This window comes from Streptomyces cyaneofuscatus (assembly GCF_033109485.1).
GTDB lineage: Bacteria > Actinomycetota > Actinomycetes > Streptomycetales > Streptomycetaceae > Streptomyces > Streptomyces cyaneofuscatus.
Map to the genome: position 1 here is coordinate 6,170,352 of NZ_CP137002.1, position 57,104 is coordinate 6,227,455.

46 protein-coding genes and 3 pseudogenes (2 of these 49 cut by a window edge) are annotated in these 57,104 nt (G+C 69.9%); 23 read left to right on the forward strand and 26 right to left on the reverse strand.

Translation table 11 applies throughout. From position 1 onward, the window contains the following. Positions 1 to 5, reverse strand: partial view of an MFS transporter gene (locus R2B67_RS27175; protein ID WP_317821724.1) — the start only. The gene continues 1,303 nt to the left of window position 1, outside the view; only the first 5 of its 1,308 coding nucleotides appear in the window; the start codon lies at positions 3 to 5; its stop codon lies beyond the left edge, outside the window. Between the two features lie 215 nt (positions 6 to 220). Between R2B67_RS27175 and npdG the strand changes: the two genes are divergently transcribed. The 3 genes from npdG to R2B67_RS27190 all read left to right on the forward strand — a co-directional run bounded on the left by npdG (position 221) and on the right by R2B67_RS27190 (position 2,493). Next, a complete protein-coding gene (gene npdG / locus R2B67_RS27180) occupies positions 221 to 931 on the forward strand; it encodes an NADPH-dependent F420 reductase (protein ID WP_317821726.1) in 711 nt (236 codons plus the stop codon). A gap of 120 nt (positions 932 to 1,051) precedes the next feature. Next, the gene (locus R2B67_RS27185) at positions 1,052 to 1,234 is read left to right on the forward strand and encodes a hypothetical protein (RefSeq protein ID WP_018511811.1); all 183 of its coding nucleotides are present in this window, start codon (positions 1,052 to 1,054) and stop codon (positions 1,232 to 1,234) included. A 155-nt stretch (positions 1,235 to 1,389) separates the two neighbouring features. Further along, positions 1,390 to 2,493 (forward strand): DUF3533 domain-containing protein, encoded by a 1,104-nt coding sequence (locus R2B67_RS27190; protein ID WP_317821727.1) that lies wholly within the window; start codon positions 1,390 to 1,392, stop codon positions 2,491 to 2,493. Positions 2,494 to 2,509: 16 nt separating this feature from the next. Here R2B67_RS27190 and R2B67_RS27195 read toward each other — a convergent pair whose 3' ends face one another. Continuing rightward, complete coding sequence (locus R2B67_RS27195) at positions 2,510 to 3,316, reverse strand: site-2 protease family protein (RefSeq protein WP_317821728.1); 807 nt, start codon at positions 3,314 to 3,316, stop codon at positions 2,510 to 2,512. 188 nt (positions 3,317 to 3,504) lie between these two features. On the opposite strand from R2B67_RS27195, the gene R2B67_RS27200 reads away from it, so the two are divergent. Next, positions 3,505 to 6,879, forward strand: coding sequence for an ATP-binding protein (locus R2B67_RS27200; RefSeq protein ID WP_317821729.1), 3,375 nt, complete (start codon positions 3,505 to 3,507; stop codon positions 6,877 to 6,879). Positions 6,880 to 6,890: 11 nt separating this feature from the next. Here the strand turns inward: R2B67_RS27200 and R2B67_RS27205 are convergent, their stop codons facing one another. The 3 genes from R2B67_RS27205 to panB all read right to left on the reverse strand — a co-directional run bounded on the left by R2B67_RS27205 (position 6,891) and on the right by panB (position 9,841). After that, positions 6,891 to 7,751, reverse strand: a complete 861-nt coding sequence (locus R2B67_RS27205; RefSeq protein WP_317821730.1) for an ABC transporter permease — start codon at positions 7,749 to 7,751, stop codon at positions 6,891 to 6,893. Continuing rightward, on the reverse strand, positions 7,748 to 8,770 hold the full coding sequence (locus tag R2B67_RS27210) for an efflux ABC transporter ATPase subunit, DrrA-related (RefSeq protein WP_317821732.1): 1,023 nt from the start codon (positions 8,768 to 8,770) through the stop codon (positions 7,748 to 7,750). Before R2B67_RS27210 ends, R2B67_RS27205 begins: the two co-directional genes overlap by 4 nt. Positions 8,771 to 8,950: 180 nt before the next feature. After that, positions 8,951 to 9,841, reverse strand: a complete 891-nt coding sequence (gene panB, locus R2B67_RS27215) for a 3-methyl-2-oxobutanoate hydroxymethyltransferase (RefSeq protein ID WP_317821733.1) — start codon at positions 9,839 to 9,841, stop codon at positions 8,951 to 8,953. 183 nt (positions 9,842 to 10,024) lie between these two features. On the opposite strand from panB, the gene R2B67_RS27220 reads away from it, so the two are divergent. The 4 genes from R2B67_RS27220 to R2B67_RS27235 all read left to right on the forward strand — a co-directional run bounded on the left by R2B67_RS27220 (position 10,025) and on the right by R2B67_RS27235 (position 15,092). After that, positions 10,025 to 11,653, forward strand: coding sequence for an MFS transporter (locus R2B67_RS27220; protein ID WP_018511818.1), 1,629 nt, complete (start codon positions 10,025 to 10,027; stop codon positions 11,651 to 11,653). Between the two features lie 150 nt (positions 11,654 to 11,803). Then, entirely contained in the window at positions 11,804 to 12,466 is a 663-nt protein-coding gene (locus R2B67_RS27225) for a TetR/AcrR family transcriptional regulator (protein ID WP_381073907.1), read from the forward strand. Positions 12,467 to 12,671: 205 nt separating this feature from the next. After that, the gene (locus R2B67_RS27230) at positions 12,672 to 13,697 is read left to right on the forward strand and encodes an endonuclease/exonuclease/phosphatase family protein (RefSeq protein ID WP_317821736.1); all 1,026 of its coding nucleotides are present in this window, start codon (positions 12,672 to 12,674) and stop codon (positions 13,695 to 13,697) included. Between the two features lie 162 nt (positions 13,698 to 13,859). Next, on the forward strand, positions 13,860 to 15,092 hold the full coding sequence (locus R2B67_RS27235; protein WP_018511821.1) for an MFS transporter: 1,233 nt from the start codon (positions 13,860 to 13,862) through the stop codon (positions 15,090 to 15,092). Positions 15,093 to 15,219: 127 nt separating this feature from the next. Here R2B67_RS27235 and R2B67_RS27240 read toward each other — a convergent pair whose 3' ends face one another. The 6 genes from R2B67_RS27240 to R2B67_RS27265 form a co-directional block, all read right to left on the reverse strand. After that, entirely contained in the window at positions 15,220 to 16,974 is a 1,755-nt protein-coding gene (locus R2B67_RS27240) for an NAD+ synthase (RefSeq protein WP_317821738.1), read from the reverse strand. Positions 16,975 to 17,054: 80 nt separating this feature from the next. Further along, on the reverse strand, positions 17,055 to 18,638 hold the full coding sequence (locus tag R2B67_RS27245; protein WP_317821739.1) for a multicopper oxidase family protein: 1,584 nt from the start codon (positions 18,636 to 18,638) through the stop codon (positions 17,055 to 17,057). 73 nt (positions 18,639 to 18,711) lie between these two features. Next, on the reverse strand, positions 18,712 to 19,176 hold the full coding sequence (locus R2B67_RS27250; protein ID WP_317821740.1) for a hypothetical protein: 465 nt from the start codon (positions 19,174 to 19,176) through the stop codon (positions 18,712 to 18,714). 87 nt (positions 19,177 to 19,263) lie between these two features. Then, complete coding sequence (locus tag R2B67_RS27255; protein WP_018511825.1) at positions 19,264 to 19,689, reverse strand: CBS domain-containing protein; 426 nt, start codon at positions 19,687 to 19,689, stop codon at positions 19,264 to 19,266. Positions 19,690 to 19,841: 152 nt separating this feature from the next. Beyond that, positions 19,842 to 20,540 (reverse strand): DUF305 domain-containing protein, encoded by a 699-nt coding sequence (locus R2B67_RS27260; RefSeq protein ID WP_317821742.1) that lies wholly within the window; start codon positions 20,538 to 20,540, stop codon positions 19,842 to 19,844. Then, positions 20,537 to 21,229 carry a thioredoxin-like domain-containing protein gene (locus R2B67_RS27265; protein ID WP_317821744.1) on the reverse strand — a complete coding sequence of 231 codons (693 nt, stop codon included), beginning with the start codon at positions 21,227 to 21,229 and terminating at the stop codon, positions 20,537 to 20,539. Before R2B67_RS27265 ends, R2B67_RS27260 begins: the two co-directional genes overlap by 4 nt. Positions 21,230 to 21,471: 242 nt before the next feature. On the opposite strand from R2B67_RS27265, the gene glnA reads away from it, so the two are divergent. Beyond that, on the forward strand, positions 21,472 to 22,833 hold the full coding sequence (gene glnA / locus R2B67_RS27270; RefSeq protein WP_003969536.1) for a gamma-glutamylpolyamine synthetase GlnA2: 1,362 nt from the start codon (positions 21,472 to 21,474) through the stop codon (positions 22,831 to 22,833). 94 nt (positions 22,834 to 22,927) lie between these two features. Here the strand turns inward: glnA and R2B67_RS27275 are convergent. From R2B67_RS27275 to R2B67_RS27290, 4 genes and pseudogenes are all read right to left on the reverse strand, one after another. After that, positions 22,928 to 23,527, reverse strand: a pseudogene (locus R2B67_RS27275) (tyrosine-type recombinase/integrase); the annotation flags it as partial. Positions 23,528 to 23,541: 14 nt separating this feature from the next. Beyond that, positions 23,542 to 24,363, reverse strand: a pseudogene (locus R2B67_RS27280) (IS5 family transposase). A 67-nt stretch (positions 24,364 to 24,430) separates the two neighbouring features. Beyond that, positions 24,431 to 25,795, reverse strand: a complete 1,365-nt coding sequence (locus R2B67_RS27285) for a DUF6414 family protein (protein ID WP_317821755.1) — start codon at positions 25,793 to 25,795, stop codon at positions 24,431 to 24,433. Beyond that, positions 25,792 to 27,024 carry an ATP-binding protein gene (locus R2B67_RS27290; protein ID WP_317821757.1) on the reverse strand — a complete coding sequence of 411 codons (1,233 nt, stop codon included), beginning with the start codon at positions 27,022 to 27,024 and terminating at the stop codon, positions 25,792 to 25,794. Before R2B67_RS27290 ends, R2B67_RS27285 begins: the two co-directional genes overlap by 4 nt. A gap of 261 nt (positions 27,025 to 27,285) precedes the next feature. Between R2B67_RS27290 and R2B67_RS27295 the strand changes: the two are divergent. Then, a pseudogene (locus R2B67_RS27295) lies at positions 27,286 to 27,369 on the forward strand (glutamine synthetase); the annotation flags it as partial. Between the two features lie 726 nt (positions 27,370 to 28,095). Here R2B67_RS27295 and R2B67_RS27300 read toward each other — a convergent pair. Both R2B67_RS27300 and R2B67_RS27305 read right to left on the reverse strand, forming a co-directional pair. Then, positions 28,096 to 28,392 carry a hypothetical protein gene (locus R2B67_RS27300; protein WP_317821759.1) on the reverse strand — a complete coding sequence of 99 codons (297 nt, stop codon included), beginning with the start codon at positions 28,390 to 28,392 and terminating at the stop codon, positions 28,096 to 28,098. 110 nt (positions 28,393 to 28,502) lie between these two features. Then, the gene (locus R2B67_RS27305) at positions 28,503 to 28,841 is read right to left on the reverse strand and encodes a hypothetical protein (RefSeq protein WP_018511846.1); all 339 of its coding nucleotides are present in this window, start codon (positions 28,839 to 28,841) and stop codon (positions 28,503 to 28,505) included. Positions 28,842 to 28,998: 157 nt separating this feature from the next. Here R2B67_RS27305 and R2B67_RS27310 point away from each other — a divergent pair, with 157 nt between their 5' ends. Further along, complete coding sequence (locus R2B67_RS27310; protein WP_018511847.1) at positions 28,999 to 29,763, forward strand: GntR family transcriptional regulator; 765 nt, start codon at positions 28,999 to 29,001, stop codon at positions 29,761 to 29,763. A 59-nt stretch (positions 29,764 to 29,822) separates the two neighbouring features. On the opposite strand, the gene R2B67_RS27315 is transcribed toward R2B67_RS27310, so the two are convergent. From R2B67_RS27315 to R2B67_RS27330, 5 genes are all read right to left on the reverse strand, one after another. Continuing rightward, entirely contained in the window at positions 29,823 to 30,368 is a 546-nt protein-coding gene (locus R2B67_RS27315) for a GNAT family N-acetyltransferase (protein WP_317824966.1), read from the reverse strand. 4 nt (positions 30,369 to 30,372) lie between these two features. Beyond that, positions 30,373 to 31,149 (reverse strand): lasso peptide biosynthesis B2 protein, encoded by a 777-nt coding sequence (locus tag R2B67_RS36075; RefSeq protein WP_381073873.1) that lies wholly within the window; start codon positions 31,147 to 31,149, stop codon positions 30,373 to 30,375. After that, entirely contained in the window at positions 31,091 to 32,911 is a 1,821-nt protein-coding gene (locus tag R2B67_RS27320) for an albusnodin/ikarugamycin family macrolactam cyclase (protein WP_317821761.1), read from the reverse strand. The genes R2B67_RS36075 and R2B67_RS27320 overlap by 59 nt, the downstream gene beginning before the upstream one ends. Before the next feature lie 70 nt (positions 32,912 to 32,981). Next, positions 32,982 to 33,116 (reverse strand): albusnodin family lasso peptide, encoded by a 135-nt coding sequence (locus tag R2B67_RS27325; RefSeq protein ID WP_161268162.1) that lies wholly within the window; start codon positions 33,114 to 33,116, stop codon positions 32,982 to 32,984. 76 nt (positions 33,117 to 33,192) lie between these two features. Further along, complete coding sequence (locus tag R2B67_RS27330; RefSeq protein ID WP_317821764.1) at positions 33,193 to 33,729, reverse strand: ATP-binding protein; 537 nt, start codon at positions 33,727 to 33,729, stop codon at positions 33,193 to 33,195. Positions 33,730 to 33,947: 218 nt separating this feature from the next. On the opposite strand from R2B67_RS27330, the gene R2B67_RS27335 reads away from it, so the two are divergent. Further along, positions 33,948 to 35,225 carry an NsdA family TPR-like regulatory protein gene (locus tag R2B67_RS27335; RefSeq protein ID WP_317821765.1) on the forward strand — a complete coding sequence of 426 codons (1,278 nt, stop codon included), beginning with the start codon at positions 33,948 to 33,950 and terminating at the stop codon, positions 35,223 to 35,225. Positions 35,226 to 35,258: 33 nt separating this feature from the next. On the opposite strand, the gene R2B67_RS27340 is transcribed toward R2B67_RS27335, so the two are convergent. Continuing rightward, on the reverse strand, positions 35,259 to 35,858 hold the full coding sequence (locus R2B67_RS27340) for an acyl-CoA-like ligand-binding transcription factor (RefSeq protein WP_317821766.1): 600 nt from the start codon (positions 35,856 to 35,858) through the stop codon (positions 35,259 to 35,261). Between the two features lie 162 nt (positions 35,859 to 36,020). Here R2B67_RS27340 and R2B67_RS27345 point away from each other — a divergent pair, with 162 nt between their 5' ends. Continuing rightward, positions 36,021 to 37,520 carry an MDR family MFS transporter gene (locus tag R2B67_RS27345; protein WP_317824967.1) on the forward strand — a complete coding sequence of 500 codons (1,500 nt, stop codon included), beginning with the start codon at positions 36,021 to 36,023 and terminating at the stop codon, positions 37,518 to 37,520. 240 nt (positions 37,521 to 37,760) lie between these two features. Continuing rightward, complete coding sequence (locus R2B67_RS27350) at positions 37,761 to 38,561, forward strand: putative protein N(5)-glutamine methyltransferase (RefSeq protein ID WP_317821767.1); 801 nt, start codon at positions 37,761 to 37,763, stop codon at positions 38,559 to 38,561. On the opposite strand, the gene R2B67_RS27355 is transcribed toward R2B67_RS27350, so the two are convergent. Continuing rightward, positions 38,546 to 39,067, reverse strand: coding sequence for a pyridoxamine 5'-phosphate oxidase family protein (locus tag R2B67_RS27355; RefSeq protein ID WP_317821769.1), 522 nt, complete (start codon positions 39,065 to 39,067; stop codon positions 38,546 to 38,548). The genes R2B67_RS27350 and R2B67_RS27355 overlap by 16 nt on opposite strands. 172 nt (positions 39,068 to 39,239) lie before the next feature. Between R2B67_RS27355 and R2B67_RS27360 the strand changes: the two genes are divergently transcribed. Then, positions 39,240 to 42,236 (forward strand): bifunctional [glutamine synthetase] adenylyltransferase/[glutamine synthetase]-adenylyl-L-tyrosine phosphorylase, encoded by a 2,997-nt coding sequence (locus tag R2B67_RS27360; protein WP_317821770.1) that lies wholly within the window; start codon positions 39,240 to 39,242, stop codon positions 42,234 to 42,236. A 168-nt stretch (positions 42,237 to 42,404) separates the two neighbouring features. Next, a complete protein-coding gene (locus R2B67_RS27365) occupies positions 42,405 to 45,233 on the forward strand; it encodes a CDP-glycerol glycerophosphotransferase family protein (RefSeq protein ID WP_317821772.1) in 2,829 nt (942 codons plus the stop codon). 59 nt (positions 45,234 to 45,292) lie between these two features. On the opposite strand, the gene R2B67_RS27370 is transcribed toward R2B67_RS27365, so the two are convergent. Both R2B67_RS27370 and R2B67_RS27375 read right to left on the reverse strand, forming a co-directional pair. Further along, a complete protein-coding gene (locus R2B67_RS27370; RefSeq protein WP_018511856.1) occupies positions 45,293 to 46,198 on the reverse strand; it encodes a phosphatase PAP2 family protein in 906 nt (301 codons plus the stop codon). Between the two features lie 76 nt (positions 46,199 to 46,274). Continuing rightward, a complete protein-coding gene (locus tag R2B67_RS27375; protein ID WP_317821773.1) occupies positions 46,275 to 47,366 on the reverse strand; it encodes a LacI family DNA-binding transcriptional regulator in 1,092 nt (363 codons plus the stop codon). Positions 47,367 to 47,738: 372 nt separating this feature from the next. On the opposite strand from R2B67_RS27375, the gene R2B67_RS27380 reads away from it, so the two are divergent. From R2B67_RS27380 to pulA, 7 genes are all read left to right on the forward strand, one after another. Continuing rightward, positions 47,739 to 49,010 (forward strand): extracellular solute-binding protein, encoded by a 1,272-nt coding sequence (locus R2B67_RS27380; RefSeq protein WP_018511858.1) that lies wholly within the window; start codon positions 47,739 to 47,741, stop codon positions 49,008 to 49,010. A gap of 19 nt (positions 49,011 to 49,029) precedes the next feature. Continuing rightward, complete coding sequence (locus R2B67_RS27385; RefSeq protein ID WP_317821775.1) at positions 49,030 to 50,049, forward strand: carbohydrate ABC transporter permease; 1,020 nt, start codon at positions 49,030 to 49,032, stop codon at positions 50,047 to 50,049. Continuing rightward, the gene (locus R2B67_RS27390) at positions 50,046 to 50,924 is read left to right on the forward strand and encodes a sugar ABC transporter permease (protein WP_317821776.1); all 879 of its coding nucleotides are present in this window, start codon (positions 50,046 to 50,048) and stop codon (positions 50,922 to 50,924) included. Before R2B67_RS27385 ends, R2B67_RS27390 begins: the two co-directional genes overlap by 4 nt. 128 nt (positions 50,925 to 51,052) lie before the next feature. Beyond that, a complete protein-coding gene (locus R2B67_RS27395) occupies positions 51,053 to 52,729 on the forward strand; it encodes a glycoside hydrolase family 13 protein (protein WP_317821780.1) in 1,677 nt (558 codons plus the stop codon). Next, on the forward strand, positions 52,714 to 53,769 hold the full coding sequence (locus R2B67_RS27400; RefSeq protein ID WP_317821782.1) for a LacI family DNA-binding transcriptional regulator: 1,056 nt from the start codon (positions 52,714 to 52,716) through the stop codon (positions 53,767 to 53,769). The genes R2B67_RS27395 and R2B67_RS27400 overlap by 16 nt, the downstream gene beginning before the upstream one ends. Before the next feature lie 432 nt (positions 53,770 to 54,201). Continuing rightward, positions 54,202 to 55,938, forward strand: a complete 1,737-nt coding sequence (locus tag R2B67_RS27405) for a carbohydrate-binding module family 20 domain-containing protein (RefSeq protein WP_317821783.1) — start codon at positions 54,202 to 54,204, stop codon at positions 55,936 to 55,938. An 85-nt stretch (positions 55,939 to 56,023) separates the two neighbouring features. Beyond that, positions 56,024 to 57,104, forward strand: the beginning of a protein-coding gene (pulA, locus tag R2B67_RS27410; protein ID WP_317821785.1) for a pullulanase-type alpha-1,6-glucosidase. It continues 4,238 nt past the right edge of the window; the window shows 1,081 of its 5,319 coding nt (coding positions 1–1,081); its start codon is at positions 56,024 to 56,026; the stop codon falls past the right edge of the window.

The following is a 57,104-nucleotide window of genomic DNA, read 5'->3' on the forward strand; positions in this document are numbered from 1 at the left end:
GTCACGAAGGGCCATGATCGGTACTCGGGGGCGCTCCGGGCAAACCGATTTCCCCGCCGGCCGTACGGTGCGGGAGTCCGGGCCGCCGTACGGAGGGCGGGACCGGGCCGTACGGAGGGCAGGATCGGACCGTACGGAGGTCGGGACCGGGCCGCACGGTCGGCGGGATCGGGCCTCCGGGGGCGGGATTCCGGGCCCTACCTGGCAGTAGGGTCGGCCCATGACTACACAGGACAGCGGCAGCGCGCCCAAGCCCCCCGCCAAGGACCCCTGGGACCTCCCCGACGTCTCCGCCCTGAGCGTCGGCGTGCTCGGCGGGACCGGCCCGCAGGGGCGCGGCCTCGCCTACCGGCTCGCCCGCGCCGGACAGCGGGTCACCCTCGGCTCCCGGGACGCCGGACGCGCCGCCGAGGCGGCCGCCGAGCTCGGCCACGGCGTCGAGGGCACGGACAACGCGGAGTGCGCCCGGCGCAGCGACATCGTGATCGTCGCCGTGCCGTGGGACGGCCACGCCAAGACCCTGGAATCCCTGCGCGAGGAGCTGGCGGGCAAGCTCGTCATCGACTGCGTCAACCCGCTCGGCTTCGACAAGAAGGGCGCCTACGCCCTCAAGCCGGAGGAGGGCAGCGCCGCCGAGCAGGCCGCCGTCCTGCTGCCGGATTCCCGGGTCACGGCCGCCTTCCACCACCTCTCGGCGGTGCTGCTCCAGGACGAGTCCATCGAGGAGATCGACACCGACGTCCTGGTCCTGGGCGAGGCGCGGGCCGACACGGACATCGTGCAGGCGCTGGCGGGCCGCATCCCCGGGATGCGCGGCATCTTCGCGGGCCGGCTGCGCAACGCCCACCAGGTCGAGTCGCTGGTGGCGAACCTGATCTCGGTCAACCGCCGCTACAAGGCCCACGCCGGACTGCGCACCACCGACGTCTGACCTCCGGCCCCCGCCTCGGGCTCCGGCGCCCCGCCTCGGGCCCGGGGCGGGGCGGGGCACAACGGGGCATGGGGGACACTGGACGGGACCGCGACCGTTCCCCGACAGGAGCCGCCTCCCATGCCCCGCCTCGCTCTCTACGCCCTCGTCGTCTGCGTCCTCGCCGTCGCCGCGGCCGTGATCTCCTTCGTCCAGGGCAGCCTGCTCGGGATCATCTGGGTGCTGATCGCGGGACTCTCGTCGAACATGGTGTGGTTCTACGTGCGCAAGCAGCGCATGGAGGCGGCCGCCGAGGCCAACTGAGCCCTTCCAGCACCCCCCGTACCCCCTCCACGGGCTCTGAGCCGTTCGGGTCGAGGGCCCTCCCTCGCGGGCGCGCCCCGGAGCCCGGACGCCGCCCGGGGCCGACCATGTGACGGCCTCGCCACGGCCGTGGGGAGGCCGACGAGGGAGGCCGCGTGGCAGACGCGAGGGACGACGGGTACGGATCCGGATCGACCGCACGGACGGGTGACGGGGACCGCGGCATCCTGGGGGAGGTGCGCGACGCCGTCACCACCCGGGCCGCGCTCGTCATGCTCGGGGTTCTCCTGCTCCAACTGGGCTTCGCGCTCTCCTACATGGGCGCCTTCCACGCGCCGAAGCCGCACCGGGTCCCGATCACCCTGGTCGCCCCGCCCGCCGTGGAGAGCGACCTGGTGGCCCGCCTCGACGCGCTCCCCGGCGACCCCCTCCACGTCACCCCCGTCGCGACCCGCGCCGAGGCACGGGCGCGGCTGCTGGACCGGCGCACCGACGCCGCCCTCGTCGTGGACCCGGCGACCCGCACCGACACCCTGCTCGTCGCATCGGCGGGCGGCCCGTCGGCCACCACGGCGGCCACGGAGATCCTCCAGGAGGTCGCCCGCGCCCAGAACCGCACGATCCTCGTACGCGACCTCCGCGCGCCCTCGGCAGGCGACTCACGGGGCCTGTCGTCCTTCTACCTCGTCCTCAGCTGGACCATCGGCGGCTACCTCGCCGCCTCCGCCCTCAACATGGCGGCCGGTTCCAAGAAGCCCACCCTGCGCCGCACCCTGGTCCGGCTGACGGCGATGCTCCCGTACGCCTTCGTCTCGGGCATCGGCGGCGCGATCATCGTGGGCCCGGTGCTGGACTGCCTGCCGGGCGCCTTCTGGGAGCTGGTCGGCATCGGCACGCTGGTGGTCTTCGCCTCCGGCGCGGTGGGCGTCGCCCTCCAGTCGGTGGCGGGGACGGTCGGCCTGGGCCTCACCATCCTGATCTTCACGATCCTGGGCAACCCCAGCTCCGGCGGGGTGTACCCGTCCTCGCTGCTGCCACCGTTCTGGAGCGCGATCGGCCAGGCGCTGCCTCCGGGGGCCGGTACGACGGTGGTCCGCAACACCGTCTACTTCGACGGCAACGCCACCACCGGCGCCCTGTGGATCCTGGGCGCCTGGGCGTTCGGCGGGGTCGTCGTGGCGATCCTGGCCGCCGCCCTGCGCGACGGGCGGCGGCGACGCCCCCGCCCGGAGCCGGAGCGCGTGACCGCCCCGGTGTGAGGACGGCGGTGCGCGGTCACCCCACCGCGCACCCCGGGTTCTGCTCGTCGAAGAACGCCTTCCAGAAGCGGTAGAGGTCGTATCCGCAGTACCGCTGGAGGTCGTCGACGCCCAGGACGCCCAGCAGCGCGTCGATCACGTCGAAGAACGCGATGTTCACCGCCGGGATCCACAGGATCGCGAACACGGCGATGAGCCCGAACGGCGCGATCGGCTCGACCTGGCGCCTGATCCTGTACGACAGCCAGGGCTCGATCACGCCGTACCCGTCGAGCCCCGGGATCGGCAGGGAGTTCAGGATCGCCGCCGTCACCTGGAGCATCGCCAGGAACGCCAGCGCGTACTGGAAGGCGAGCGGGACCCCGTCGAGCGCGCCCAGCCAGAACGGGGCCGTACACACGACGGCGAACGCCACGTTCGTCAGCGGGCCCGCCGCGGAGATCAGGCTGTGCTTCCACCGCCCGTGGATCCTGGCCCGCTCGATGTAGACGGCGCCGCCGGGCAGGCCGATCCCGCCCATGACGACGAAGAGGACCGGCAGCACGATGCTGAGCAGGGCATGGGTGTACTTCAGCGGGTTGAGCGTCAGATAGCCCTTCGCCCCCACCGAGAGGTCCCCGCTGTGCAGGGCGGTGCGGGCGTGGGCGTACTCGTGGAGGCAGAGCGAGACGATCCACGCCCCGGTGACGAAGAGGAACACGGCGAAGCTGGTGGCGCCCGCGAAGCCGGCCCACACCGCCCAGCCCGCGACGGCGGTGACGGCGGCGATCCCGAGGAAGACCGGGCTGATCCTCCGGTCCCCGCGGGTGGCTGCGGTGGTCATCGGCACAACTCCTGGGACTGTGGGACGGGGGGAAACGGCGGCGGCGGCGGGGAGAAGCGGCGGCGACATCGTACGTACGCCGACAGGTACGGCCGACACGTACGCCGACACGGCGGGAACGACGGCGACCCCGGCCGGAGTTCCACCCGGTCAACACCGTGACCGCGTCCGTCGCGGACAATGGGCCCGTGCGCTACTGCATCCTCGGCACCACCCGGGCACTCCGCGACGACGGTACGGCCGTCGCCCTCGGCGGGGCGCGGCTGCGCGCCCTGCTCACCGTCCTCGCCCTGCACCCGGGGCGGACCGTCCCGGCCGGGGTCCTGGTCGGCGAGGTGTGGGACGGCGACCCGCCCGCCGACGCGGCCGGTGCGCTCCAGGCGCTGGTCGGGCGGCTCAGGCGGGCGCTGGGACGGAGTGCCGTCGAGTCGGTGGAGAGCGGCTACCGGCTGGCCGCCGAGCCGGACGCGGTGGACCTGCACCGGTTCGAGCGGCTGGCGGGGGAGGGGAGCCGGGCCCTGGAGCAGGGGGACGCGGTCAAGGCTGTCACCGTCCTCGACGAGGCACTGGCGCTCTGGGGCGGGCCGCCGCTGGACGACCTGCCCGACCGTGCGGCGCCCGCCTCCCGGCTGGAGTCCCGCAGGCTCGGCGCCCGGCGGGCCCGGCTGGAGGCGCTGCGCGTCCTCGGGCGGGCGGACGAGGCCCTGTGGGAGCTGGCCGCGCTCTGCGAGGCCCACCCGCTCGACGAACCGCTCCAGGCCCTGCGCATCAGGGCCCTGCGGGACGCCGGACGGACGGCCGAGGCGCTGGCGGCGTACGAGGAGGTCCGCACCGTACTCGCCGACCGCCTCGGCACCGACCCCGGGCCCGAACTGCGCGGCCTGTACGGCGAGCTGCTCCACCAGGAACCGGCCGCGCCCGGGCCCCCGACCCCCGTGGAGCCCCCCGCCCCCCAGCAGCCGCGCCCGCCCGCCCCCGGCAACCTCCGCGCCCGGCTCACCAGCTTCGTCGGCCGGGACGGCGACATCGCGGCCCTGCGCGAGGACCTCACCCACGCCCGGCTCGTCACCCTCCTCGGCCCCGGCGGCGCGGGTAAGACCCGGCTGTCGCAGGAGACCGCGGAGGCCGTCGCCGATGCCTGGCCCGACGGCGTGTGGCTGGCGGAACTGGCCCCCGTCGACGACCCGGACACCGTGCCCGAGGCTGTCCTGACCGCTCTCGGGGCCCGCGAGACCGTGCTGCGCGGGGCGGGCGCCGAGGAGCTGCGCGCCGCCGACCGCACCGGCGACGACCCCCTCGTACGGCTCACCGAGCACTGCGCCCCACGCCGGATGCTGCTCCTGCTGGACAACTGCGAGCACGTCGTCGGCGCGGCCGCCGCCCTCACCGACCACCTCCTCACCCACTGCCCGCAGCTCACCGTCCTCGCCACCAGCCGCGAACCCCTCGGCGTACCGGGCGAGTTCGTCCGGCCGGTCGAGCCGCTGCCCGACCCCATGGCGCTGCGCCTCCTCGCCGAGCGCGGGGCCGCCGCCCGGCCCGGGTTCCGTACCGACGCCGACGAGGCCACCGCCGCCGCCTGCGCCGAGATCTGCCGCCGGCTCGACGGGCTGCCGCTCGCCATCGAACTGGCCGCCGCCCGGCTGCGGATGCTCAGCCCCCGCCAGATCGCCGACCGGCTGGACGACCGCTTCCGCCTGCTCACCAGCGGCAGCCGGACCGTGCTGCCCCGCCAGCAGACGCTGCGCGCGGTCGTCGACTGGTCCTGGGAGCTGCTGGACGAAGGAGAACGCGCCGTCCTGCGCCGCCTGGCCGTCTTCGCGGGCGGCTGCGGGATCGCCGCCGCCGAAGAGGTCTGCGCCCTGCCCGCCGGACCGGGCGGCCCCGCCGTCGACCGTCTCGACGTGGCCGCCCTGCTCGGTTCCCTGGTCGACAAGTCGCTCGTGGTCGCCGAGCCCGGCGAGGACGGGGAGATGCGCTATCGGTTGCTGGAGACGGTCGGCGAGTACGCCGTCGAGCGGCTGGCGGAGGCGGGCGAGCGGGACGCCGTCGAGCGGCGCCATCTCGTCCACTTCCGGGAGCTGGCGCGGACGACCGGGCCGACGATGCGCGGGGCGGGGCAGCGCGCGGCCATCGCCGCCATCCAGCGCGAGTACGAGAACCTGCGCACCGCGCACCGGCACGCCGTCGCCGCCCGGGACGAGCACGAGGCGCTGTGCCTGGTGCTCTCGCTGTCCTGGTACTGGATGCTGCGCGACCTGCGCTCGGACGCCCGCCACTGGACCGATGCGGCCGCCTCACTCGGCCCCGACCCGTTCGCCGCGCCCGGTGTGCGGGCCCCGTCACTGCCGGAGCAGGCCATCGACCGGCCGCCGCCCTGGGAGGCCGACCAGCTCGCGGAGGCCCGGCGCGGGGCGGCGCTGATCCAGGTGGCCAGCGTGGACGACGCGATCTCCACCTGGGCGGACGCAGAGGGGCAGAAGCGGCTGCGGATCGTCGCCGACGCCTACCGGCCCGGGCAGCCGCAGACCTGCCGCATGCCCGGGACGTTCTGGGTGTACGCGGTCATGCTCACCGGCGACATGGACCGGACGCGCGAGGCGCTCGACGAGACGGTCCGTGCCTCCCGCGCCCACGGCTACGAGTGGGAGCTGGCCGCCGCGCTCCAACTGCGCGCCAACTTCCTCGCCGGTCACTCCGGCCACGCGGACCTGGCGCGTGCCGACGCCGACGAGAGCCTGGAGATCTTCACCCGGCTGGACGACGACTGGGGCAGGGCCGAGGCGCTGGCGTCCCGGGGCGAGGCCAACGAACGGACCGGTCACTTCCCTGAGGCCCTGGACGACTACGCCGACGCCGTGGAGTACGCGCGGAAGATCGGCGCCCGTTCCCAGGTGGCACTGTTGCGCGCCCGGTACGCCGGGCCGCTCGCCGAGCTGGGCCGCCTCCCGGAGGCCGAGACGGCGCTGCGGGAGGTGGTCGAAGGGGGCCGGCCTCCGAGCCCCGAATCCGTGGCGATCGCCCGGATGCATCTGGCCTTCGTCCTCGGCGCGCAGGGCCGGGTTGCGGAAGCCCGCGAACAGGTGGATGTGATCAGCGCGCGCCTCACGTTCGGCGACGTCGCCGTCTTCGACGGGTTCGTCTACGGGGTGCTGTCCTGGCTGGACAACCTGGAGGGCGGGCACGCCTCCGCGCTGGGCAACGCGCTGATGGCGCTCAGCTGTTCGCGGGAACGGCTGTCGGCGATGATCGCCCCGCAGATGTCCTCGGCTCATCTGACGGCGATCGCCCGCGCCCTGGCCGGACTCGCCGCCGCGGGCGCGGCCGAGCCCGCAGCGTACGCGGACGCCGTCAGACTGCTGGGCCTCCAGGCGGCGCTGCTGCCTCCCGGCCACGTGCCGACCACGATCGAGCGCCGCGTTCTGGCCGAGGCGGAGGAGGCCGCCCGGGTCGGCCTCGACGAGGCGGCGTACACCCGGGCGTACGAGGAGGGCGGCGGCCTCTCCCTCGACGAGGCCACCGCCCTGGCGGAGACGTACCGGCGGGGGCACCCGCCGGCGTAACGCCCCTCCGCTCAGGCCTTCTTGCGGAACTTGGCCACCGCCAGCGGAGCCAGCACCACCGTGATCCCGGCGGCCCAGGCCAGCGTCCACCAGACCGAGTCACCGACCGGGTCGCCCTGCATGAGCGCCCGCGCCGCGTCCGCGAGGTTGGAGAGCGGGTTGTAGTCGGTGAAGGCCTGGAGCCAGCCCGGCATGGTCTGGGTCGGCACGAAGATCGAGGAACCGAACTGCAGGGGCATCAGCACGAGCATCGCCGTCCCTTGAACAGCCTGGGCCGTCGGCATGGACAGCCCGAGCAGGATGAAGATCCACATGATGGCGGCACCGAACACCGCCGACAGCGCGACCGCCGCGAGGAGCCCGAACACCGAGCCGTGCAGCTCCATGCCGACGACGAACCCCATGACGAGCAGGATGAGCATGGCGACCATCAGCCGGCCCAGCTCGACCACGATCTTGGCGATGAGCACCGATGACCGGGAGATCGGCATCGTCCGGAACCGGTCCATGACCCCCTTGCGGAAGTCGTCGTTGACGCCGGTCCCGACGGCCATGGCGATGTTCAGCCCCAGCATCGCCATCAGCCCGGGCACCAGATAGTTCACGTACTCCTGCCGGTTCCCGCCGAGGCTGGCGCCGACCGAGCCGCCGAAGACGTACACGAAGAGCAGGATGAAGATGATCGGCGTCAGAAGGACGTCGAACATCGACTCCGGGTCCTTCTTGATCTGGAGCATGTTGCGCCGCGCCAGGGCCCCGATGTGCCGCAGGTTGGCCCGCAGCCCGATCCGGCCCTCGTCGGCCACGGCGGCCTTCGTCGGTACGGGGCCGGCGGTCGCGGGGGTCGGTGCAGTAGTGGTGGTGGTGCTCATGCGGCGACCTCCTGGGGTGCAGGGTCGGAAAGGGGGGAGGCCTTGTCGCCGGTGATCGCGAGGAACACCTCGTCGAGGCTGGGCAGGGCGGTGGAGACATGGGCGAGCGAGAAGCCGCGCACGCCCAGCAGTCCGATGACAGCGGTCAGCTGCTCGTCGCTGAGGATCGGCACGTACAGCAGCCCCTCGTCCGGTACGGCCTGCGCCCCGGCGACACCGTCGAGTCCGGCCTCCCGGATCGCCTGGGCCATCGCGGACAGCTCCGCCGGGTCCGAGGGCCTCAGGTGCAGGGTGCGGCCGCCGACCTTGGCCTTCAGCTCGTCGACCCCGCCGCGGGCGATGATCTTCCCCTGGTCGATGACCGTCAGCTCCTTGGCGAGCTGCTCGGCCTCCTCCATGTACTGGGTGGTCAGCAGGACGGTCGCGCCCTCGGCGACCATCCGCTGCACCTCGTCCCAGACCTCGTTACGGGTCCGGGGGTCGAGCCCGGTCGTCGGCTCGTCCAGGTACAGCACGGACGGGCTGCCGATCATCGAGGCGGCCAGGTCGAGGCGGCGGCGCATCCCGCCGCTGTACTCCATGCAGGCCCGCTTGGCGGCCTCGGTGAGCGAGAACCGCTCAAGGAGCTCGTCCGCCCGGGCCCGCGCCTGCTTGCGGGGCAGATCGAGGAGCCGCCCGATCATGTAGAGGTTCTCCCAGCCGGAGAGCTTCTCGTCGACCGAGGCGTACTGCCCGGTCAGGCCTATCCGGCGGCGCAGCTGGCGGGGCTGGCGCACCACGTCGTAGCCCGCGACGACCGCGTGTCCGGCGTCGGGGGTGATCAGCGTGGAGAGGCAGCGTACGAGGGTGGTCTTGCCGGCGCCGTTGGGGCCGAGCACACCGAGGACGGTGCCTTCGCGGACGTCGAGGTCCACGCCGTCCAGTGCCTTGGTCGCGCCGTAGTGCTTGACCAGTCCCCGTACCTTGACGGCGTTCGTGCCGCTCCTGGGGTTCGTGTCGATGCGTTCCATGTCCACCATGGGACCAGCGCCGGCCGACAGCTCACCGACAGCCGACCGACACGGACCGGTGCGAGGCGGCGGACGCGCGACAGCCCGCCGATGGGGGATGTCGGCGGGCTGTCGGTGGTGCGGGAAATGGCTGATGGGGCCCCGGGGACCGGGGTCAGCGGAAGGCGCGGGCCCCGGAGGGGCGGTGGATCAGTGGAAGGTGTGCTCCGGCGCGGGGAACGTACCGCCCACGACCTCCTCGGCGAACTCCTTCGCCGCGTCCCCGAGCACCTGGCGCAGGTTCGCGTACTGCTTGGTGAAGCGCGGCACCTTGCCGCCGGTCAGCCCGACCATGTCGGTGTAGACGAGCACCTGCGCGTCGGTCCCGGCACCGGCGCCGATGCCGATGGTGGGGATGTGCAGCGTCTGGGTGACCTGGGTGGCCAGCTCCTCGGGCACCAGCTCCAGCACGACGGCGAACGCGCCCGCGTCCTGGACCGCCTTGGCGTCGCGCAGCAGCCGGTGGGCCGCCTCGTCGCCGCGGCCCTGCACCCGGTAGCCCATGGCGTTGACGGACTGCGGGGTCAGGCCGATGTGGGCCATGACCGGGATGCCCGCCTCGACCAGCAGCCGGATCTGCTCCAGGGACCGCTCGCCGCCCTCCAGCTTGACCGCGCCGACGCCCGACTCCTTGATCAGCCGGGTGGCGTTGCGCAGCGCCTGGATGGGGCCTTCCTGGTACGAGCCGAAGGGCAGGTCCGCCACGACGAGGGCGCGCTTGGTGCCGCGTACGACGGCGGCGGAGAGGATGGCGATCTCGTCCATCGTGACGGGCACGGTGGTCTCGTAGCCGAGGTGCACGTTGCCCATCGAGTCCCCGACGAGCATGACCGGGATGCCCGCCTCGTCGAAGACGGACGCGGTCATCGCGTCGTAGGCGGTGAGCATGGGCCACTTCTCGCCGCGCTCGGTGGCGGCGGCGATGTCGTGGATCGTGATGCGGCGGGTGGACTTCCCTCCGTACAGCGCCTTGCTGCTGTCGGGGGCGGAAGCGGTGGTTCCCGCGGGGGAGGACTGGTTCTGTGCAGCCGAAAGTGACATGGCTGGTGAACTCCTTCGTCATCTCGAGGCGCCCTGACGGCGTCCCCGGATCCCTTCCATGGTGGCATCCCGCCCGGGCAAACGGGAAGTGGGTGCGCACGACGCCGGCCGGCCGGCCACCGTTGGGCAAAGTTTTAACAATACGAGACGGTCTCGTATCGAAACGGCGTTAGGCTCGTCCCCATGTCCGCACCGTCACCTTCCGCCTCCGCGCACGCTCCGGCCGCCGAGCCCCGCATACCCGAGGCGATCCACCGCCGCCGCTGGTGGATCCTCACCGTCCTCATGTTCAGCCTGCTCATCGTGGTGCTGGACAACTCGATCCTGAACGTCGCGGTCAAGACGATCGCGAGCCCCGCCCCCACCGGCATCGGCGCCACCCAGAGCGAGCTGGAGTGGGCGATCAACTCCTACACCCTCGTCTTCGCCGGACTCCTCTTCACCGCGGGCCTGCTCGGCGACCGCATCGGCCGCAAGAAGGTCCTCCTCTTCGGCATCCTGGTCTTCGGCATCGGCTCCGCCCTGGCCGCCCTGTCCGCATCGCCCGGCGAACTCATCACCTGGCGCGCCCTGATGGGCTTCGGGGCGGCCTTCGTGATGCCCGCCACCCTCGCCGTCCTGATGAACGTCTTCGAACGCGACGAACAGCCCAAGGCCATCGGCATCTGGGCCGGCAGCGTCGGCCTCGGCATCGCGATCGGTCCGATCACCGGCGGGCTGCTCCTGGAGCACTTCTGGTGGGGCTCGATCTTCCTGGTGAACGTCCCCGTGGTGATCCTGGCGCTCATCGCCATGGCCGTCCTGGTCCCCGACTCCCGCGACCCGAAGCCCGGCAAGGTCGACCCGGTGGGTGTCGCGCTCTCCATCGTCGGCCTGGTCCTGCTGGTGTACGGGATCATCCGGGGCGGCGAGCTCGCCGACTTCACCGACACCACCGTGCTGCTCTCCATCGTCGGCGGACTGCTGGTGCTGGCCGGATTCGTGTGGCACGAGAAGCGCAGCAGCCACCCGGCGATCGACATCACGTACTTCCGGAAGCCCGCGTTCTCCGCCGCCGTCGCCGCCATAGCGCTGGTCTTCTTCGCGCTCATGGGCGTGACGTTCTTCTCCGCCTTCTACCTCCAGAGCGTGCGCGGTTACAGCGCCCTCCAGTCGGGCCTGCTGATCGTTCCGCTCGCCGCCGCCCAGATGATCTTCGCGCCCCGGGCCCGGCTGGTCGTGGACCGCTTCGGCGCCCGCGCGGTCTGCACGGTCGGCATGCTGCTGGTCGCCGCCGGGCTGGCGTCGTTCGCCCTGTTCGGCACCGGTACGCCGGTGTGGGTGCTGTGCCTCGTCTTCTTCGTCCAGGGCACCGGGATGGCGCACATCATGCCGCCCGTCACTGTGGCCGTGATGCAGGCGCTGCCCCGTGAGAAGGCCGGTTCCGGATCGGCCATCAACAACACCTTCCGCCAGGTCGGCGGAGCGCTCGGGATCGCGGTCCTCGGCTCGGTGCTCTCCACCGTCTACCGGGGTGACATCGAGGGCCACCTCGGCGCGGTCCCGGCCGGGGCCAGGGCGGTGGCGGGCGAGTCCATCGAGGCCACGCTCGGCGTCGCCGAGAAGCTCGGCCCGGTGGCCGGAAAGCCGCTGGTCGCCGCCGCCAACGACGCCTTCATCAGCGCCATGCACGTGACCGCGCTGGGCTCGGCGGCCGTCGCCCTGATCGGCGCCCTCGTCGTCGGCCTGTACCTGCCGGGACGGACCCGCGCGGGCACCGCGGAGCCGGTGGACCAGGCGCCCCGGCCCGCGAAGGAGCCGGTGGGCCGCTGACGGTACGGAGGGCAGTGGCGGGCCCGCCACGCCCCGTCGGCGAGAATCGGGGCGGACGGGACGGGGCGGCCGGCGACGGTCGTACGGCGGCACGGCGAGAGGCGGCTTCAGGTGCGGGACCAGGACGACGGCGAGCAGCGCGACCGCGTCATGCGAGGCGACGGGACACCCGACCCCGCCCCCGCCCCCGATCCCGACGCAGCCCCCGGCCCCGGCCCCGAGCCCCGCCGCGGCCGCCCCCGCTCCGCCGCGGCCGAACGGGCGATCCTGGACGCCGTCATCGCCCTCCTGGAGGCGGGCGAACCCCTGGCCGGCCTCTCCATCGAACGCATCGCGCGTACGGCGGGAGTGGGCAAGGCGACGATCTACCGCCGCTGGACGGGAAAGGAGGAACTCTTCGTCGACGTCGTACGGGACATGGAACCCGTCGACCCGCCCGTCTCCGGCACCGAGGGCCTCGCCGACCTCCGGATCATGCTGGAATCCCTGCGCACCCGGGGCCTCGCCCAGCGCTCCTCGGCGCTGCTGCACAACATCTTCGCCCAGATGAAGAGCCACCCGAAGCTCTGGGACGAGTACTTCACCACGGTGATCGCCCCCCGCCGCGCCGCGATACTGGCGGCGGTACGCCGGGCCGTCGCCGCCGGAGAGCTGCGCGACGACCTCGACGTGGAGCTGATGGACGACCTCTTCGTCGGCGCGGTGCTCGTCCGTACCGTCCACCGCCCCGACGCACCCCTCCCCGACGACCTCGTCGACCGCATCATCGCCACGCTGCTCCAGGGACTGGCCCCGGCGGCCGGGCGAGTGTGATCGTTCTGTCACAAGCGCTCACCGACCGGGCTTGAACCGGAACCTCCCGTCCCGTTCGGCTCGTCCTGTTGACGGAGAGCGGCCGTCGACAGCGGGAAACAGCGGGAAGCCGGCAGAGGGACGTCGACGGCGGGAAAGACGCCACCCATCACCTAGGGTCGAGGGGCGCGGCGATGTGTAGGGCAAGGCAGTGAGGACGAGCGCGATGGTGCAGGCGTACGGGGCGGACACGGGCAACGGCAGCGCGGAGCGGCCCCAGCCCGACGAATCCCGCTTCCGGAGCCTCCTGAAGAGAGCGGCCCGGGACCGGGGAATCTGGCGGCGCGGGATCGTCCTGGCCCTCTGCTCGGTGGTGCTGACCCTCGTGATGGTCGTCCACGCGCAGATCCCGAACCGGGTGGGCAACCTCGGCAGCCTCATCGAGACGTTCCTGCCGTGGATAGCGCTGTTCGTCCCCCTCCTGCTGCTCCTGGCCCTGCTGCGCCGCTCCGCCACCGCGCTGATCGCCCTGCTGCTCCCGGTGGTGGTCTGGCTCAACATGTTCGGCGGCCTGATCACCGACAAGTCCGGCACCGGCGGCGACCTGACCGTGGCCACCCACAACGTCAACGCGGGCAACCCCGACCCGGCGGGCACCGCCCAGCAGGTCGCGGGCTCCGGCGCCGACGTCGTGGCCCTCCAGGAGCTGCCGGGCGGGCAGGTGTCCACGTACGAGAAGTCGCTGGCCGCCCGCTACCCGTACCACTCGGTCCAGGGCACCGTCGGGCTGTGGAGCAAGTACCCGCTCAGCAACACCAGGCCGGTCGACATCAAGATGGGCTGGACCCGGGCCATGCGCTCCACGGTCAAGGCCCCGCAGGGCGAGGTCGCGGTGTACGTGGCCCACCTGCCGTCGGTCCGGGTGAAGCTGCACGCGGGCTTCACCGCCAACCAGCGCGACAACAGCGCCGACGCCCTCGGCGAGGCCATCGCCGATGAACCCGTCGAGCGCGTCGTCCTGCTCGGCGACCTCAACGGCACGATGAACGACCGCTCCCTGAACGCGGTCACCTCCCAGATGCGCTCCACCCAGGGCGCGGCGGGCGACGGCTTCGGCTTCAGCTGGCCCGCGTCGTTCCCGATGGCCCGGATCGACCAGATCATGGTGAAGGGCGTGGAGCCGAAGTCCTCGTGGACCCTGGCGGCCACGGACAGCGACCACCTGCCGATAGCGGCACGCGTGGAGCTGTGACAGACAGCACGCAACCGCCCGTTCATCTCGTGGCATAAAGCGTCTGCGACAATTTGTTCCAGTCGCATACATAAGCGAAGACTGAGCCGTCGCCCCGGTGCGGACACCGGGGCGACGGCTCTTCCTTCTGCCCCCGCCCCCGAGATTGCGAAGGTTCTTCCCATGCCCCTGGCCCTGCTCGCTCTGGCCGTGAGCGCCTTCGGCATAGGCACGACCGAGTTCGTCATGATGGGCCTGCTGCCCAACGTGGCGGACGACCTCGGAACCTCCGTGCCGACCGCCGGCTACCTCGTATCGGCGTACGCGATCGGCGTCGTCCTCGGCGCACCCCTGCTCACCGGCCTCGGCTCCCGCGTCCCGCGCAAGAAGATGCTGCTGCTCCTGATGGCGCTGTTCACCATCGGCAACCTGGCCTCGGCGCTCGCCCCCGACTTCGGCTGGCTGCTCGCGGGCCGTGTCCTCGCCGGACTCCCGCACGGCGCGTTCTTCGGCGTCGGCGCGGTCGTCGCCGCCCGGCTGGTCGCCGAGGGCCGCCAGGCGCGGGCGGTGGCGACGATGTTCCTCGGCCTGACGGTCGCCAACATCGTCGGCGTACCCGCCGCGACCCTGCTCGGCCAGCACCTCGGCTGGCGCGCCACCTTCCTGGTGGTCGCGGCGATCGGCCTGACGGCGATGGCGGCCCTGGCCCGCCTGGTGCCGCGCATCCCGGTCGAGGCCCACCAGGACGTCCGCCGCGAACTCCGCGCCCTCGGCAACCGCCAGGTGCTCCTCGGCCTGCTCACCGCCGTATTCGGCTTCGCCGGGGTCTTCGCGGTGTACTCGTACCTCTCGGCGATGACCACGAAGGCGATGGGCTTCGGCGAGTCCTCGGTCACCATCGTCCTGGCCCTCTTCGGCATCGGCATGACCCTGGGCGCCCTGGCCGCGGGCCCCCTCACGGACCGCGCCCTGCGCCCGACCCTGTACGGCTCGCTCGGCGCGCTCGCGGTGGTGCTGGTGGCGTTCCCGTTCACGGTGCACGTGCAGTGGGCGGCGCTGGTGATGGTGGTGCTGCTGGGCGGCGTCGGGTTCATGACGACGACCCCGCTCCAGATGCTGGTCATGAACAAGGCGAAGGACGCCCCGACCCTGGCCTCCGCCTCCAACCACTCGGCCTTCAACCTGGCCAACGCGGGCGGCGCCTGGCTGGGCGGCGTGGCGATCGCGGCCGGCTGGGGCTGGACGTCCCCGGCCTTCGTGGGCGCGGTGCTGGCGGTGCTGGGCCTGGCGATAGCGGCAACGGCGGGGTTCCTGGACCGGGGAGAGGGAAGGGCGTCGCTGGTGGTGGTCAATTCAGCCGACAATCCGGCCAACTCAAGCCTGTCCGACACCCCCTCCAGCCCGTCCGGCGTTTGAGGACGGAACCGTTACGCCGGACGGGCCCGCGGCCACGTGACTCCCGGGCCCGTCGGGCCATTCCAGCCCGTCCGGCGCTTGAGGACAAAGGCGGCCACCGGGCGCCCCCGGTAACCGCCCCACCCCGCTAGGACGACTCGCGCCACCGGTTGGTGATCGGCAACCGCCGGTCCTTCCCGAACCCCTTCGGCGAGATCTTCGTCCCCGGCGGATACTGCCGCCGCTTGTACTCCGCGGTATCCACCATCCGCAACGTCTTCGCCACCAGCTCCGCATCGAACCCGGCCGCCACGATGGAATCCATCCCCTGATCCCGGTCCACGTACAGCTCCAGGATCGCGTCCAGCACGTCGTAGTCCGGCAGCGAGTCCGTGTCGACCTGCCCCGGCCGCAGCTCCGCGCTCGGCGGCTTGGTGATCGAGGCCTCGGGGATCGGCGGCGTCTGCCCCCGCTCCTCCGCCGCCCGGTTCCGCCACTTCGCCAGCCGGAACACCGACGACTTGTACACGTCCTTGATCGGCCCGTACGCGCCCACCGCGTCCCCGTACAGCGTGGAGTAACCGACCGCCAGCTCCGACTTGTTGCCGGGCGCCAGCACGATCTGCCCCTCCTGGTTGGAGATGCCCATCAGCGTCGTCCCGCGCAGCCGCGCCTGGAGGTTCTCCTCCGCCAGCCCGGTGAGTCCGAGCGCGCCCATGTAGGCGTCGAACATCGGCGCGATCGACACCGTACGGAAGTTGAGCCCGGTCCGCCGCGCCAGCTCGGCGGCGTCCCCCTTGGAGTGGTCCGAGGAGTACTTCGACGGCATGGACACGCCATACACGTTCTCCGCCCCGAGCGCATCGCACGCGATGGCCGCGCAGAGCGCCGAGTCGATCCCGCCGGAGAGCCCGAGCAGCACACTGCTGAAACCGTTCTTCGCAGCGTACGCACGGAGCCCGACCACCAGCGCCGAGTAGATCTCCTCGTCGTCGTCCAGCCGCTCCGCGTACCCGCCCGTGAGCTCCGGCTCGTACGCGTCCACGGGCCGGTCCGACAGCACCACATGGTCGATCCGCAGCCCGTCGTCCACCACACCCGAGGGCGCCACGGTGGCCGCCGCCGGCAGCTCCAGATCAAGGATCACGCTGCCCTCGGAGAACTGCGGGGCACGGGCGATGACCTCGCCCTCCTTGTCGACGACGATCGAGTCCCCGTCGAAGACCAGCTCGTCCTGCCCGCCGATCATCGCCAGATACGCGGTCGTGCAGCCGGCCTCCCGGGCCCGCTTGCGGACCAGGTCGAGCCGGGTGTCGTCCTTGTCCCGCTCGTACGGCGAGGCGTTGATCGACAGCAGCAGCCCGGCCCCGGCGGACCGGGCGGCCGGGACGCGCCCGCCGTCCTGCCAGAGGTCCTCGCAGATGGCGAGGGCGACATCGATGCCGTGGACGCGTACGACGGGCATCGAGTCGCCCGGCACGAAGTACCGGAACTCGTCGAACACCCCGTAGTTCGGCAGGTGGTGCTTGGCGAAGTTGAGCGCGATCCCGCCGCGGTGCAGCACGGCCGCCGCGTTGCGCGGGGAACCGGCGGGCTGCCCGTACCGCGCGGCGTCGTGCTCGGAGCGGTCCAGGTAGCCGACGACGACCGGCAGCTCGCCGAAGCCCTCCGCGTCGAGCCGGGCGGCCAGCGCGCGCAGCGCCTCCCGCGAGGCCTCGACGAAGGACGACCGCAGCGCCAGGTCCTCGACGGGGTATCCGGTCAGCACCATCTCGGGGAACGCCACGAGGTGGGCGCCCTGCTCGGCGGCGTGTCGGGTCCAGTGGACGATCGCCTCGGAGTTACCGGCGAGGTCGCCGACGGTCGAGTCGATCTGATTCAGTGCGAGGCGTAGTTGAGGCACGTCCGCCAGTGTAATCGTCTTTCTGACGCGATGTCCTGGTGACCCGGGCAAAATCTGCCCGGGCCACCAGGAAGCGCAGGTCAGCCCCGGTACCCCAGGACCGTCATCATCCCCGCCTCCGCGTGGTAGACGTTGTGGCAGTGGACCATCCACAGCCCCGGGTTGTCGGCGTCGAACTCCACGGTCAGCGACCGGTGCGGCAGGACGATCGCGGTGTCCTTACGGGCCCCGGCGGCGTTCCCGCCCAGCGCGAACGTGTGCCCGTGCAGATGGAGCGGATGCCACATGGCCGTCCCGTTGTCGAAGACGACCCGCACCCGCTCGCCCGCCTCCACCGGCCGCCGCTGCTTTGCGTCGTACGGCTGCCCGTCGAAGGCCCAGTCGTAGTCGGCCATCCCGCCGGTGAGCCGCATCCGGATGGTCCGGTCCGGCGCGCGCTCGGCCAGCGCCACCGACGGATCCGGCACCAGCCGCCCCGCCTGCACGAGCTTCCCGTCCAGCTCCTTCGGCCGTACGGAGGCTCCGGGCGCGGCACCGCCGCCGGTCCGCAGCACGGCGAGGGCGGTCGCGTCCTTCCCCTCCGCCAGGGCGACGAGCGGGAAGGCCCCGTCCCCGGCGGTGACGAGGACGTCGTACCGCTCGCCCATCCCCAGCAGCAGCGCGTCCCCCTCGCCATGCCGGACGGGGAAGCCGTCGGTGTGCGTCACGGTCAGCCGGTGCCCGCCGAGCGCGACGCGGAAGGCGGTGTCGCCGCCGGCGTTGATGATCCGCAGCCGGATCCGGTCACCGGCCCGCGCGCGGAACACCTCCGGATCGTCGGCCACCCGCCCGTTGACGAGGTAGTACGGATAGGCGACATCACCGGCGTCCCCGCCGAGCAGCTCACTGCGGGCGCCCATCATCATCCGCGAGGGCGAGCCGCCGTCCGGATCGTCCGCTTCCGAGGCCTCGGCCCCCGACATGGTGTGCGCACCATGATCCATCCCGTCACTCATGCCCCCGGACAGCTCCTTGAGCACGGCGTCGGGCGTCGCCCCGTCCACCCCGTCGACCCAGTCATCGAGGACGACGACCCACTCCTTGTCGTACGCCAACGGCTCCTTCGGGTCCTCCACGATCAGCGGCGCGTACAGCCCCCGGTCCTGCTGGACGCCGGAGTGCGGGTGGAACCAGTACGTCCCCGGGTGCGGCACCGCGAACCGGTACCGGAAGTCGCCCCCCGGCGCGATGGCCCGCTGGGTGAGCCCGGGAACCCCGTCCATGTCGTTGCGCAGGGCGAGCCCGTGCCAGTGCATCGAGGTGGGCTGGGGGAGGTGGTTGGCCAGGGTCAGATCGAGGGTCTCCCCGGCGGTCACCCGCACCTCACGGCCGGGCAGCCGGTCCCCGTACGCCCAGGAGGCGACGGTGGTGGAGCCGCCCAGATCGAGCCGGGTACGGGTGGCGGTGAGGGAGACCTCGCGTACGGGACCGGAGCCGCGCGCCTTCTCGGCCGCCGCGACCTCCTTGCCGCCGGGGGAGACGTACGTACCGGAGTCCTGGGCGCCGCCGGGGGCATGGGCCCCGCCGTGGCCGCCGCCGTCGGAACAGGCGGCGAGGACTCCCGTACCGGCGACGGCGAGAGCGGCGCCGAGCACGGCGCGTCGTGTGGGTTGGTACATGGGCATGCTGAAGACACCTCTGAAGAGCTGTGACTGCGAATGTGGTTCGGGTGAAGGGGCGGAGGTGAGACGCCCACTCCTAAATACGCAGCACCGAAACGCTGGCGAGCACCGATATCGGAGGCGGTGGATTCGGCCGCAGCACCCGCAGAAGCCCCGTACCCACCGGCGTACCGAGGGCCCGCCCGTCCGCGCGCAGCCCGAGCAGCAGCCAGGCACCGACGAGGGCGAGCCCCCAGGCGCCGAGGACGGCGAGGCAGACGGAGAGCGGGTCCATGCCGCTCATGGGGGAGTGTTCGGGGGAGGAATGCGCGGCGTCGGACATGGCGATGTGCATGGCCACGGACGGGGCCTCGGGCACTGCCGCCGCGTCCGACACGGACACCGGCACCGCAGCCGACGGGGCATGCTCAGCGGGATGCCCGACGGTATGCATGGTGACGATGCCGAAGAGCAGCGCGGCGAGCAGCAGGAGCTGCCCGTACATCACGCTGCCGCCCTTGCCTCCGCCCCCGCTCCGGACTCCGCCGACCGTGCTCGCCATGCCGGCCACCCTACCCCCCACGGGTATGCGGACGAACAGCGGCCCGGCACCCCTAGGGGCACCGGGCCACTCCAGGGCACTGGCGTCTCAGCTGCGCGAGTAGACCTTCTCAGCCCAGGCCGCGATCTGCTCCTCCGTGAGGTGCTGCGCGAGATCGGCCTCACTGATCATGCCGACGAGCTTCTTGTTCTCGACGACGGGGAGCCGGCGGATGCGGTGGTTCTGCATCTCCTCCAGGACCGCGTTCACATCCGCCTCCGCGTCGATCCAGCGCGGCGTGCCCTGGGCGAGGTCGCCCGCGGTCACCTTCGACGGGTCGTGACCCTTGGCCACACAGCCGACGACGATGTCCCGGTCGGTGATGATGCCGACCATCCGGTCCGAGTCACCGTTGGCGGAGACGGGCAGCGCGCCCACGTTGTGCTCACGCATCAGCTGCGCCGCACGGTCGAGGGTCTCGTGGGCGGGGATCCAGCGGGCCCCGCTGTGCATGATGTCTTTGGCGGTCGTCATGGGGGATTTCCTCCTGCGTGCCGATGGCACTGCCGTACGGCCCCGAGCGCAACCCATCGTCATCGGCGCGCCCGGCCCGCGCGACCGCAATCACCCGTTCGGGTGCGCTGATACGGGCCCGCGGACTGACATACGACTGATACGGGCCCCGCTCAGCTACGGGGCTTCGCCCCACGCGCGGCCAGCATGTCGCGCATGAGCCCCAACTCCGACTGCTGCCCCTCGACCATGCCCCGGGCGAGCCGCTTCTCCACCGGCACGGCACAACGCGACGCGCACGCCTCGGCCATGGAGACGCCGCCCTTGTGGTGATCGGTCATCAACTGGAGGAAGAAGACCTCGGCCTCCTCCCCACGCAACGACCCGAGCCGCTTGAGCTCGTCCTTGGTGGCCATCCCCGGCATGGTGGAGGTCCCGTGCCCTCCATGCCCCGCGTGGTCACCGTGCTTCTCGCTGTCACCGCCCATCCACGCCATGGGCCCGGCTCCATCCGGGGCGACCTTGGGCAGCTCCCACAGATCGAGCCAGCCGAGCAGCATGCCGCGCTGGTTGGCCTGGGTGTTGGCGATGTCGTAGGCGAGACGGCGTACGTCCTCGTCGTCCGTACGGTCGCGGACGATGAAGGACATCTCCACGGCCTGCTGGTGGTGGACGGCCATGTCCCGGGCGAACCCGGCATCGGCGGAATCGGCGGCCGGAACATCACTCCCGCCGTCCCCCCGCGCGGAGGCGAAGGCGGCGACCCCGGCGAAGACCAGGGCAAGACCCACGGCACCCCCGGCGACCCACCGCACACGACGCGTCCGGCCCCGCCCCTCGCTGTCGGCTGTCCGCCCGGCGTCGGCGGTCACTGCGGTACCGTCTCCAGCCCGCCGGTGCAGGGGGCGCCGGGCTCGGGGGTCTGCGGCCCCTGGACGTACTGCGCGAGGAACTGGTCCACGCGCCGGTCGTCGGCGCTGTCCACGGTGACCTGCTTGCCCCAGGCGCTGAGCGTGATGGCGCCTTCCTGGTCCGCGTACGGGCTCATGAGGGTGAACGGGGTGCTCCGGACCCGCTCGGCGAGCTTGGCCACATCCCCCTCGGCGGCTTTGGCGCTGTACGTGACCCAGACCGCGCCGTGCTCCAGGGAGTGCACCGCGTTGACGTTCGGGACGGCCTTTTCGTATACGTCGCCGTCGCAGTTGAGCCAGGACGGGTTGTGGTCGCCGCCGACGGGAGGGGTCATCGGATAATCGACGTCCCCGGCGGAGTGGTTGCGTCCGAGCTCGGCTCCATTCCAGGACCTGAGCCCCGCGATGGCCCCACCGGTATCGCCGCTGTCGCCGCCGGACGGCTTGTCGTCCTGGCCGGCGGAACCGCTGCTCCGGTTCTCCTTGGCCTCGGACGTCTCCAGCACCATGTACGTACCGAAGACGGCCAGACCGGCCACGACGGCGGCGCTGAGCCCTATGGCGATGGCCCGGTTACGGGTGGAACGGGCACCGTCGGAGGGCTGCTGGGGCGGGGTGGCGTACGAGGGTCCGCCGGGGCCGAAACTCATGGCGTCGAGTCCTTCTGCGAAGAGTCGGGAGGGGTGGGGGCCGGTCCGGTGACCGACGCGCGCGGGCGGGCGGGAGAGCCGCCGCGGCCCCCGTACGCCACGGTCGCCGATCGTAGTGGGTGGCCGAGTGCTCTCTCTCACACCGTGTGCGTAATCTGGGGGAAATCCCGGGTCGCGATACTGAAGTGTCCCCCTACCCCGGGCGGTGGTGCACGGACCGTCTGAACTGCAAGGATGTGGCAATGGACAAGCAGCAGGAATTCGTCCTCAGGACCCTTGAGGAGCGCGACATCCGCTTCGTGCGGCTGTGGTTCACCGACGTCCTCGGGTTCCTCAAGTCCGTCGCCGTGGCCCCGGCCGAGCTGGAGCAGGCCTTCGACGAGGGCATCGGCTTCGACGGCTCGGCGATCGAGGGCTTCGCCCGGGTGTACGAATCGGACATGATCGCCAAGCCGGACCCGGGCACCTTCCAGATCCTGCCGTGGCGCGCGGAGGCTCCGGGCACCGCGCGGATGTTCTGCGACATCCTCATGCCGGACGGCTCCCCGTCCTTCGCGGACCCGCGCTACGTACTGAAGCGGATCCTCGCCAAGACGTCCGACCTCGGCTTCACCTTCTACACCCACCCCGAGATCGAGTTCTTCCTCCTGAAGAACAAGCCGGTCGACGGCACGCGCCCGACCCCGGCGGACAGCTCGGGCTACTTCGACCACACCCCGCAGAACGTCGGCATGGACTTCCGCCGCCAGGCGATCACCATGCTCGAATCGATGGGTATCTCGGTGGAGTTCAGCCACCACGAGGGCGCCCCCGGCCAGCAGGAGATCGACCTCCGCTACGCGGACGCGCTCTCCACGGCGGACAACATCATGACGTTCCGTCTGGTGATGAAGCAGGTGGCGCTGGAGCAGGGCGTGCAGGCCACGTTCATGCCGAAGCCGTTCTCGGAGTACCCGGGTTCGGGGATGCACACCCACCTCTCCCTCTTCGAGGGCGACCGCAACGCGTTCTACGAGTCGGGCGCGGAGTACCAGCTCTCCAAGGTGGGCCGCTCGTTCATCGCGGGCCTGCTGACGCACGCGGCGGAGATCTCGGCCGTCACCAACCAGTGGGTCAACTCCTACAAGCGCATCTGGGGCGGCTCGTCCCGCGCCGCCGGCGCCGGCGGCGAGGCTCCCTCGTACATCTGCTGGGGCCACAACAACCGCTCGGCCCTCATCCGCGTCCCGATGTACAAGCCCGGCAAGACGGGTTCGGCCCGCGTGGAGGTCCGCTCCATCGACTCCGGCGCCAACCCGTACCTGACGTACGCGGTCCTGCTCGCCGCAGGCCTCAAGGGCATCGAGGAGGGCTACGAACTCCCGGCCGGCGCCGACGACGACGTCTGGGCCCTCTCCGACGCGGAACGCCGAGCGATGGGCATCGAACCGCTCCCGCAGAACCTGGGCGAGGCGATCTCCCTGATGGAGAAGAGCGAACTGGTCGCCGAAACGCTGGGCGAGCACGTCTTCGACTTCTTCCTCCGCAACAAGAAGCAGGAGTGGGAGGAGTACCGCAGCGAGGTGACGGCTTTCGAGCTGAAGAACCTGCTGCCGGTGCTGTAGGGGCTGGTCAGAAGTGTGGAGCCTGGATGTGAGGCTTCGGGCCCGACCGTGCGACACGGTCGTGCCCGAAGCCGCTTCACGCCTGCCGGGCCGTCTATGGGCCGTCGGGCGGCGCATTGGCGGCCTCGTACATCCTGTTCACGGCCTTCCTGGTGCGACCCTCGCTGCTGGGCATGAGGTGCGTGTACACCCGCAGGGTGACTCCGGGGTCACTGTGCCCGAGGTACGTGCTCAGCGCCTTGATGCTCTCGTCGGCGTCCAGGAGTACCGAGGCGTAGAAGTGTCGCAGCGCGTGCATGCCATGCTCACGGGCGGCCTGGTGCCGCTCGCCGGGTTCCGGCTTCCATAGGACACCGGCCTCGACGAGCGCCGGCTTCCAGAGGCGGGTGTTGAAGTCCGTACGCCGGATCGCCCCGCTGCCATCGGCGCGCGTGAACAGCAGCTGCTTCGTGACGAGTGGGCCGTCCGGGCGCAACCACGGCAGCGTGACCGCCACAGGAGGGAGCGCCTCCTGGTGCTGCTGGAGCACTTCCCCACTCTCTCGGGCGGGGGCACGTCGCGCTCCTTGTTGCGTTTCGGTGGACTGAAGACCAACTGCCCGTTGGCGACCTTCACCTGGTACCCGACGTGCACCCAACCCTGCGGCGTAGTCGATTTCTTCAGCCGGGAGGCTGAAGACCTCCCCCTGCCTAACAGCGGCTAACACAATCAGTTGATCTGTCGGTGGGTGATGAGGCAGCAGGCGAGTTTGAGGAAGGCTTCGTGGATGTCGGCTCGGCGTTCCCAGCGGATGCGGAGGCGTTTGAAGCTGTGGAGCCAGGCGAAGCTGCGTTCGACGACTCAGCGGTAGGTTCCCAGTCCGGTGCCGTGGAGAGTGCCGCGGCGGGCGATGGCTGGCACGATGCAGCGTTAGCGGACCTGGTTGCGGTAGATGTCGTGGTCGTAGCCGCGGTCGGCGAAGACTGAGTCCGGCTTGTGTCGGGGGGTGTCCGGTCCTGCCTCTGGTGGGTGGGATGGCGTCGATGAGTGGCATGAGCTGGGTGACGTCGTTGCGGTTGCCGCCGGGTGAGGATCACGGCGAGCGGAGTGCCGTGTCCGTCGGGGATCAGGTGGTGTTTCGATCCGGTTCGGCCACGGTCGACCGGACTCGGTCCCGTCCGGCTCCCCCTTGTATGGCCGGCACGTGGCTGGAGTCGACCACGGCCCGCGACCAGTCGAGACGGGCCGCCGCGTTGAGCTCGGCCAGCAGCACCTCGTGCAGCTGCTGCCAGACGTCGGCCTCGTTCCAGTCCCGCAGCCGACGCCAGCACGTCATGCCTGACCCGAAGCCCAACTCCTTTGGCAGGTACTCCCACCGGATGCCGGTGTGCAGCACGAAGAGGATGCCGCACAGCACCTGCCGGTCCGGCAGTGGCTTCCGTCCAGGGTGCCGAAACCGGCGTTCCTTGCGCGGCAGCAACGGTTCTATCCGCTCCCACAGGTCATCCGACACGATCCACGGCGAAGTCCCCATGCCCGCCAAACGCTCAACTCATGAGGCGGACATGGCCAACAGGACCGGTCCACCTCATTGTGTTAGCCGCTGTTAGTCCGCTTGCTACCAATAAATCGCAACAAACTCACAGTCCAAGAACCGTTCGTCCGTACCAGGATTCATGGAACCTTCTGGTCGTGATGGCGCGACGTCGCCTGGAGTTACGCCGCTAAGATGCCACGCCCGACTCCTTTCTTGTACAGCAACTTCGGGCGGAACGGTCTCGACGAACCGGTCCTCTAGCGCGCTGACAATAAGGCTGAAAGCTCTTCTGCTTTCAGTGAAACTCGCCAGGTACTCGCTATTCTGACGGGCCAGGAGGTCTATCTCGTTTCTAGCCTCTTCGTCAAGAGGCATGCTGCATCTACCAGCGACTAGCTCTGCATACAGAGCCAGTACTCGTACCCTTTGCTCGACCGAATCTTCTGGGGAGGTGTCCTCGGCTAGGGCATTCAATGCGCCTGAGCTGAACCGATCGATCTCTTCCCCGAAGTCAGGAAGGACCTCCTTAAGTACTTCGGCCAGTTTCACTGGTGCCCACCTGGACTGAATTCCCGTGATCGCAATCCTGCCGAGAACCCAGACAGGTGCATCGGAGAACAGGACCCGTCGAATATCCTTCCAGTACAGAGACTGCTCAGTCACTCCGGCCAGGTAGAGAGGCCTCCTTGTTGCCAGAATACTCTCAGAAAGACCCGCCTCCATCTTTCGGTGAATCGCAAAATCGTGACCGTCGACAGTGAACGTTGAGTAGTCGACTACCTCGCATTTTAGTGGTACGAGGCCGGCCATGAGACTTTCTAGAATCTCATTGAAGGCCTGAGCTTGCTCCATATCTTCAGGATCTACTGCGGCGGCCAGATGCTGATTGCTTAGAAGGTCGGCCATGGTCGAGATGATTGAACTTACACGGTAGGTCGGATCGGCACGAAGCCTGACCTTCAACTCGATAAGTTCTCCGCGGGCCAGCCTTTTATTGCTGAGGGCCCATGACTGCGCGAGTCCTGCGGAAGATTGATTATAAATCTCGGCGGCAACCTTTTCCCACGTGGGAGGCGCCCCCTCGGCCTGATCCTCCCTGATCATGCTGGAATTATTCAGCTCGTATTCATGCAAATCTTTGAATGTCGCTTGAATGGTAGCTTTGCGTACGACTTGTGAATCATTGCTTTGGGTGGTCTCGAAGCGTGAACCCACTGCAGACTTCAGGACTTTGGCATCTGCATTTATACTGCTATTTACCTCGGATTTGATGGACTTTGAAAGAGTCTCTGTGTACTGCTCGGGGAGGGCGCCTAGCCTAGAGGAGAGAAGACTTGTAACGCTAACTTCGTCCAGGTAGACGAACTCTCGGAGAACAGGTTTGATAGCAGCAAGATGCCTCCGTCTCTTTCGGCTATTCCACCAGTTTTTAATCCGCCGAATCATGAGTCGCTCGACATCCTTTCGGGGAATCTGTTCGCGTGACGTTTCCGGTACTGTGCGACACGCTCGTAGCCGGATACGTAATCGTCCTCAAAGATTGCGTCTCTGGATTCCATGACTGCCAGCAATGCGGCCTCGCTCCAAATTGCTGCAAGCTCCGCAGGTGTCCAGTTGGCGGTCTTTTCTGCGATATATGAATGTGGAAGATCTTCCGCCCTGTTCAGCTTTCGTGCTGAAGCTTCAAGAATTGCGAGACGGTCCTCCAGGTTTGGAGGTGGGAAATTAATCTCCCAGTCGAACCTTCCAGGGCGCCGCAGTGCACCGTCCAGATCTTGAGGGCGGTTCGTCGTGGCAATCACGACCACGTTAGTGTCGGCGGTAAAACCGTCCATCGCGGCAAGTAGCTGCCCCACCACTCTTCGAGAAGCCTCGTGGGAGTCCTTAGTGCGTTGAGAGGCGAGACTGTCAATCTCATCGAAAAAAACAATTGCTCGCTCTTGCGCGGCTGCGTCCTGAAAAATTGCACGGATGAGCTCCTCGCTCTGCCCGTACCACTTACTTAGAACCTCTGGTCCGCTAACTTCATAGAACTCTGCGTCTGCGCGATGCGCAATAATCTTGGCAAGCATAGTCTTGCCGGTCCCAGGGGGGCCGGTAAAGAGAACGCCTTTGATTGGCCGAGCTCCAATTCTTGTCAGTGCATCGTGATGTTCTAGAGGGACTTCAATTAGCTCTCTTGCTCGCTCTTTGATCTCGGCATGGCCGCCGAAGTCCTCAAAGCTAAGACTTCTGTCTGGGGAAGCTTTAAACTGTTCTACAGTCACGCTATCGACAGTCGGAAGGTCGATGTATCGAACGGGATCTTCCGAGATGACTTGAGTGATTCCGCGAGATTCGTACCCTGTCACGGTGTTTCCCTCGCGAAGGTCGATTTCTGCGGTTTCATCAAGGACTTTCAGGCGCCCGCCGACATCTACGACCACTTGTCCACACGACAACAAGCGGACTACCCCCACCCATGGCTCCTCATCCCAAAGATCCTCTGGAGCGAACTCGACGCTACCCGCTTCGGTATCTACGAATGTGATGTCTCCTCGCTCTAGATTCCAGGTCCCAGATGTCGTGCATGTGAGGATGCTCCCATTTCGCAGCTCAAGGAAGGCTGTTGAGCGGTCCTCGCTCAGGCGCTTGACTCGCGCAACCACTTGAGGGGGAGAGATCTCTGCGTCCATTTAGCGAGCATAGTGCTCCGCTGCGTCATTTGGCCCGTCTATCGAAGATTGCATGGGGAGGGCTCAGTCTTCCCCTGGTGCCAGGCAAGGGAGTGGAGCCGCCCTCCCCCGGGTTGCCTCAGAGTCGGGTTCCTGGGCCGCCTGTGGGCCGTCGTGTGTCGGCCCACAGCAACCAGCGATGACCAACGATCGCCGCTCATACGCAGTTCAGACGCGTGATGCTGCATGCTCGTGGAGGTTAGGCAGCCGCGCCGCAAGTTGCTCCGCAACAAGAAGCAGGAGTGGGAGGAGTACCGCAGCGAGGTCACGGCTTTCGAGCTGAAGAACCTACTGCCGGTGCTGTAGGGGACCGGCAGGCCGGCGCAGAGCCCGCATGAACGCCTTCGGGCCCGACGGTATGCGCCGTCGGGCCCGAAGCCGTTGAGGCGAGAGCCAGGGCCCGCGGCTCACGGCGGCGCCTCCGGTGGGGGCACGCGCGCATCCGGTCTTCCGGTCTGGTGCGCGTGACGTTGCGCGGGCCGTCGGCAGTAGGGTGCGCCGGTAGTCGCGACCACCCGAGGACCGTCATGGAGCGCCCACCGGCGACACTCAACCGTCTGGCGAACAGTTGCCTCGGAGTCGTTCCGGCGGTTGCCTGCATCGCGTACGCGGCGCAAGCCGACAGTGGGGTGCTGCGGCTCGCGGCAGGTCTGGCCGTGATCGCGTTCTCTGTACTGGCAGTGCGGGGATACCGGCTCGGTGTGACGTGTGAGCACTCACGGATGGTGGTCCGTGGCTATCTGCGCACGCGGGTGATCGACCGAGAGCGCATCTCGGAGATCACGGACTTCCCCGCAGTGAGGTGGACGGCTCGCAACGGACGTCAGCGATGGACTCCGCTCATGGCGCTCAGGACGAGTCCGGGCGAATTCTCGGCGACCCGTCTCCGTAAGGAAGATGCTGTCGTCAGGCTGCGACGGTGGCCACGGCGAGGGCGCTGCTGACGAGGTCGTGCAAAGACTGCCAGGCCTGGCCCCGGAGAGGGCCGACTGGGTCGATGACACTGAGTTCGCGGCGTACGGGCGTGGCGCGCTACACCGGCGGCGTCCCCGGTGGCGAAGGCGTCGGCGGCGGGTTGGGCAGGGGCGGGCCCGGGTTGGGTGGGGGCTTCGGGGGGCCTTCCCTGTGCCTGCCGTCGGTCCGCAACCTGCGGGGCGGCAGGCCGTAGATGCCGAGTGGGGGGAAGAGGTCCACGCGGCGCGGGTAGTCGCCCGCCGCGCACTCCTCGCAGAGCAGGTCGCGGCCGGCTCCCGTGTGGCGGGCTGCCGTGACCGGGGCGGTCCAGCAGGCCTCGCAGGTGCGGACGTCCGTGGCGGACAGGGTGATCATCTGGGCCTCCCGGGCCGGGCCGGAGGTAAGGCGTGAGGGGCGGACGTACGCATGTGGTGCCTCCGTCTCAGGGGGAGTGGGTGAGCTGTGCCGGTCGGCAGGAGGCACCCCTACGCGCGCGTCTCGCGCCACGCGCGGACGAGCTTCGCCGCGGTGGGGCAGACCGCCCCTGCCCGGCAGCCGTCGCACGTCGTCGTGTGGGCGAGCAGGTCGCGGTAGGCCGCGTCGGGGGAATCGGTCGTGGTCACGGTCGCCTCTCTGCTGATCTCGGCCCAGACGAATTCGGCGGTGCGGGTCAGGGTGTGCCCGAAGTGGTCGGCCGTGGCCAGGGCGGCGAGGACCGCCGTGTGCTCGGCCTCGGTGAGCTCGGTGGGGAGGTCCGCTTCGACGCGGATGCCGGCCTCGGTGTCGGCTACGCGCGGCTCGGTGCCGAGGGCGGCGGTGAGCATGCCGGTCAGTGCCGCTGCCCGCGCTTGTGCTGAGCGCACACTTCTCCCCTGTGAAGTCGTTGTCACTCCATGTAATGCTGAATACTCAGCTTCAACCTGATGGGTTAGCTTTGTCAATATCGAGCCCTGAACGCCGCACCCTCACGGAGCCGCCGAAATGCCTCGCGATACCCCGTACTTGCAGGTGGCCGACAAGATCCGTGCCCGGGTGCTGTCGGGTGAATGGAGGGTCGGCGACAAGCTGCCGTCCCGCTCCCGGTTCGCCGAGGAGTACGGCGTCGGTCAGTCCGTCGCCCAGCGCGCCATGGAACGCCTGATCATCGAGGGCATCCTCGAAGGCCGCGCCGGTTCCGGCACGTACGTCCGCAAGGCCCGCCAGCGCCTCAGGATGGTCCGCTCACGCCTCCGTCAGGAGCGGACCGGCTCCCCGTTCCGCGCCGACCTGAAGGACCACGGCGGCGATGGCACCTGGGAGTGCAACAGCCGCGCACGGGTCCCCGCCACGGAGGACATCGCCGCCCGGCTGGCGATCGAGCCCGGTGACCTCTGTGTCATGACCCACTACGAGTTCCTCGCGGACGGCCAGCCCGCGCAGCTCGCCACGAGCTGGGAACCGATGGCCATCACCGGCGGTACGGAGGTCCTGCTCCCGGAGATGGGGCCGCGGGGCAAGATCGGCGTGGTCGCCCGTATGCGCTCCATCAACGTGAACATCTCCACCGCTCTCGAGATGCCACGACCGGCCCGCGCCACGCGCGAGCAGGCCAACTTCCTCAACATCTCCGTGGGCAGCCTGGTCACCCAACTGGAGCGCATCTACTTCGACTCGGACGGCCGTCCGGTCGAGACCGCCGACATCATCGTCCCGGACATCCGCTGGGAGATCGCGTACGAGATCGACGTCGACGACTCCCGGTTCTGAGCCGGTGCGGTCCTGAGGGCGGCTTCCGCGCCACGGTGCGGTGAGCCGCCTTCGGGCCGTCAGGCCCGGATGACCGACGGGCCCGTGAAGTCGCCGGCCAGCGTGTCCATCAGGATCTCGTCGCAGACCGCGCCGAGCCAGTAGCCCGCCTCCCGCAGGGTTCCGGCCGTGCGGAATCCGGCCTTCTCGTAGGCGCGCAGCCCTGCCTTGTTGGGGGCCAGGACCTTCAGCCAGACCATCCGCAGGTTGGTGATGTGGAACGCGTAGTCCAGCACCAGCCGGGTGGCGGCCGTGCCCAGGCCGCGTCCGCGCGCCTCGGGGGCCAGCATCACGACGTACTCCGCCGTGCGGACGGACGGGTCGGGCAGCAGCGTCGCCACCCCGGCCGGGACCGGGCTGCCGGTGGCGAGGTCGTACACCGTGAAGCGGATGTTGTCCCCGCGCAGTTGATGGGCCATGCCCTCCGTGCGGGCCTCCAGGGACTCCGGCTGCTGGCGCCCGTAGCCGACGAGGAGCGCGGGGTCCTGCTCCCAGCGCCAGTACGTCTCCACCAGGTCCGCCCGGTAGGGGCCGAGCGCGCAGGACTCCGTGCCGAGCCAGAGGATGGGGTCAGGGATGGTGCTGATGGCGGGCTCCGATGGTGAGCGCGGGCGTGTAGGCAAGAGTTGAGGGCGGTTCGGCGACGGTATCGCCGTCCACAGTCTGCACCCAGGCATGCAGCCGGACGGGATCTGCGGCGATCCCGTGGCACCAGACAATGGAAAGTCTGCGCGTGGCGAGCAGGAACGCGGCAGCGGCTGATTCTTCCAGGCAGGCGGTTCGCACAGGCGCGTGCCACGCGGTCCGGCGGATGGCGAGCACGGCGTCGGCTGCCTCCGCCAGGGAGGCAGGGCGACGGGCAAATGCCGCGGAGGTCCGGAGAGCTGAGACAAGCCGGTTCATCGCCCTCGCCCTGGGGCCCGCGCGTTGGATGAAGGACGTCGCGACGAGAGCGGTCGCAGCTGCTGTCGAGAAGCGGCCGGTGGCCTTGGCGAGTCCTGCGGGGTGCTCAGCGCTACCCCAGCTTGCCGCGGGGGCCAGAGCGGAAACAGGTGCGGCCCACGGCACGGGGGCCGGAGTGGGGTACAGGGCCCCGATGTGGAGCAGGTGGGCCGCCAAGAGTCGCGGCATCGCGGTGAGCCGACCGGACCGGGCCGCCTCGTGCCAGTGCGCCGCACTCTTTGGCAGCAGGCACTGCACGCTTCCGGTCCGGTAGTTGATGAGGACCAGGACATGAGGGAAAGCGACGGCACGGACATGTCCAGGGGCGGTGGCGTACCGAGGAGTGTCAGTCACGGCCTGTCTCCTCAGGCGTGGTGATCCACGTGGGTGCAGGCTCGCGTTCATGGGCCGTGATCCACGCTTCGGCGCCGAGCGCCTGCTCCATTGTGGCAAGAGACATGGGTACGCCGGCGGCCGCCTGGTTCATCGAAAGGATGAAGCGAGAGGTATCGATGAGCCCCATCTCAGCCAAGCGTCCGTGAGTCAGCTCCAAGAGGGTCGGCATGTTGGCGCGCAGCCCCGCGTAGTGGTCGGCGTCGAAGCTGCCCTTCGTACGTCGGTCTGCGACGGCCTGCGGTAGTAGTCCGGCCATTGCTCTGCCCAGCAAGGGCTTGTAGGAGTGGAGAGGCGCACGCAGGTCGAGGGGGGTCCGGAGCACAGTGTTCATGACCATGGGATCGAGAAACGGGTTGGCGAGATCGATCCCCGAGGCTGCGGCCAGCTCGGCGTCCGCCTTGGCCGTGCGGGCGACTTCACGGACCTCGTCCACCAGAGTGCGTACCGAGGCGTCCAGGCCCGGTAATGGGTCGGGAGCTTCAGCGGCTCGGAGTGTGCTCACCCGCAGAAGGTCACGAGCGGCGGTACCGGCCCATGGGGGAAAGGGCAGTAGCGGGAACCATCGGATGTCTCCGTGGTCGTCATGTCGCGCTCCGCTGGCGGAATCGGTGAGTCTGGCAAGGGCGAGCGAGCGACTGGTCCATGACATGCGGACGGCGTTACGCAGGAGCGGCAGAGGAGATGTGCGGCGTAGCCTTGCCCAGCCGAACACCTCGCTCGCAGCGCGGCGAACTCGGCCGTTGCGAATGAGATCGGCCAGATGGATGGGAGGCTGAAAGAGCAGGCTGTCGCCGCCGTCCCCCGTCACGTGGGTGCGGGCTCCGAACTCCTCCCTCATCCATGCAAGCTGACTCATGAGCCGCGACCAGGTGATCGTCGAGGGAGCCGGTTCATCGGTCGCTGGAACGTCGGAAAGGGCTGTGTACGGCAAGTGCTTCGCCGACATCGCCAGCAGGCGGTGGTTGATCCGCCCGGCGTAGGCAGCGGCTGCCCGACGAGCATGGCGTAGGTCGGCGCCCGCAGTATCACCCTCCGGGTGGATCGTGACGGCGTTCAGCCGATAGCCGTCCGGCAGAGCGACGGCGGCCAGAGCGGCGAGAGACGTCGAATCGAGTCCGCCCGACATGTCACACGAGAGTTCAGGGTCCGACGCAACTCTCGCTGCGACGGCTTTGTAGAGGGCCGTGCGCAATTGCTCAACGGGCGATCGGCTCGCGTCCGGATCAGGCCTCCACACTGTGGCGGTGCGAGGGGAGCTGCCATCGGAGGGCAGGACGATTCGGCTTCCGGGAGCGAGTTGTTCGATGCCGGTGAAGAAGGACCGTCCGGCGGCGAGCGCAGGAATCGACGGCAGAAGGATCGAGCAGGCCAGGCGTTCGGTGTCGACAGCGGCGCCTACGAGTGAGGCAAGGGCGCGGGCCGAGCTGGACCATACCCACCCGCCTGCGTGGCCGACGAGATACACGGGACAAGCGGAGGCCGGGTCGGTGTGTACCACGACGCTCTCCTCGGATTCCTCGATGACCGTATAGGCGCCTGGCCACCTCCAGGTCACATCCTCGGGCAGCGCCGCCGAACGAAGCAGTCGCAGGTCGGTATCCGTTGCCCCGCAGTGCCCGAGGATCAGTACCTGGCGTCGCCCGTCCACGGACGTCACCGAGCGGATCGGAACAGCACCCAGTGTCCAAGTTCGGCGTCGCGAGGTGAGGTGACGGGAACCCTCGGGCCGACACCTTGGCCGGAGAGGTGAACCGCTTCCACCGAAAATCATGGTCTGAACTCCAGAGTCGGGGTGTGCCTGAAGGGGTGCGGGCGTGGGCCCGCACCCCGAAGCGAAGAAGTCAGCAGTTGTAGGCGCGACGCTTGTCCTCGCTGTGACCGCCACCCTGACCCTCGGTGAGCACGGTCGCGTCACCGATTTCGACAGGGAGCAGCTCGTGCTCGTTGGTGTTCTCGGAGTTCTGCGATGTGCTCACGATGTGTCTCCTTCAGGTTGGGTGATGAGGGGCTTGCTAACGGGCCGAATGTCATGGCCCCGGGGACTGCGGACGCTCAGTGGGCACGGAGGAGCGCTGCGATCCGGAGCCTCGCGCGGAGTCGGGGCCATCGGATGATCGGAAATCGACGGGGGAGCGCTCGCGCCGCACGGCGCGGATCGAGCGAGTGCCGACCGGCCGTCGGCTGAGGTGGCAGGGCCAGCTCGGCCCAGACCCGTTTGCCGCGCACGGTGTTCTCGGCGCCACAGTTGATCGCCAAGTGTTCGACAAGCACCATGCCCCGCCCGCTCTCGGCGTCCGGGCCTGGGCGGCATTGCCGGGGGAGGGCGGGTGAGTCGTCGTGCACTTCGATCGTCAGCCTGCCTCGCCGGATGTTCGTGCTCACGACCACCTTGAGCATGTCGCCGGCTCCGTGGGAGACGGCGTTGGTCACCAGCTCGGAGACCACGATGGCCATGGTCATGGCCATGTCGCTGTCGTTGTCCGGACACAGCCGCCACGCGCTGATCAGGTCGCGCAGCCGCCGACGGCTGATCGCGACCGAAGTGGGAGCTCGTACCAGGAAGAAGCTTTGGCTGTTCACATGCTTCACGGGTGAACCCTTCGGCGAAACGGGATGACCTGCGGACGAATGGGCGACTCGCCAACGGGAAAGGTTCCCTTTCGCGCGGTCGTCCTGTCTGCTGGTGTTTAGTCAACTCCGTTATCAGCAAAAGGTCCTGGGCCATCCGGTGGTGCAAATTCCCGCAGGGGGCCGCCTTGGGGGGCCAGAATCCGGCACGGAACTTTCAGAAGTTTGGGGGACGGGTAATGATGGCACCGGAAGGCATCGGCGCGCTGCTGAGGGGAATTAGGGAAGCCGCTGGTCTGACGCGTGAAGAGCAGGCTGCGGTCTTACAGGCGGCCCAGGATGGCAAGTGGTTCGACCCGGAGAACCTGAAGCGGTGGGAGACCGAGAAGCGGTTGCCCACGCCGATGTGGCACGCGCTGCTTGCCGAGTGCTACGGCACGTCGACGGAGGAGATCGTTCGCGCAGTCGTGGCCAGCCGGCGCCGGCGAAGGCTTCACCGGCTGATCGGTGAGGAAGCGCGGGAGGAGGGCTCGGCAGTGGACCGACGGAAGTTCCTCGGTGTGGCAGCGGCGGCCACCGGAATGGCTGGGCTGCCCGACATCGCGGAGGCGCGGCAAGGCATCAATGCCGGTCTGTCCGCTTCGGACAGCGGTGATCTCGCCTATCTGAGCGGGGCATTCGAGCGCCACCGCGGTGGGTATCGAGGGCGCCCGCCGAACGAGGTGCTAGGGCAGATGAAGGGTGATCTCGACCTGCTGCGCGAGCTGCTCGGCCGACCTCATCCTGCTTCTGTGCGCGCGGACTTGGCGCGTACGGCAGCCGGCATCACCGGGTTGGTGGCCATCATTCAGCATGATCGAGGCGAGCAACGGGACGCGGTCGGCTGGTTCGCCACAGCTGAGCAGGCAGCGCGCGAATCCGGAGACCGGCACATGCTCGCCTGGGTGCTGAGCCGGCATGCGATGGTGCCGCTCAACTACGGTGCTCCGCACGCCGCCGCGACGATGGCCATCCGCGCCCGGGCCGAAGCAGGCCGGTCCCCGAGCGCGGCCGGTGCCCTGGCCGCGGCTGTCACCGCGCGGTCCCTTGCCGCCGTCGGAGACCGGGAGGGGGCGCTACGAGCGGTTGCCGACGCCCGTGCCTCCGCCGCTCGGCTCGACTCCGTACAGGGTGCCGATACCTGGTTCGGCTATCCGGCGCAGAAGCATCATGTCCATCTCTCCCAGGCGTTCACCCTCATGGGGCGGACCCGAGAGGCGTACGTGGAGCAGAAGTCCGCTCTCGCGCTCACCACGTCTCCGTCCGTCATGACCCGGGCGCTGATCGCCGTCGACCGTGCGGCCTGCGTTCGTGCGGACGGCGATCCGGCTGCCGCTGCCGACCTTGCCATCACCGCATGGATGCAATTGCCTGCGGCCTACTGCGACGGCTTGGTCCGCTCAAGGGTCGAGTCGTTGTGCCAGTCACTTCCCGGGCGTCCGGGGAGCACTCTGCGCGATGCCTTGACGAGCCGCTGAGGCCGCAGCCTCAAGAGCTCAAGGAGTCACCCCTCACCCGAACCCCCGCCCCATCTCGTCCAGGATCTCGTCGATCACCGCCGCCGGCTCCCGGGCCAGGTCCTCCTCGATCCACATCCGCATCGCGATCCTCAGCGAGGCGAGGAACCCCGCCGCCAGCACGATCGGGCGGACCGGCGCCGAGGTCGGGCCCGGGCGGGCGGCCACCGCTTCGGCCAGGTCGCGTTCCAGGGCCGCGTGGTTGGCCAACTGGCGGGCCAGGAGGGAAGGGTGGCGCATCGCCAGGCGGGTACGGACCGCCCAGTCGCGCTCCGGGGGCGCCACGCGGTCCGCGAACTGGACCACCGCCGCGCGCAGGGCCGGCCAGGCCGGTTCGTCGGCGGGGCGGCTCTGGACCGTGCGGACCAGGGCCCGGATCTGCTGCTCCTCGCCGTAGAGGAGGGCGTCCTCCTTGTTGGTGAAGTAGTTCGAGAACGTCCGGCGGGAGATCCCGGCCGCGTCCGCCACCGCCTCGACCGTCACCTGGTCGAAGCCGTGCTCCACGGTCAGGCGCAGGGTCGCCTCGTGCACGGCCTGCCGGGTGGCTTCCTTCTTGCGTTCCCGGAGTCCTGGTCCCGCGGTGCTGCTGTCCATGGGGGCATTATCCCCCGGGTGTGAAATTGTTGCTCAGTGGGCAAAATTGCTCAGTGTGCATGTATGGTGAAGCCTTCTCCCCTCGTACGAACCTTCCGGAGGTTGCGCGTGAGCGCAGCACACACCACCGCCGCCCCGGCCGGGGCTCCCGCCCCCGCACCGATGGACCACCGGCACATCCTGCGGGCCCTCAGCGGGCTGCTCATCGTGCTGTTCGTCGCCATGATCAGCACCACCGTGGTCTCGGTCGCGCTCCCGCAGATCATCGGGTCCCTCGACGGCACCCAGTCGCAGTACACCTGGGTCGTCACCGCGACCCTCCTGGCCTCCACCGCCTCCACCCCGATCTGGGGCAAGCTCGCCGACCTCTTCAGCAAGAAGCTGCTGCTCCAGATAGCCATCGGGCTCTTCGTCGTCTCCTCGATCGCCTGCGGCTTTGCTCAGTCCACCGAGCAGCTCATCGCCTTCCGCGCCGTCCAGGGGCTCGGCATGGGGGCGCTCCAGGTGCTCGTCCAGGTGATCATCGCCGCGATGATCAGCCCCAAGGAGCGCGGCCGCTACAACGGTTACCTCGGCGGGGTCATGGCCGTCGCCACCGTCGGCGGGCCGCTGCTCGGCGGGTTCATCACCGACGCCTCCTGGCTCGGCTGGCGCTGGTGCTTCTTCATCGCCGTGCCCTTCACCCTGCTCGCCTCGGTGATGCTCGCCCGCACCCTCCACCTCGCCGAGGTCCGCCGGCCCGACACCAAGGTCGACTACCTCGGCGCCTCGCTCATCGCCGCCGGGGTCAGCCTCCTGCTCCTCTGGGTCACCTTCGTCGGCGGCGACTTCGACTGGATCTCCTGGCAGACCGGCCTCATGGTCGGGGGGAGTGTCGTGATCCTCGGCGTGGCCGTCCTCGTCGAGGCCCGCGTCAAGGAGCCCGTCGTGCCTCTGCACGTCGTCCGGCGCCGGGACCCCGCCCTCGCCATCGTCGCGAGCCTCGCGGTCGGCATGGCGATGTTCGGCGGTGCGGTCTTCCTCGGCCAGTACTTCCAGATCGGGCGGGGCTACTCACCCACCGAGGCCGGGCTGCTCACCATCCCGCTCATGGCGGGCGTGCTCGTCTCCTCCACCGTCGCCGGACGCCTCGTCTCCAAGACCGGCAAGGTCAAGCCGTACATCGTCACCGGTGTCGTCGTTCTTGCTCTCGGCTTCCTCGGGCTCTCCTTCATCGACCACCAAACGCCCCTCGTCGCCGTCTCGTTGGGGATGCTCGGGGTGGGGGCCGGCGTCGGTATGTCGATGCAGAACCTGGTGCTCGTCCTCCAGAACACCGTGCCCCTCAGCGAGATCGGCGCGGCCAGCGGATCCATCACCTTCTTCCGCTCCCTCGGCGGCACCATGGGCGTCTCCGTCCTCGGCGCGGTCCTCGCCCACCAGGTTGCGAACAAGATCGCCGACGGGCTCACCCGGTTGGGCATCGACCCGGCCGCCTCCGGCTCCGGCGGGTCCACCCTGAACGTCGCCGCCATGCCGCCGCAGATCCAGGAGGTCGTCCGGGCCGCCTACGGGGACGCCACCGGGCACATCTTCCTCATCTCGGCCTGCATCGCGGTGGTCGGTGTCATCGCGTCGTTGTTCCTCACGCCGACCAAGCTGCGTGACAGCGTGGATCTGTAGACGGCCGGACGGTCGGTGGTCTGACGGCAGCCCGCGCCCCCGTGGCGCGGGCTGTTGTAGTGTTACGACCCCCCGTGCACCGGTACGGGGACGGACCGGGGAGGTGAGACCCATTACCGCTGGATCAGGCCGGGTGCTCACCTCGCACGATCGCGTCGACCCACCGGCATAGCGGCCGGGCGGAACGGCACCGAGCGATCGCGGAGCGCCCATCGGATGTCCCGAAAGGCGTTCCCCCGTATGTCGGTTCACCCTTTGAGTTCCTTTTCCGTCACCGTCGCCGCCCTGCGCCGCGCCGGTTGCGTCTTCGCCGAGGACGAGGCATCCCTCCTCCACGAGGCCGCCGCGTCCCCGGACGAACTGTCCCTCCTCGTCGAGCGCCGCGTCGCCGGGCTTCCGCTCGAACATGTCCTGGGCTGGGCGGAGTTCCGCGGTCGCCGCTTCGCCGTGGACGCCGGTGTCTTCGTGCCTCGCCGCCGTACGGAGTTCCTCGTGGCGCAGGCCGCCGCCCTCGCACCCCGCCGGGCCGTCGTCGTCGACCTCTGCTGTGGTTCGGGCGCGCTCGGTGTCGCCCTGGCCACCGCCCTGGGCCCGGTCGACCTGCACGCCTGCGATGTCGAACCCGCCGCCGTACGGTGCGCCCGGCGCAACGTCGGCGGTCTCGGGCAGGTCTACGAGGGCGACCTGTTCGAGCCCCTCCCCGTCGGGCTGCGCGGTCGTGTCGACGTACTGCTGGCCAATGTTCCTTACGTTCCGACCGCCGATGTCGAGCTGCTCCCCGCCGAGGCCCGCGTCCATGAACCCCGGGTCGCCCTCGACGGCGGCGGCGACGGCCTCGACGTCATGCGCCGGGTCGCCGCCGAGGCCCTCGGGTGGCTCGCCCCCGGCGGCAGCCTGCTGGTGGAGGCCAGTGAGCGGCAGCGGGACGCGGCGGTGGGCGTCCTGCGCGGTGCCGGGCTGGTCCCGCGCGTGGTGGTCTGCGAGGAGCTGTACGCCACCGTCGTCATCGGTACCAGCCCTGCGGATCACCCGAACCGGTAGCGCGTCTGGCTGTACGGCTCTCCCTTGCCGAAGCCGAACACCGTACGGGGGTGGACCGCGAACACGTGCGCGTGGCCCGCCTCCGCCTGGACGAAGCTGCCGTCCGCGACCTCGAAGTGCCAGTCGGCGCCGTACTTCGCCTCCCACTCCCGGGCCAGCGCCGTCAGCCGGGCGTGGTCCGTCACCCGGTCCGCCCGGCCCTCGACCACGATGTCGAGACCCGAGTCGAGGGCGTTGGTGCCCGTCGTCAGGACCACCTCGGGGTTGGCCGCCAGGTTGCGCGCCTTGCGTTCCTGCGGGCCCGTGCAGAAGTGGAGGGCGCCGTCGGACCAGACGCCGATCAGCGGGGTGACGTGGGGGCGGCCGTCGGGGCGGACCGTGGAGAGCCAGTAGAGAGGGGCCGCGCCCAGCAGGGCCGCCACCTCCGGCCACGAGCGGGCCGTCGCGCCCTCGCTGCTGTAACGGGTGTCCAGCTCGGTCGTCGGGGGCTGCTGGGCGGTGGGCATGATTCCTCCGTCGGATGGGGTGGCAGGGGTGCTGTCAGGTGCTTTCCCCGTGGGTGGACTCCGCCCCCGCACCGAATTCATCGGCACAGGACTAGGCTCGAAGAGCTGTGACGCGGCGAAGGGGCGGCGTGACGGCTACGCAGATCGGTTCGGGCGGCAGGAGAGCGTGCAGATGACGACGGTGCCGGGGCGCAGAAGCAGTACGTTCACCAGGCTGCTGCGGCACGGATTCACCGACCCGTCCGCCGCCGAGCAGCTGCTGGACCTGGACGACCTCGCCTCCGTACGGTCCGATCCCGTGCTCCTGGAGGCGCTCGGCGCCACCGCCGACCCCGATCTGGCCCTGCGCGGCCTCGTCCGGCTCGTGGAGGCCGAGGAGGAGGGCGAGCGGCAGGTGCTGCTGGACACCCTCGTCACCGCCAAGCCCCTGCGCGACCGGCTCCTCGGGGTCCTCGGCGCGTCCGAGGCGCTCGGCGACCACCTGGCCCGGCACCCGCGCGACTGGCAGGCGCTCGTCACGTACGAGGCGGTGGACCTGCACCCGGGCGTCGCCGAGTTCGAGCGCGGGCTCGCCGACGCCGTCGACCCGGACTCGCTGCGCGTCGCCTACCGCCGGTGCATGCTCACCCTGGCCGCCCGCGACGTCTGCGGCACCACCGGCATCGCCCAGACCGCTGCCGAACTGGCCGACCTCGCCACCGCCACCCTCCGCGCCGCCCTCGCCATCGCCCGTACGGCGGCCCCCGAGGACGCGGCGCAGTGCCGGCTCGCCGTCGTCGCGATGGGCAAGTGCGGCGGGCACGAGCTGAACTACGTCTCCGACGTCGACGTGATCTTCGTCGGCGAGGCGCGCGACGGCGTCGAGGAGCACAAGGCCATGCAGGCCGCCACCCGGCTGGCCGCCCACATGATGCGGATCTGCTCCGAGACCACCGCCGAGGGCACGATCTGGGAGGTCGACGCCAACCTCCGGCCCGAGGGCCGCAACGGGCCGCTCGTCCGCACGCTCAGCTCGCACCTCGCCTACTACCAGCGGTGGGCGAAGACCTGGGAGTTCCAGGCGCTGCTGAAGGCGCGCGCGGTGGCCGGCGACCCGGAGCTCGGCCAGGAGTACGTCGACGCCGTCTCGCCGCTCGTCTGGCAGGCCGCCGACCGCGAGAACTTCGTCCCCGACGTGCAGAAGATGCGCCGCCGCGTCGTCGACAACATCCCCGTCGACCGCATAGAGCGCGAGCTGAAGCTCGGGCCCGGCGGGCTGCGGGACGTCGAATTCGCCGTCCAGCTCCTCCAGTTGGTGCACGGGCGCAGCGACGCCTCGCTGCACAGCGGGACCACGCTGGAGGCCCTGCGGGCGCTCGCCGAGGGCGGGTACGTGGGGCGCGCGGACGCCGCCCAGCTGGACGAGGCGTACCGCTTCCTGCGCTCCATGGAGCACCGCATCCAGCTCTACCGGCTGCGCCGCACCCACCTGGTCCCCGAGGACGAGGCGGATCTGCGGCGGCTCGGGCGGTCGCTCGGGATGCGGACCGACCCGGTCGCCGAGCTGAACAAGGCATGGCGGCGGCACGCCTCCGTCGTCCGGCGGCTGCACGAGAAGATCTTCTACCGGCCGCTGCTGGACGCCGTCGCCCAGCTGGCCCCCGCCGAGTCCCGGCTCAGCGCGAAGGCGGCCGCGATCCGGCTGGAGGCGCTGGGGTACGCGGACCCGGCGGCGGCCCTGCGCCACCTGGAGGCCCTCTCCTCCGGGGTCTCGCGCAAGGCGGCGATCCAGCGGACGCTGCTGCCCGTGCTGCTCGGCTGGTTCGCGGACTCCGCCGACCCGGACGCCGGGCTCCTCGGCTTCCGCAAGGTGTCCGACGCGCTGGGCAAGACCCCGTGGTACCTGCGGCTCCTGCGCGACGAGGGGGCGGCGGCGGAGAACCTCGCCCGGGTCCTCTCCGCCGGCCGCCTCGCCCCGGACCTCCTCATGCGGGCCCCGGAGGCGGTGGCGATCCTGGGCGACCCGGAGGGGCTCACGCCCCGCACCCGCGAGCACCTGGAGCAGGAGGTGCTGGCGGCGGTGGGGCGTGCGGGGGACGCGGAGTCGGCGATCGCGGTGGTACGGGGGGTGCGGCGGCGGGAGCTGTTCCGTACGACGGCCGCCGACCTCATCGGCTCGTACGGCACCGAGGACAGCCCGGCCGAGCAGGACCACGGGGCCCTCGTCGACCGGGTCGGCTCCGCCGTCACCGACCTCAACGCCGCAACCATCGCGGGCGCGCTGCGGGCCGCCGTACGGGAGCAGTGGGGCGACACCCTGCCGACCCGGTTCGCCGTCATCGGCATGGGCCGCTTCGGCGGGCACGAGCTGAGTTACGGCTCCGACGCCGACGTCCTCTTCGTGCACCGGCCGCGCGAGGGCGTGAGCGACGAGGAGGCGGCGCGGGCGGCGAACGCGGTGGTGGGGGAGATGCGGAGGCTGCTGCAACTGCCCACCGCGGACCCGCCCTTGCTGATCGACGCCGATCTGCGGCCCGAGGGTAAGACCGGGCCGATGGTGCGGACGCTGAAGTCGTACGGGGCGTACTACCGGCGCTGGTCGCTGGTCTGGGAGAGCCAGGCGCTGCTGCGGGCCGAACACATGGCGGGAGACGAGGAGTTGGGGCGCGACTTCATTGAGCTGGTGAACCCGTTGCGGTATCCGGCGGAAGGGCTCGGGGACGACGCCGTACGCGAGATCCGCCGGCTCAAGGCGCGGATGGAGTCCGAGCGGATGCCGCGCGGCGCCGACCCCACGCTCCACGCGAAGCTGGGGCGGGGCGGGCTCAGCGACGTCGAGTGGACCGTGCAGCTGATGCAGATGCAGCACGGCTGGGCGGAGCCGGGGCTGCGCACGACACGTACGCGCGAGGCGCTGGCGGCGGCGTGCGCGGCGGGGCTGATCCCGGCGGAGGACGCGCAAATGCTGGACGAGGCGTGGGTGCTGGCCACACGGGTGCGGAACGCGGTGATGCTGGTGCGTGGGCGGTCGGGGGACACGTTCCCGTCCGACCCCCGGGAGATGGCCGCGGTGGGGCGGTACCTGGGGTACGAGCCGGGGCACGTCGGGGACATGCTGGACGACTACCGGCGGATCACGCGGCGGGCCCGGGCGGTGGTGGAGGAGCGGTTCTACGGGGCGGTGGTCTAGTGCGTGTCCGGCGGACACGGCCAAGGGGCGGTCCTTGCCGCCTCAAGGCCGACGGATCCACGCCGCATGTGCCCGTACTGTTATCGCGCGAAGTGTAGGCCCCCCTAGCGACTCGGTTAACGTGCGATGGCCCGGAGTTGACCCGCACGTTGAAGAGGGGCGTTACCCATGGCGCAGTCTCTCGCCGATCTCACATCGGCCGGAGTGCAGAGGACCCTGCGATTCTTTCCCGAGAGCTCCCAGGCCGAGCGCCAGGAGTTGCGTGCCACGGCGCGAAGACTCCTCGACACCCACGGCGAGAAGGTGCTCACTCCCCTCCGGCCGGTCGAGCGTGTCCTGTGGTACCTCGCGTCCGAGGGGCGCGCCGAGGATCTGGTCGAGGTGGTCCGGGGGCAGCGCAGGGACCCGGGCGTCTTCCTCGTGGCGGGCACCCGGCGTCGTCCCCGGCTGGTGCTGCCGGGGCTGCGGAGCCTTGCGCTGCCCGAGCGGATCACCGCGCTCGAACGTCCTGACCTGAAGATGACCGCGCAGCTCACCTCGGTCGAGTGGCGCGGCGACGATCTGGTGTGGGCCGGGTACGCGTTCGTCGCGAACCTGCCGCGCCCGTCGGGTCGCGTGATCGGCCGGTTCGCGGTGCTGGAGCACGCTGATACCGGGGAGCGCGTCAAGCTGCGTCTGCGCCGCACCAGGAGCGAGGAGGCCACCGCCGCCTCGGGACAGGCGCTGCACTGCTACGACCGGACGGGCTTCGAGGTCGTCGTCCCCGCCCGTCGGCTGCGGGAGCTCGCCGGGCACGGTGCCGGTCAGTGGTTCCTGAGCGTCGGGATACCGGGACCGGGCGGGACGTACGAGACGCGGGTGCGTCAGCGCGAGGTGGGGACGGCCGGGCACAACCAGGTGCGTCATCTGGCGGACGGCTCACGTCTCGTCGTGGGCTTCACCAAGGACGCTGTGAGCATCACGGTGCAGCAGCCCCCGGTCGAGGTCGAGTCCTGCACCGTGGTGGACGGCGAGCTGGTGCTGGTCGCCCGGGTGCGGAGCGGCCACAAGGCTCCCACCACCGTGAGCGTCGTCGAGGGCGAGACCCGGCTGGACAGCCCGCTCACCGCCCTCTCGGCCCCGTCCGGTTCCGCCGACGACGCGTTCCGGCGCTACCGGGCGGTGCTGAGCCTTGACCGGCTGACCGCCGACGACCCGCCGGGAATCAAGACCCGCCAGTTCAAGGTGACGTTCCGGGGAGCCGAAGGCCGGGGCCAGGCGGCCCACCTCGCCGAAGGCTTCACGACCGGGAGACACCGGTTCGCCGCCGGCCGTGAGCTGGCCGTCCACCGCGACGGGCCGGGCAGGCTGGTGCTGGCCACGCGGGCCGTCCGAGCCGTGGTCGACGCGATGACCGTGACGGACGGGGGAGAGCTGGTACTCACGGGCACCTACCCCCGGGAGGAGGCGGCCGGGAAGAAGGTCGTCCTGCGGCACGGCACCCGCTTCGAGGAGAAGGAGCTGCCGGTCGAGCTCGCCGACGGGCGGTTCACGGTCCGGATCGACCCCGAGGCGGCCCCTCAGACGGACGGTCCCGCGCTCCCTCTCTGTCCCGGCCGCTGGTATCTGTTCTTCCGCGACGCGGACGCCTGGGACAAGTCCGACGACGTTCCGGTGACCTTGCGTCCGGAGCAGGTGGGGGAGCTGCCCCTGCGCTTCAGCGGCCCGCAGCGTGGCAGTGGGCAGGGGCGTGCTGGCGGGCAGCCGCGTGCTTTCACCGTGGACCGCCGCAACTTCGACCGCATCTTCATCGAGCCGGAACGGCTCCTCGGCCCCGATGAGCACGGCACGTACCGCCAGCGCATCCTGCGCGAGGAGCACTTCCACAAGCAGCGCAAGCTTCCCCTGCGCGACGCGGTGCTCTACCTGAGCTTCGGCGGCAAGCAGTTCTCGGACTCGCCGCGGTCGGTCTACGAGGAGCTGGTACGCCGGGGAGTGGCGGTCGAGCACATCTGGACCCAGGACGAGGGGCTGCCCGAGATGCCGCCGCAGGCGCGGGTCGTGGGCTGGGGGAGCCGCGAGTGGTACGAAGCGCTGGCGCGCTGCCGCTACGTCGTCGTCAACACACCCGTGGGCGACTGGTTCGTCACCCGCCCCGGGCAAAAGGTCGTGCAGACCTGGCACGGCACCCCGCTGAAGAAGGTGGGCAAGGACCTCCTCGGCTCTCCCCAGGCCAGCCCCGCCTACATCGCCGGCCTGCCGCACAGCTACCGGCAGTTCGACTTCGTGGTGTCACCGAACGCACACACCACGGAGATCATGCGCAGGGCGTACTCCATCGAAGGCGAGATGCTGGAGAGCGGCTATCCGCGTAACGACATCTTCCACGCCGCCGACCGCGACGTACGGGCCGCGCGGGTCAGGGAGCAGCTCGGGCTCCCCGAGGGCAAGAAGGTGGTGCTTTACGCCCCCACCTGGCGTGAGGACCAGCGGCACGCGAGCAAGCTGTACAAGCTCGATCTGCGGATCGACCTCGCCGCCGCGCAGGCCGAGCTCGGCCACGACCACGTGCTGCTCTTCCGTAAGCATTCCAGCGTGCACGGCAACGTACCGGGCGCCGGCCAGGGCTTCGTGTGGGATGTCACGCGCTATCCGGATATCGCCGATCTGTATCTGGTGGCCGATGTGCTGATCACCGACTACTCCTCGGCGCTCTTCGACTTCGCACACTCGGACAAGCCGATGCTCTTCTTCACCTACGACCTGGAGCACTACCGGGACACGTTGCGCGGCCTGTACTTCGACTTCACCACGCGGGCCCCGGGGCCGCTGCTGGAGACCTCCGAGGAGCTGGTCAAGGCCCTGCGCGGCCTCGATGCCGTCGAGGCGGAGTACCAGGAGAAGTACGCCCAGTTCAAGAAGGACTTCTGCGAGCCCAGGGACGGCCGTGCGACAGCACGGGTCGTGGACCGGATGCTCGCCGGCGGACCGCACGCCGCGGCCTCGACCGACGGCTGAGGGCCCTACGAGAGGGGCGCGGGTGACCTCACGATCACCCGCGCCCCCCTACGTACCGTCTACGGTCTGCGCGCCCCGGCCGTCTCCGGCTCGGGCTCCGGCTCCTCCGCCGGCCGTGGCAGCCGTGCCGCCGCCCGGACCCCTGTCAGCCGGGCGCCCCGCTTCGACTTCGACGGGACCCACTTCGGCAGGTGCTGCGGCAGCGAGCCGTACCAGGCGCGGGAGACCGCGTAGCCGAAGGCGAGGCAGACCATGCCGCCCACCGCGTCCAGCCAGAAGTGGTTGGCGGTGGCCACGATGACGACCAGGGTGAGCGTCGGGTAGAGCAGGCCCAGGATGCGGGCCCAGGGCGCCGAGGCCAGGGCGAATATCGTCAGGCCGCACCAGAGGGACCAGCCGATGTGCATCGACGGCATCGCCGCGTACTGGTTCGACATGTTCTTGAAGTTGCCCGACGCCATCGAGCCCCACGTCTCGTGCACGAGCACGGTGTCGATGAAGTTCGCGCCGTTCATCAGACGGGGTGGCGCCAGCGGGTAGAGGTAGTAGCCGAGCAGGGCCACACCCGTCGTCGCGAAGAGAACGAGGCGGGTGGCCGCGTACCGGCCGGGGTGGCGGCGGAAGAGCCAGACGAGGACGCCGATGGTCACGACGAAGTGCAGCGTCGCGTAGTAGTAGTTCATCGACACGATCAGCCATGTCACGGAATTGAACGCGTGATTGACCGTTTCCTCGAAGGCGAGGCCGAGGGCCTTCTCCGCCGACCAGATCCAGTCCGCGTTGCTCAGGGCCTGGGCCTTCTGCTCCGGTACGGCGTTGCGCACGAGCGAGTACAGCCAGTAACTGACCGCGATGAGCAGGATCTCGAACCAGAGCCGGGGGCGGCCGGGCGATCGCAGGGAGCGGAGCCGGTCCGACCAGCCGGTCTTCCCGTCTTCCTGTGCTGTCACGTCCGTTTCACCCATAGGCAGAGAGTCTTCCATAGAGATTCCCCTGCCCCCGATCATCCCCCGGTCGGGTTCCGGTCGCACGTTCTGCACCTCAAGGACGAGGGTGGGACCCTGCGCCACCTACGGGTCCCGGGCCGTTCCCCGTACCGGGTCCGGAGCCGTTCCCCGTACCCGGTCCCGAAGCGGTCGTCCCGCGGACCACCAGCTCGGGCATGAAGACGAACTCGCTGTGCGGAGCCGGGGTCCCGCCGATCTCCTCCAGCAGCGTGCGCACCGCGGCCTGGCCCATCGCCGTCACCGGCTGCCGGATGGTGGTCAGCGGCGGGTCGGTGAACGCTATGAGGGGCGAGTCGTCGTAGCCGACCACGGAGAGGTCCCGGGGGACCTCCTTCGACAGCCGGCGGGCCGCCCGGATCGCCCCGAGCGCCATCATGTCGCTCGCGCAGACGACCGCTGTGCAGCCGCGCTCCATCAGGGCGGAGGCGGCGGCCTGGCCGCCCTCCAGCGTGTACAGGGAGTGCTGGATCAACTCCTCCACCGCGTCCGGCGTGAGGCCCAGCTGCTCCTGCATCGTGGCGTGGAAGCCCTCGATCTTGCGGAGGACGGGCACGAAGCGCTTGGGGCCGACCGCGAGGCCGATCCGGGTGTGGCCGAGCGCCACCAGGTGGGTCACCGCCAGCCGCATCGCCGCCCGGTCGTCGGGGGAGATGAAGGGGGCCTGCACCTTGGCGGAGAAGCCGTTGACCAGCACGAAGGGGACACCCTGGCCGCGGAGTTGTTCGTAGCGCTGCATGTCGGCCGAGGTGTCGGCGTGCAGTCCGGAGACGAAGATGATGCCCGAGACGCCCCGGTCCACCAGCATCTCGGTGAGTTCGTCCTCGGTGGAGCCGCCGGGGGTCTGGGTGGCGAGGACCGGTGTGTACCCCTGCCGGGTCAGCGCCTGGCCGATGACCTGGGCGAGCGCCGGGAAGATCGGGTTCTCCAGCTCGGGGGTGATCAGTCCGACCAGGCCCGCGCTGCGCCGGCGCAGCCGTACGGGGCGTTCGTAGCCGAGGACGTCGAGCGCCGCGAGGACGGATTCGCGGGTGGTCGCCGCGACCCCCGGCTTGCCGTTCAGGACTCGGCTGACCGTCGCTTCGCTGACCCCCGCCTGAGTTGCGATATCGGCAAGCCGTGCGGTCATGTCAGTGGACTGTACCGGGCCGGTGTCGGATTGCCCACTGTGTGTCGCCCGGGCGCCCGCACCCCCGTCCCGGCCCCGCCCCAGCCCTCCGCCCCGGCAAGGCCTTGCAAGCTCTTGCGGCCGCCCGCTGCGGGCTGCGGTCGGATCGTCGCACTGCGGTGATGTCGTACGTATCCCGCGCGTGGCCTGCCCTTGCCAGGGCTCCACCGGTTCCGTCAAGGGGCTTGACGGCAACCTTGAGGACACGCGAATGTAACGATCAACAGGGCTTGCAGAAATCTTCCGCAAGGTCTTTCGGTGGTCTTTCATCCTTGTTACGTTCACGTCGACCCGGCGCCGCGACGGAGCGGTACGGCAGTTGAAGGAGTTCAGATGCGACGTGGCATAACGGCCACCGCCCTGGTCGCGGCCCTGGCGCTCGCGGCGACCGCCTGCGGCAGCGGCGACGAGACCGGCGGCAGCAAGAGCTCGGGCGAGCTCTCCGGCACCGTGACCTGGTGGGACACCTCCAGCGTCGGCAGCGAGGACAAGGTCTTCAAGAAGCTGGCCGAAGGTTTCGAGAAGAAGCACCCGAAGGTCGACGTCAAGTACGTCAGCGTCCCGTTCGGTGACGCGCAGAACAAGTTCAAGAACGCGGCCCAGGCCGGCAGCTCCGCCCCCGACGTGATCCGCTCCGAGGTCGCCTGGACGCCGGACTTCGCCGCCCTCGGCTACCTGGCCCCGCTGGACGGCACCGCCGCCCTGAAGAACCAGGACGACTTCCTGCCGCAGGCCGTCGCGTCCACCAAGTACGAGGACAAGACCTTCGCGGTTCCGCAGGTCATCGACTCCATGGGCATCTTCTACAACAAGAAGCTGATGGAGAAGGCGGGCGTCGAGGCGCCCACCAACCTGGACGAGCTGAAGAGCGTCTCGAAGAAGATCAAGGACAAGACCGGCAAGACCGGCCTCTACCTGCGCGGCGACGACCCGTACTTCTTCCTCTCCTTCCTGTACGGCGAGGGCGGCGACCTGGTCGACGCCGAGTCCAAGACCGTCACCGTGGACAAGCCCGAGGGCGTCAAGGCGTTCAAGGCGGTCAAGGCCCTGGTCGAGGACGGCACCGCGAAGACGGATGCCTCCGACGGCTGGGAGAACATGATGCAGGCGTTCAAGAACGGCGACGTCGCGATGATGATCAACGGCCCCTGGGCCGTCGCCGACACGCTGACCGGCAAGGAGTTCACGGACAAGGACAACCTGGGCATCGCCACGGTCCCGGCCGGCTCCGCCGCGCACGGCGCCCCCCAGGGCGGCCACAACCTCGCCGTCTACGCCGGTTCGAAGAACCTGGAAGCCTCCTACGCCTTCGTCGAGTACATGACGTCCGTGGAGTCCCAGGCCACCGCCGCCGGTGAGCTGAACCTGCTGCCGACGCGCACCTCCGCGTACGCCAAGAAGGAAGCCGTCAACAGCGAGATCGTCGGCTTCTTCAAGCCGGTCGTCGAGACCGCCGTCGAGCGCCCCTGGATCCCCGAGGGCGGCAGCCTCTTCGCCCCGCTCGGCATCGAGTACACCAAGGTTCTGACCAACCAGACCACGCCGGAGAAGGCCGCCAAGGCCACCGGCGACGCGTACCGCAAGCTCCTGAAGGACTGGAAGTAACAGGAAGGTTGGCCGACTGATGGCTGTCCACACCAGCCAGTCGGTGGTGAAGGCCGCGGGCGATGACGTCGCCCGCGGCCGGAGCCGCGGTACTGGCACCCCACCACCGGCCCCCGGCCGTATCCGGCGCGGCCTGTCGACCCACTGGTACGCCTGGACCATGGTCGCCCCGGTCGTCGTCGTGATCAGCGTGATCATCGGCTACCCGCTGCTGCGCGGGATCTACCTGTCGATGACCGACGCCAACGAGCGCAACGTCGCGCGCACGATCGGCGTCAACGAACTGCCCGCCACCTACGAGTTCGTCGGTGCCGACAACTACATCGACGCGCTGACCGGCTCGCAGTTCCTCGGCACGCTCGGCTGGACGCTGGTGTGGACGGTCTCCTGCGTGAGCATCACGTTCGCGCTCGGCATGGCGCTGGCCAACATCCTCAACCGCAAGATCGCCGGCCGCTCCGCCTACCGCATGGCCCTCATCCTGCCCTGGGCCATCCCCGGCTTCGTCTCGGTCTTCGCCTGGCGCTTCCTCTACAACGAGGAGCGCGGCCTGCTCAACACCGTCCTCGGCGGCATCGGCATCGACGGCATCCCGTGGCTGAACGACCCGACCTGGGCCAAGTTCGCGGTCATCGCCGTCAACGTCTGGCTCGGCGTCCCCTTCATGATGGTCGCCCTGCTCGGCGGGCTGCAGTCCATCCCCTCGGAGCAGTACGAGGCCGCCGAGATGGACGGGGCCACCGCCTGGCAGCGGTTCCGCCACATCACGCTGCCCGGCCTGCGCCCGGTCTCCACCACGGTGATCCTGCTCTCCACCATCTGGACCTTCAACATGTTCCCGGTGATCTTCCTGCTCACCCGCGGCGGACCCGGTGAGGCCACCCAGATCCTCGTCACCCAGGCGTACAAGTTCTCCTTCGAGATCAGCCCGCGCGACTTCGCGCAGTCCTCCACGTGGGGCGTGCTGATCCTCGTACTCCTGATGCTCTTCGCCGTGGTCTACCGGCGAGTCCTGCGCTCCCAGGGAGACAACTGGTGACCACCACCGCCGACACCCGCGCGCGTCATGCCGGGGCCAAGGTCCGCCTCCGCGGCGACCGTTCGCCCCTCGCCTCCGTCGCCCTGCACCTCACCCTGATCGTCACCTCGGTGATCGCGGTCTTCCCGGTGCTGTGGGTCCTGCTGACTTCGCTCAAGCCCGCCAAGTACGCGACCACCACGGACTTCTTCCGCGAGACCACGTTCGTCAACTACACGAACCTGATCCGCGACACCGAGTTCCTCACCTGGTTCGCCAACTCCGCGATCATCGCCGGGCTCTCCACCGTCATCGGTGTCTTCGTCGCCGCCACCACCGGCTACGCGGTGAGCCGCTTCCGCTTCCCCGGCAAGCGCGGGCTGATGTGGACGCTGCTGATCACGCAGATGTTCCCGGTCGCCGTCCTCATCGTGCCGATCTACAACATCATGGCCAACCTGGGCCTGCTCAACCAGCCCGCCGGTCTCGTCATCACCTACCTCACCATCTCGGTGCCGTTCTGCGCCTGGATGATGAAGGGCTTCTTCGACACCATCCCGCGCGAGATCGACGAGTCGGGCGAGGTCGACGGCCTCACCCCGTTCGGCACCTTCTGGCGCCTCATCCTGCCGCTGGCCAAGCCGGGCCTCGCGGTCACCGCGTTCTACTCCTTCATCACCGCCTGGGGCGAGGTGGCGTACGCCTCCGCCTTCCTGGTCGGTGACGAGAACCTGACGCTCGCCGGCGGGCTCCAGAAGTTCGTCAACCAGTACGGCGCCCAGTGGGGCCCGATGACCGCGGCCTCCGTGCTCATCGCCATCCCGGCCGCCCTGGTGTTCCTGTTCGCGCAGAAGCACCTGGTCACCGGCATGTCCGCCGGAGCCGTCAAGGGCTGACAGACCCCTCGCGGACGCCCGCCAGGACCCGCCACCACCCGCACGCACCACCGCACTCGTCACGGCGGCGCCGGAAACCCCGACCCGGCCACCGGCGCCGCTCCCCACCCAGACACCCCAGGGACGACATGACCCAGCACCTCGCTGCCCCCTCCACCGGCACGTCCGACGACGCCCCGGGCCACCGCACCGGCTGGTGGCAGGACGCGGTGATCTACCAGGTCTATCCGCGGAGCTTCGCCGACGGCAACGGCGACGGCATGGGCGACCTCCCCGGCGTCACCGCCCGCCTGCCCTACCTGCGGGACCTCGGGGTCGACGCGGTGTGGCTCTCCCCCTTCTACGCCTCCCCGCAGGCCGACGCCGGGTACGACGTCGCCGACTACCGGGCCATCGACCCGATGTTCGGCACCCTGCTGGACGCCGACGCCCTGATCCGCGAGGCGCACGCCCTGGGCCTGCGCATCATCGTCGACCTGGTCCCCAACCACTCCTCCGACCAGCACGAGTGGTTCAAGCGCGCCCTGGCCGAGGGCCCCGGCTCCGCCCTGCGCGAGCGCTACCACTTCCGCCCCGGAAAGGGTGCGGACGGCGAACTCCCGCCCAACGACTGGGAGTCCATCTTCGGCGGCCCCGCCTGGACCCGTACGGTGAACCCGGACGGCACCCCCGGCGACTGGTACCTCCACCTCTTCGCCCCCGAGCAGCCCGACTTCAACTGGGAGCACCCGGCCGTCGCCGACGAGTTCCGCTCCATCCTGCGCTTCTGGCTCGACATGGGCGTCGACGGCTTCCGGGTCGACGTCGCCCACGGCCTCGTCAAGGCGGAGGGCCTGCCCGACCTCGGCGCCCACGACCAGCTGAAGCTGCTCGGCAACGACGTGATGCCCTTCTTCGACCAGGACGGCGTGCACGCGATCTACCGCAGCTGGCGCACGATCCTGGACGAGTACCCCGGCGAGAGGATCGCGGTCGCCGAGGCCTGGACCCCGACCGTGGAGCGCACCGCCAACTACGTGCGCCCCGACGAGATGCACCAGGCCTTCAACTTCCAGTACCTGGGCACCGCCTGGGACGCCGCCGAGCTCCGTAAGGTCATCGACACCTCGCTCGACGCCATGCGCCCGGTCGGCGCGCCCACCACCTGGGTGCTCTCCAACCACGACGTCACCCGGCACGCCACCCGCTTCGCCAACCCGGCGGGCCTGGGCACCCAGATCCGTACCCCCGGCGACCGCGGACTCGGCCTGCGCCGGGCCCGCGCCGCCACCCTCCTGATGCTCGCCCTGCCCGGCTCCGCCTACGTCTACCAGGGCGAGGAGCTCGGCCTGCCCGACGTCACCGACCTGCCCGACGAGGCCCGCCAGGACCCCTCGTTCTTCCGCGCCGAGGGCCAGGACGGCTTCCGCGACGGCTGCCGCGTCCCCATCCCGTGGAACCGCGAGGGAACGTCGTACGGCTTCGGCGAAGGCGGCAGCTGGCTCCCGCAGCCCGCCGGCTGGGGCGAACTCTCCGTGGAGGCGCAGACCGGCGTGGAGGGCTCCACGCTGGAGCTGTACCGGGCCGCGATCGCCGCCCGCCGAGACCATCCGGGCCTCGGCGCGGGCGCGGACGTGGAGTGGCTGGACGGCCCCGAGGGCGTCCTCGTCCTCGCCCGCCCCGGCTTCGTCTGCACCGTCAACACCACCGGCGCCCCGGTCCGCATCGCCGCCCGCGGCCGGGTGCTGCTCGCCAGCTCCCCGGTCACCGTCGACGGCGCCGAGGCCGTGCTGCCCGCCGACACCACGGTGTGGTGGACGGTGTGACACTGCCCGCGCCCAGGACCACGGCGGCGCCCCGCCTCTCCGACATCGCCGGCCAGGCGGCGGTCAGCGAGGCGACGGTCAGCCGGGTCCTGAACGGGAAGCAGGGCGTCGCGGACACCACGCGTCAGCGGGTGCTCGCGGCGCTCGACATCCTGGGCTACGAACGGCCAGTACGGCTGCGCCAGCGCAGCGCCGGACTGATCGGGCTGGTGACACCCGAACTCACCAACCCGATCTTCCCGGCGTTCGCGCAGTCCGTGGAGCAGGTGCTGGCCGGGCACGGCTACACGCCCGTGCTCTGCACCCAGCTCCCGGGCGGGGCGACGGAGGACGAGCTGGTCGAGCAGCTCGTGGAGCGCGGCGTCGGCGGCATCGTCTTCCTCTCCGGGCTGCACGCCGACACCTCCGCCGACCCGGCCCGGTACGCCGCGCTCACCGAGCGCGGGGTGCCGTTCGTCCTGATCAACGGCTACAACGAGCGCATCAGCGCCCCGTTCGTCTCGCCCGATGACAACGCTGCCGTACGGATGGCCGTCGGCCACCTCGCCGACCTCGGCCACCGCCGGGTCGGCCTGGCCATCGGCCCCCAGCGCTATGTCCCCTCGCGCCGCAAGCGGGACGGGTTCGTGGAGGCGGCCATCTCGCTGCTGGGCATGGACCGGGCGGAGGCCGAAGGGCTCGTCTGCTCCACCCTGTTCAGCGTCGAGGGCGGCCAGGTGGCGGCCGGCGCCCTGCTGGACGCGGGGTGCACCGGCATCGTCTGCGGCAGCGACCTGATGGCCCTGGGCGTCGTGCGCGCCGCCCGGGGGAGGGGACTCGACGTCCCGCGTGACGTCTCGGTCGTCGGCTTCGACGACTCGCAGCTCATCGCGTTCACCGATCCGCCGCTGACCACCGTGCGCCAGCCCGTGCAGGCGATGGCGGCGGCCGCGGTGGGCGCGCTCCTCGAGGAGATCGGCGGGAGCCCGGTGCAGCGCACCGAGTACGTCTTCCAGCCGGAGCTGGTCGTACGGGGGTCCACGGCGGCGGTACGCGCGTAGGCGGGGCCTCGAGGGACACGTACAGAGAGGCGTCCAGGAGTCGGCCCAGGAAGGGCCGGCGGGGAGTTGTGCGACTCCTGGACGCCTCTCTTGTCGTGACCGGCCCGGCCGGCCGGGCGCGTGGAGTCCGGGCACGGTGAAGCGCCGGAACCCTCGGCCGACCGGACCGGAGTCAGGTGAAACGTAACAGGCCCGCAATATCTTGCGAAAGACCTTGCAGCAAGAAACCGCGAAGAAAAATGGCTTGTTTCGTGGATGTGAGCGGGGCGTGTCCAAAGGGTTGACCGGTGACTGACGGCCTCGTACGGTCTGGTCCGCGGCAAGGTTTGCATTCTTGCAGCAAGAACCTTCAGGAGCCTTGAGGGCATGGCGCGTTGCCGGCTGAGGCTGCACCGTCACCCGCGTTTCCCCCACCCCCGCAGGAGGAAAGACATGGCACGCAGACCCCTGTCTGCCGCGCTCGCCCTCGTGGCCGGCGCCGCTGCCGCTCTTGTCATCCCCACCGGATTCGGCACCGCGTCCCCCGCGCAGGCCGCCGCTCCGGGCGACAAGGACGTCACCGCCGTGCTGTTCGAGTGGAAGTTCGCCTCCATAGCCAAGGCCTGCACGGACACCCTCGGTCCGGCGGGCTACGGCTACGTCCAGGTCTCGCCGCCCCAGGAACACATCCAGGGCAGCCAGTGGTGGACGTCCTACCAGCCCGTCAGCTACAAGATCGCCGGCCGCCTCGGCGATCGCGCCGCCTTCTCCGCCATGGTCAACACGTGTCACTCCGCCGGGGTCAAGGTGATCGCGGACTCCGTCATCAACCACATGGCGGCGGGCAACGGCACCGGCACCGGCGGCTCGTCGTACACGAAGTACGACTACCCGGGCATCTACTCCGGCAGCGACATGGACGACTGCCGCGCCCAGATCAGCAACTACAACGACCGCGCCAACGTCCAGAACTGCGAGCTGGTCGGCCTGGCCGACCTGGACACCGGCGAGGACTACGTACGCGGCAGGATCGCCGGCTACCTCAACGATCTGCTCTCGCTCGGTGTCGACGGCTTCCGGATCGACGCGGCCAAGCACATGCCCGCCGCCGACCTGGCCAACATCAAGACCCGGCTCACCAACCCGAACGTCTACTGGAAGCACGAGGCGATCTACGGGGCCGGCGAGGCCGTCTCGCCCTCCGAGTACCTCGGCAGCGGAGACGTCCAGGAGTTCCGTTACGGGCGGAGCCTCAAGCAGGTCTTCCTCAACGAGAACCTGGCCCACCTGAAGAACTTCGGCGAGGGCTGGGGCTTCATGGAGTCCGGCAAGTCCGCCGTCTTCGTCGACAACCACGACACCGAGCGCGGCGGCGACACCCTCAACTACAAGAACGGCTCCGCCTACACCCTAGCCAACGTCTTCATGCTGGCCTGGCCCTACGGCTCCCCGGACGTCCACTCCGGCTACGAGTTCAGCAACCACGACGCCGGGCCGCCCAACAACGGCCAGGTGAACGCCTGCTACAGCGACGGCTGGAAGTGCCAGCACGACTGGCGCGAGATCTCCTCCATGGTCGGCTTCCGCAACACCGCACGCGGCCAGGCCGTCACCAACTGGTGGGACAACGGCGGCGACCAGATCGCCTTCGGCCGGGGCAACAAGGCGTACGTGGCCATCAACCACGAGGGCTCCTCGCTGACCCGGACCTTCCAGACCTCGCTGCCGGCCGGTGACTACTGCGACGTGCAGAGCGGCCGGGGTGTCACGGTCAACGGCTCCGGCCAGTTCACCGCCACGCTCGGCGCCGGTACGGCCGTGGCCCTGCACGCCAATGCCCGTACGTGCTCCGGAGGCGGCGGCTCCAACCCCGACCCGGGTCCGGGCAACGGCCAGTCCGGCGCCTCCTTCGGCGTCAACGCCACCACCCAGCTCGGCCAGAACATCTACGTCACCGGCGACCAGGCGGCCCTCGGCAACTGGAACCCGGCCAACGCGCCGAAGCTCGACCCGGCCACGTACCCCGTCTGGAAGCTGGACGTGAACCTGCCCGCCGGGACCTCGTTCGCGTACAAGTACGTCCGCAAGGACGCAGGCGGCAACGTCACCTGGGAGAGCGGCGCCAACCGCACCGCCACCGTCCCGTCCTCCGGAAAGGTCACGCTGACCGCCGACGTCTGGCGCAGCTGACCCGCAGCTCCCCGTGGGCCGGAGGCGCGCTGCCTCCGGCCCACAGCCAACCCTCCTGCCACACCAGCCGAGGAGCACCCCTCTCGTGTCCCGAACCACCCTCAGACGAGGGGTGATCGCCGCGCTCTGCGTGGCGCTGCTGCCCGTCGTCCCGGCGGCCACCGCCGCCGCATCGCCCCGACCGCCCGCCCCGCCCTCCGACGCGAAACTGGCGAAGGAGGCGGCCCGGCACGACCTCACGCGTGAGCAGTTCTACTTCGTGCTGCCGGACCGGTTCGCCAACGGCACCACCGCCAACGACCGTGGCGGGCTGAAGGGTTCACGCCTGGAGCACGGCTTCGACCCGACGGACAAGGGGTTCTACCAGGGCGGCGACCTCAAGGGCCTGACCCAGAAGCTCGACTACATCAAGGGCCTCGGCACCACCGCCATCTGGATGGCCCCGATCTTCAAGAACCGGCCCGTCCAGGGCACCGGCAAGGACGCCTCGGCCGGCTACCACGGTTACTGGATCACCGACTTCACCCAGGTCGACCCGCACTTCGGCACCAACGCCGACCTGGAGAAGCTGATCGACAAGGCCCACGCCAAGGGCATGAAGGTCTTCTTCGACGTCATCACCAACCACACCGCCGACACCGTCGACTACGCGGAGAAGGCCTACGGCTACAAGCCCAAGGGCGCCTTCCCGTACGTGGACAAGGACGGCCGGCCCTTCGACGACCGCGACGGCGTCAAGAAGGTGGACGAGGACTCTTTCCCGTACACCCCGGTGCAGGCGCCCGGCGCGGGCAAGAAGGTCCCGTCCTGGCTCAACGACCCGACGATGTACCACAACCGGGGCGACTCGACGTGGGCCGGCGAGTCCAACGAGTACGGCGACTTCTCCGGCCTCGACGACCTGTGGACCGAGCGTCCCGAGGTCGTGAAGGGCATGGAGAAGATCTACGAGAAGTGGGTCCGCGACTTCGACATCGACGGGTTCCGCATCGACACCGTCAAACACGTCGACCTGGACTTCTGGACCCAGTGGGCCACCGCGCTCGACGCGTACGCCGCCAAGCGGGGCCGGGACGACTTCTTCATGTTCGGTGAGGTCTACTCCGCCGACCCGGCGATCACCTCGCCGTACGTCACCCGGGGCCGACTGGACTCGACGCTGGACT

What these genes read in the sequence shown, in the direction of transcription:
- R2B67_RS27265 (WP_317821744.1), bottom strand. Translation starts at nt 21,229, where the DNA reads ATGAGTTTCGGCCCCGGCGGACCCTCGTACGCCACCCCGCCCCAGCAG.
- R2B67_RS27355 (WP_317821769.1), bottom strand. Translation starts at nt 39,067, where the DNA reads ATGCCCACCGCCCAGCAGCCCCCGACGACCGAGCTGGACACCCGTTAC.
- R2B67_RS27340 (WP_317821766.1), bottom strand. Translation starts at nt 35,858, where the DNA reads ATGGACAGCAGCACCGCGGGACCAGGACTCCGGGAACGCAAGAAGGAA.
- panB (WP_317821733.1), bottom strand. Translation starts at nt 9,841, where the DNA reads ATGTCACTTTCGGCTGCACAGAACCAGTCCTCCCCCGCGGGAACCACC.
- R2B67_RS27360 (WP_317821770.1), top strand. Translation starts at nt 39,240, where the DNA reads ATGACGACGGTGCCGGGGCGCAGAAGCAGTACGTTCACCAGGCTGCTG.
- R2B67_RS27375 (WP_317821773.1), bottom strand. Translation starts at nt 47,366, where the DNA reads ATGACCGCACGGCTTGCCGATATCGCAACTCAGGCGGGGGTCAGCGAA.
- R2B67_RS27300 (WP_317821759.1), bottom strand. Translation starts at nt 28,392, where the DNA reads ATGATCACCCTGTCCGCCACGGACGTCCGCACCTGCGAGGCCTGCTGG.
- R2B67_RS27365 (WP_317821772.1), top strand. Translation starts at nt 42,405, where the DNA reads ATGGCGCAGTCTCTCGCCGATCTCACATCGGCCGGAGTGCAGAGGACC.
- R2B67_RS27385 (WP_317821775.1), top strand. Translation starts at nt 49,030, where the DNA reads ATGGCTGTCCACACCAGCCAGTCGGTGGTGAAGGCCGCGGGCGATGAC.
- glnA (WP_003969536.1), top strand. Translation starts at nt 21,472, where the DNA reads ATGGACAAGCAGCAGGAATTCGTCCTCAGGACCCTTGAGGAGCGCGAC.
- R2B67_RS27185 (WP_018511811.1), top strand. Translation starts at nt 1,052, where the DNA reads ATGCCCCGCCTCGCTCTCTACGCCCTCGTCGTCTGCGTCCTCGCCGTC.
- npdG (WP_317821726.1), top strand. Translation starts at nt 221, where the DNA reads ATGACTACACAGGACAGCGGCAGCGCGCCCAAGCCCCCCGCCAAGGAC.
- R2B67_RS27195 (WP_317821728.1), bottom strand. Translation starts at nt 3,316, where the DNA reads ATGACCACCGCAGCCACCCGCGGGGACCGGAGGATCAGCCCGGTCTTC.
- R2B67_RS27250 (WP_317821740.1), bottom strand. Translation starts at nt 19,176, where the DNA reads ATGGCGAGCACGGTCGGCGGAGTCCGGAGCGGGGGCGGAGGCAAGGGC.
- R2B67_RS27210 (WP_317821732.1), bottom strand. Translation starts at nt 8,770, where the DNA reads ATGGTGGACATGGAACGCATCGACACGAACCCCAGGAGCGGCACGAAC.
- R2B67_RS36075 (WP_381073873.1), bottom strand. Translation starts at nt 31,149, where the DNA reads ATGAACGCGAGCCTGCACCCACGTGGATCACCACGCCTGAGGAGACAG.
- R2B67_RS27305 (WP_018511846.1), bottom strand. Translation starts at nt 28,841, where the DNA reads ATGCTCACCGCCGCCCTCGGCACCGAGCCGCGCGTAGCCGACACCGAG.
- R2B67_RS27235 (WP_018511821.1), top strand. Translation starts at nt 13,860, where the DNA reads ATGCCCCTGGCCCTGCTCGCTCTGGCCGTGAGCGCCTTCGGCATAGGC.
- R2B67_RS27320 (WP_317821761.1), bottom strand. Translation starts at nt 32,911, where the DNA reads ATGATTTTCGGTGGAAGCGGTTCACCTCTCCGGCCAAGGTGTCGGCCC.
- R2B67_RS27285 (WP_317821755.1), bottom strand. Translation starts at nt 25,795, where the DNA reads ATGATTCGGCGGATTAAAAACTGGTGGAATAGCCGAAAGAGACGGAGG.
- R2B67_RS27310 (WP_018511847.1), top strand. Translation starts at nt 28,999, where the DNA reads ATGCCTCGCGATACCCCGTACTTGCAGGTGGCCGACAAGATCCGTGCC.
- R2B67_RS27255 (WP_018511825.1), bottom strand. Translation starts at nt 19,689, where the DNA reads ATGACGACCGCCAAAGACATCATGCACAGCGGGGCCCGCTGGATCCCC.
- R2B67_RS27335 (WP_317821765.1), top strand. Translation starts at nt 33,948, where the DNA reads ATGATGGCACCGGAAGGCATCGGCGCGCTGCTGAGGGGAATTAGGGAA.
- R2B67_RS27225 (WP_381073907.1), top strand. Translation starts at nt 11,804, where the DNA reads ATGCGAGGCGACGGGACACCCGACCCCGCCCCCGCCCCCGATCCCGAC.
- R2B67_RS27395 (WP_317821780.1), top strand. Translation starts at nt 51,053, where the DNA reads ATGACCCAGCACCTCGCTGCCCCCTCCACCGGCACGTCCGACGACGCC.
- R2B67_RS27370 (WP_018511856.1), bottom strand. Translation starts at nt 46,198, where the DNA reads ATGGGTGAAACGGACGTGACAGCACAGGAAGACGGGAAGACCGGCTGG.
- R2B67_RS27350 (WP_317821767.1), top strand. Translation starts at nt 37,761, where the DNA reads ATGTCGGTTCACCCTTTGAGTTCCTTTTCCGTCACCGTCGCCGCCCTG.
- R2B67_RS27220 (WP_018511818.1), top strand. Translation starts at nt 10,025, where the DNA reads ATGTCCGCACCGTCACCTTCCGCCTCCGCGCACGCTCCGGCCGCCGAG.
- R2B67_RS27230 (WP_317821736.1), top strand. Translation starts at nt 12,672, where the DNA reads ATGGTGCAGGCGTACGGGGCGGACACGGGCAACGGCAGCGCGGAGCGG.
- R2B67_RS27380 (WP_018511858.1), top strand. Translation starts at nt 47,739, where the DNA reads ATGCGACGTGGCATAACGGCCACCGCCCTGGTCGCGGCCCTGGCGCTC.
- R2B67_RS27290 (WP_317821757.1), bottom strand. Translation starts at nt 27,024, where the DNA reads ATGGACGCAGAGATCTCTCCCCCTCAAGTGGTTGCGCGAGTCAAGCGC.
- R2B67_RS27405 (WP_317821783.1), top strand. Translation starts at nt 54,202, where the DNA reads ATGGCACGCAGACCCCTGTCTGCCGCGCTCGCCCTCGTGGCCGGCGCC.
- R2B67_RS27205 (WP_317821730.1), bottom strand. Translation starts at nt 7,751, where the DNA reads ATGAGCACCACCACCACTACTGCACCGACCCCCGCGACCGCCGGCCCC.
- R2B67_RS27245 (WP_317821739.1), bottom strand. Translation starts at nt 18,638, where the DNA reads ATGCCCATGTACCAACCCACACGACGCGCCGTGCTCGGCGCCGCTCTC.
- R2B67_RS27345 (WP_317824967.1), top strand. Translation starts at nt 36,021, where the DNA reads ATGGACCACCGGCACATCCTGCGGGCCCTCAGCGGGCTGCTCATCGTG.